The sequence below is a fragment of the Acidobacteriota bacterium genome, assembly GCA_003696075.1.
Lineage (GTDB): Bacteria > Acidobacteriota > Polarisedimenticolia > J045 > J045 > J045.
In genome coordinates this window covers 1-42,881 of the sequence record RFHH01000141.1, presented here as the reverse complement: position 1 = coordinate 42,881, position 42,881 = coordinate 1, and the positions used below count along the sequence as shown (strand labels likewise).

General features: G+C 71.3%; 39 protein-coding genes. 27 read left to right on the top strand and 12 right to left on the bottom strand.

The genetic code is table 11. From position 1 onward, the window contains the following. Positions 1-8: 8 nt before the first annotated feature. From D6718_09835 to D6718_09820, 4 genes are read right to left on the bottom strand one after another with little or no spacing between them, the layout of a single operon-like run. A complete protein-coding gene (locus D6718_09835) occupies positions 9-1,217 on the bottom strand; it encodes an ABC transporter permease (protein RMG44616.1) in 1,209 nt (402 codons plus the stop codon). Further along, entirely contained in the window at positions 1,214-2,419 is a 1,206-nt protein-coding gene (locus D6718_09830; protein ID RMG44615.1) for an ABC transporter permease, read from the bottom strand. The genes D6718_09835 and D6718_09830 overlap by 4 nt, the downstream gene beginning before the upstream one ends. Continuing rightward, a complete protein-coding gene (locus D6718_09825) occupies positions 2,416-3,102 on the bottom strand; it encodes an ABC transporter ATP-binding protein (GenBank protein ID RMG44614.1) in 687 nt (228 codons plus the stop codon). The genes D6718_09830 and D6718_09825 overlap by 4 nt, the downstream gene beginning before the upstream one ends. Further along, positions 3,099-4,259 (bottom strand): efflux RND transporter periplasmic adaptor subunit, encoded by a 1,161-nt coding sequence (locus tag D6718_09820; GenBank protein ID RMG44613.1) that lies wholly within the window; start codon positions 4,257-4,259, stop codon positions 3,099-3,101. The genes D6718_09825 and D6718_09820 overlap by 4 nt, the downstream gene beginning before the upstream one ends. Before the next feature lie 205 nt (positions 4,260-4,464). Between D6718_09820 and D6718_09815 the strand changes: the two genes are divergently transcribed. The 9 genes from D6718_09815 (at position 4,465) to D6718_09775 (ending at position 11,577) form a co-directional block, all read left to right on the top strand. Then, a complete protein-coding gene (locus D6718_09815; GenBank protein ID RMG44612.1) occupies positions 4,465-4,911 on the top strand; it encodes a 50S ribosomal protein L13 in 447 nt (148 codons plus the stop codon). Positions 4,912-4,925: 14 nt separating this feature from the next. After that, positions 4,926-5,315 (top strand): 30S ribosomal protein S9, encoded by a 390-nt coding sequence (locus tag D6718_09810; protein RMG44617.1) that lies wholly within the window; start codon positions 4,926-4,928, stop codon positions 5,313-5,315. Between the two features lie 69 nt (positions 5,316-5,384). Further along, positions 5,385-6,293: a 30S ribosomal protein S2 gene (rpsB, locus tag D6718_09805; GenBank protein ID RMG44611.1), complete on the top strand. Its 909-nt coding sequence runs from the start codon at positions 5,385-5,387 to the stop codon at positions 6,291-6,293. Positions 6,294-6,337: 44 nt separating this feature from the next. Next, the gene (tsf, locus tag D6718_09800; GenBank protein ID RMG44610.1) at positions 6,338-6,934 is read left to right on the top strand and encodes a translation elongation factor Ts; all 597 of its coding nucleotides are present in this window, start codon (positions 6,338-6,340) and stop codon (positions 6,932-6,934) included. A 24-nt stretch (positions 6,935-6,958) separates the two neighbouring features. Next, a complete protein-coding gene (locus D6718_09795) occupies positions 6,959-7,720 on the top strand; it encodes a UMP kinase (protein ID RMG44609.1) in 762 nt (253 codons plus the stop codon). A 4-nt stretch (positions 7,721-7,724) separates the two neighbouring features. Beyond that, on the top strand, positions 7,725-8,282 hold the full coding sequence (locus tag D6718_09790) for a ribosome recycling factor (protein ID RMG44608.1): 558 nt from the start codon (positions 7,725-7,727) through the stop codon (positions 8,280-8,282). Further along, positions 8,282-9,517, top strand: coding sequence for a 2-C-methyl-D-erythritol 4-phosphate cytidylyltransferase (ispD, locus tag D6718_09785; GenBank protein ID RMG44607.1), 1,236 nt, complete (start codon positions 8,282-8,284; stop codon positions 9,515-9,517). The genes D6718_09790 and ispD overlap by 1 nt, the downstream gene beginning before the upstream one ends. Positions 9,518-9,539: 22 nt before the next feature. Continuing rightward, a complete protein-coding gene (gene gap, locus D6718_09780) occupies positions 9,540-10,553 on the top strand; it encodes a type I glyceraldehyde-3-phosphate dehydrogenase (GenBank protein ID RMG44606.1) in 1,014 nt (337 codons plus the stop codon). A 136-nt stretch (positions 10,554-10,689) separates the two neighbouring features. Further along, positions 10,690-11,577 carry a cation transporter gene (locus tag D6718_09775; protein RMG44605.1) on the top strand — a complete coding sequence of 296 codons (888 nt, stop codon included), beginning with the start codon at positions 10,690-10,692 and terminating at the stop codon, positions 11,575-11,577. A gap of 19 nt (positions 11,578-11,596) precedes the next feature. Here D6718_09775 and D6718_09770 read toward each other — a convergent pair whose 3' ends face one another. Further along, on the bottom strand, positions 11,597-12,115 hold the full coding sequence (locus tag D6718_09770) for an XRE family transcriptional regulator (protein RMG44604.1): 519 nt from the start codon (positions 12,113-12,115) through the stop codon (positions 11,597-11,599). A 240-nt stretch (positions 12,116-12,355) separates the two neighbouring features. On the opposite strand from D6718_09770, the gene D6718_09765 reads away from it, so the two are divergent. The 6 genes from D6718_09765 (at position 12,356) to D6718_09740 (ending at position 17,480) form a co-directional block, all read left to right on the top strand. Next, complete coding sequence (locus D6718_09765; GenBank protein ID RMG44603.1) at positions 12,356-13,294, top strand: radical SAM protein; 939 nt, start codon at positions 12,356-12,358, stop codon at positions 13,292-13,294. A 9-nt stretch (positions 13,295-13,303) separates the two neighbouring features. Beyond that, positions 13,304-14,011 (top strand): hypothetical protein, encoded by a 708-nt coding sequence (locus tag D6718_09760; GenBank protein ID RMG44602.1) that lies wholly within the window; start codon positions 13,304-13,306, stop codon positions 14,009-14,011. A gap of 15 nt (positions 14,012-14,026) precedes the next feature. Then, the gene (locus D6718_09755) at positions 14,027-14,326 is read left to right on the top strand and encodes a hypothetical protein (GenBank protein ID RMG44601.1); all 300 of its coding nucleotides are present in this window, start codon (positions 14,027-14,029) and stop codon (positions 14,324-14,326) included. Positions 14,327-14,330: 4 nt separating this feature from the next. Beyond that, positions 14,331-14,780: a hypothetical protein gene (locus tag D6718_09750; protein RMG44600.1), complete on the top strand. Its 450-nt coding sequence runs from the start codon at positions 14,331-14,333 to the stop codon at positions 14,778-14,780. Between the two features lie 4 nt (positions 14,781-14,784). After that, positions 14,785-15,702: an SDR family oxidoreductase gene (locus tag D6718_09745; GenBank protein ID RMG44599.1), complete on the top strand. Its 918-nt coding sequence runs from the start codon at positions 14,785-14,787 to the stop codon at positions 15,700-15,702. Between the two features lie 707 nt (positions 15,703-16,409). Next, on the top strand, positions 16,410-17,480 hold the full coding sequence (locus D6718_09740; GenBank protein ID RMG44598.1) for a hypothetical protein: 1,071 nt from the start codon (positions 16,410-16,412) through the stop codon (positions 17,478-17,480). Positions 17,481-17,567: 87 nt separating this feature from the next. Here D6718_09740 and D6718_09735 read toward each other — a convergent pair whose 3' ends face one another. Together D6718_09735 and D6718_09730 are read right to left on the bottom strand one after the other, a co-directional pair. Further along, complete coding sequence (locus D6718_09735) at positions 17,568-19,406, bottom strand: hypothetical protein (GenBank protein ID RMG44597.1); 1,839 nt, start codon at positions 19,404-19,406, stop codon at positions 17,568-17,570. A 16-nt stretch (positions 19,407-19,422) separates the two neighbouring features. Continuing rightward, on the bottom strand, positions 19,423-21,783 hold the full coding sequence (locus tag D6718_09730) for a hypothetical protein (protein RMG44596.1): 2,361 nt from the start codon (positions 21,781-21,783) through the stop codon (positions 19,423-19,425). A gap of 327 nt (positions 21,784-22,110) precedes the next feature. Here D6718_09730 and D6718_09725 point away from each other — a divergent pair, with 327 nt between their 5' ends. From D6718_09725 to D6718_09670, 12 genes are all read left to right on the top strand, one after another. Further along, positions 22,111-22,803 (top strand): cytochrome C, encoded by a 693-nt coding sequence (locus D6718_09725; GenBank protein ID RMG44595.1) that lies wholly within the window; start codon positions 22,111-22,113, stop codon positions 22,801-22,803. Between the two features lie 9 nt (positions 22,804-22,812). After that, positions 22,813-23,979 carry a hypothetical protein gene (locus D6718_09720; GenBank protein RMG44594.1) on the top strand — a complete coding sequence of 389 codons (1,167 nt, stop codon included), beginning with the start codon at positions 22,813-22,815 and terminating at the stop codon, positions 23,977-23,979. After that, positions 23,976-24,635: a hypothetical protein gene (locus D6718_09715; GenBank protein ID RMG44593.1), complete on the top strand. Its 660-nt coding sequence runs from the start codon at positions 23,976-23,978 to the stop codon at positions 24,633-24,635. The genes D6718_09720 and D6718_09715 overlap by 4 nt, the downstream gene beginning before the upstream one ends. Next, a complete protein-coding gene (locus tag D6718_09710; GenBank protein ID RMG44592.1) occupies positions 24,632-26,581 on the top strand; it encodes a hypothetical protein in 1,950 nt (649 codons plus the stop codon). The genes D6718_09715 and D6718_09710 overlap by 4 nt, the downstream gene beginning before the upstream one ends. After that, complete coding sequence (locus D6718_09705; GenBank protein RMG44591.1) at positions 26,578-27,534, top strand: hypothetical protein; 957 nt, start codon at positions 26,578-26,580, stop codon at positions 27,532-27,534. Before D6718_09710 ends, D6718_09705 begins: the two co-directional genes overlap by 4 nt. Then, positions 27,531-29,213 carry a hypothetical protein gene (locus D6718_09700; protein RMG44590.1) on the top strand — a complete coding sequence of 561 codons (1,683 nt, stop codon included), beginning with the start codon at positions 27,531-27,533 and terminating at the stop codon, positions 29,211-29,213. Before D6718_09705 ends, D6718_09700 begins: the two co-directional genes overlap by 4 nt. Continuing rightward, the gene (locus D6718_09695) at positions 29,194-30,096 is read left to right on the top strand and encodes a hypothetical protein (GenBank protein RMG44589.1); all 903 of its coding nucleotides are present in this window, start codon (positions 29,194-29,196) and stop codon (positions 30,094-30,096) included. The genes D6718_09700 and D6718_09695 overlap by 20 nt, the downstream gene beginning before the upstream one ends. Before the next feature lie 139 nt (positions 30,097-30,235). Then, positions 30,236-30,811, top strand: a complete 576-nt coding sequence (locus D6718_09690) for a cytochrome C554 (protein ID RMG44588.1) — start codon at positions 30,236-30,238, stop codon at positions 30,809-30,811. 96 nt (positions 30,812-30,907) lie between these two features. Next, positions 30,908-31,555, top strand: coding sequence for a hypothetical protein (locus D6718_09685; protein ID RMG44587.1), 648 nt, complete (start codon positions 30,908-30,910; stop codon positions 31,553-31,555). A 601-nt stretch (positions 31,556-32,156) separates the two neighbouring features. After that, entirely contained in the window at positions 32,157-32,621 is a 465-nt protein-coding gene (locus D6718_09680; protein ID RMG44586.1) for a plastoquinol--plastocyanin reductase, read from the top strand. A 4-nt stretch (positions 32,622-32,625) separates the two neighbouring features. Then, positions 32,626-33,792, top strand: a complete 1,167-nt coding sequence (locus D6718_09675) for a cytochrome bc complex cytochrome b subunit (GenBank protein ID RMG44585.1) — start codon at positions 32,626-32,628, stop codon at positions 33,790-33,792. Positions 33,793-33,818: 26 nt separating this feature from the next. Next, a complete protein-coding gene (locus tag D6718_09670; protein RMG44584.1) occupies positions 33,819-35,540 on the top strand; it encodes a hypothetical protein in 1,722 nt (573 codons plus the stop codon). Between the two features lie 1,069 nt (positions 35,541-36,609). Here D6718_09670 and D6718_09665 read toward each other — a convergent pair. Genes D6718_09665 through D6718_09645 form a run of 5 tightly spaced genes read right to left on the bottom strand, consistent with a single transcriptional unit; the run spans position 36,610 to position 42,686 of the window. Next, a complete protein-coding gene (locus tag D6718_09665; protein RMG44583.1) occupies positions 36,610-37,800 on the bottom strand; it encodes a hypothetical protein in 1,191 nt (396 codons plus the stop codon). Beyond that, positions 37,797-39,149: a polysulfide reductase gene (locus D6718_09660; GenBank protein ID RMG44582.1), complete on the bottom strand. Its 1,353-nt coding sequence runs from the start codon at positions 39,147-39,149 to the stop codon at positions 37,797-37,799. Before D6718_09660 ends, D6718_09665 begins: the two co-directional genes overlap by 4 nt. 1 nt (position 39,150) lies before the next feature. After that, on the bottom strand, positions 39,151-39,819 hold the full coding sequence (locus tag D6718_09655; GenBank protein ID RMG44581.1) for a 4Fe-4S dicluster domain-containing protein: 669 nt from the start codon (positions 39,817-39,819) through the stop codon (positions 39,151-39,153). A 28-nt stretch (positions 39,820-39,847) separates the two neighbouring features. Then, complete coding sequence (locus tag D6718_09650; GenBank protein ID RMG44580.1) at positions 39,848-42,160, bottom strand: hypothetical protein; 2,313 nt, start codon at positions 42,158-42,160, stop codon at positions 39,848-39,850. Between the two features lie 13 nt (positions 42,161-42,173). Further along, complete coding sequence (locus D6718_09645) at positions 42,174-42,686, bottom strand: hypothetical protein (protein RMG44579.1); 513 nt, start codon at positions 42,684-42,686, stop codon at positions 42,174-42,176. Positions 42,687-42,881: the final 195 nt, after the last annotated feature.

Below are 42,881 nucleotides of genomic sequence, written 5' to 3'. Positions count from 1 at the left end.
CGGCGCGGTCACGGCTCGCGCAGGGCGAGAATCGGATCGAGCCGGGCGGCGCGCCGGGCGGGGAGGATTCCGGCGGCGAGGCCGATCGCGACGGCGATCGCCTCGGCCAGCACGGCGAAGCTCCAGCGCGTGTGCACCGGCAGGCCGGGAAGCGCGAGCGCCAGCAGGCGTCCACCCCCGGCGCCGAGGACGAGTCCGGCGGCGCCTCCGATCGCGGCGAGGAGGATCGCCTCGCCGAGGAAGAGCCTGAGCACGTCGCCCCGCTCGGCCCCGAGCGCGCGCAGCAGGCCGATCTCGGGGGTCCGCTCGCCGACGGCGATCGTCATGATCGTCAGGATGCCGATGCCGCCCACGAGGAGGGAAATTCCGCCGAGAGCCCCGACGGCGAACTTCAGGACGTCGAGGATCGATCCGAGGACCTCCAGCATCTGCGTCTGGGTGGTGATCGTGAAGTCCTCCCTCCCGTGGCGGGCGACGAGCGTTCTCCGCAGGGAGGCGACGACCTCGTCCTCGGGGGCGCCGGGCCTGTAGAGCACGTCGATCTCCATCAACCCCTCGCGGTCGAACATCTCCAGGGCGCGGGCCGCGGGGATGTAGACGGCGTCGTCGAGGTCGAACCCGAGCACCTGGCCCTTCGATTCCATCACCCCGGCGACGCGGTAGCGTTCCCCCCCGATGCGGATGCGTCGTCCCAGCGGGTTCGCCGCCCCGAACAGCTCGTCGCGGACCTTCGCCCCCAGCACGGCGAGCGCCCGCGGGGCGCTGGGGTCGTCCTCCGGCAGAAAGCGCCCGGCGGCGACGCGGAAGCGGTAGACCGAGGGCATCTCCGGGCCCACGCCGAGCACCATCGTGCGCCGCGTGCGCCCGTTCCCCTCGACCGCCGCGTTGCCCTGCACCACCGGAACGACCCCGTCGACGTACGGAAGGCGCCGCAGCGCCAGGGCGTCGTCGAGGCTCAGCGGGCGCACAGTCCCGATCAGCGCCCCCGACACGCCGAAGGTCGTCGTCTTGCCCGGGTTGACCGCGATGAGCGTCGTGCCGAACTGGGTGAACTCGCTGAGCACGTAGCGCTGCACGCCCTCCCCGATCGACGTGAGCAGGACCACCGCGGCGACGCCGACCGCGATGCCGAGGGCGGTGAGGCCGGAGCGCAGCCGGTGGGCGCGCACCGCGCCGAGGGCCAAGGCGGCGAGATCGACGGTGCGGGGACCGTTCATCGCCGGCCCAGCGCCGCGACGGGATCGAGCGCCGCCGCCCGGCGCGCCGGCGCGACCCCGAACAGAAGGCCCGCCGCCAAGGCGATCCCGGCCGCCGCGGCGGGCGCCCAGACGGGAGGGACCGTGTCGAGGATCGGATAGAGGCGGTGCACGAGCGCTGCACCGGCGTAGCCCAGCGCGGTGCCCGCGGCGGCGCCGAGAAGCGACAGGGCCGCGGCCTCGGCGAGGAACAGCCGCAGGATCTGGCCCGGCGGGGAGCCGAGCGCCTTGAGCAGGCCGACTTCCTCGGTCCGCTGGGTGACGGAGACGAGCATGACGTTCATCACCAGCACGCCGGCGACGGCCAGGCTGACGGCGGCGATGCCGGCCACCGCGAGCGTCATCGTCCGCAGGATCCGGTCGAACGTCGCCAGCACCGCGTCCTGGGTGATCACCGTCACGTCGTCCTCGCCGTCGTGCCGCTCCCGGATGATCTCGACCACCGCCCGGCGGGCCGCCGGGATCGCGTCGCGCCCGCGCGCCTCGACGAGGATGCGGAACAGGGACGAGGTGTCGAACAGCGACAGCGCCGAAGCGACCGGGATGACCACCATCTCGTCGAGGTCGAGGCCCAGGGCGCGGCCGGAGGAGGCGAGCACGCCGATCACGCGGTAGCGCCGGTCGCCGATCCTGATCCATCGCCCGAGGGGGTTTTCTCCCCGAAAGAGTTCGCGCCGCACCGTCCCGCCGATCACCGCGACCGCGGACGGGCGGTGGGGGTCGCGCGGCGGCAGGAACCGTCCCGAGGCCATCCTCAGCCTCCGGATCGGCGCGAAGTCCGCCGTCGATCCGATGATCGTCACCTCCCGCTCGTAGGGGCCGTGGGACACCGGCGCCGCGCCGACGGCGATCGGCGCGACGCGCCGGACGGCCCGCGAGCGCAGCAGGGCGAGCGCGTCGTCGATCGTCAGGTCGCGCGGCACCTCCCCGAGGATCGGCGGCGGGCCGCCGGTCGTCTCCGAACGCCCCGGCAGGACGATCAGCAGGTGCGTGCCCAGCGCGGCGAACTGCCCGGTGACGTAGCGCCGCGCCGCCTCCCCCAGGCCGGTGAGGACCACCACCGAGGCCACGCCGATCGCCATCGCGAGCAGGGTGAGGCCGGACCGGAGGCGCGCCCCCCCGAGGCTGCCGAGCGTGAACCGCGCCAGGTCCGCCGCCGTCACTCGGCCGTCTCCCTCGGCCGGTCCTCGACGATCCGGCCGTCCATCAGGCGGATGCAGCGGCGGGCACGCCCGCCGATCTCCGGGTCGTGGGTCACCACCACCAGCGTGATGCCGCGCGCGTTGAGCTCCTCGAGCAACTCGAGCACCTCGAATCCGGAGGCGCGGTCGAGGTTGCCCGTGGGCTCGTCGGCGAGGAGCAGCTCCGGTTCCATCACGGTGGCGCGCGCGATGGCCACCCGCTGCCGCTGCCCCCCGGAGAGCTGATCGGGGCGGTGGTTCGCGCGGTCGGCGAGTCCGAACGCCTCGATCGCCCGCTCCACGCGCCGCCTCCGCTCGGCGGCCGGGACACCGGCCAGAAGCAGCGGCAGCTCGACGTTCTGGGCCGCCGTCATCCGCGGGACGAGGTGGAAGAACTGGAACACGAACCCCACCCGCTCCCGCCGCACCCGCGCCTGCTCGGCTTCGCCCAGACTGCCCACGTCGCGGCCGCCCAGCCGGTACCGGCCCGAAGTGGGGCGGTCGAGCAGGCCGAGGATGTGCAGGAGAGTCGACTTGCCGGAGCCGGACGGCCCCATCACCGACACGTACTCGCCGGAGGCGATCGTCAGGTCGACCTCCTTGAGGGCGTCGACGAACTGGTCGCCGACGCGGAAGCGCCGGCCGACACCGGTGAGCTCGATCACGGCTCCGGCCCGACGATCCGCTCCACCGCCACGCGCGCTCCCGCCGCCACACCCTCGCGATCGAGCGAGACGACGACCAGCTCTCCCTCGCGCAGCCCGTCGCGGATCTCCGTCCACCGCCAGTTCGCGATACCGGTCCGCACCTCGCGCGCGGCGAGCCGGCCACCCTCGACGACGAGGACGCGCCGGCCGTCGACGAGGGCGTCGGTGGGCACGCGCAGGACGTCCTCGCGGGAGTCGAGGAGGATCTCGACGTCGGCGCTGTAGCCGGGCATCAGGCCGGGGGCGGCCTGCGGGTCGTCGAGTTCGACCTCGACCTCGACGGTGCGGGCCTGCTTTTCCACGTCCAGCACGTACGGTGCGACCCGCCGCACGTGCCCGGGGAAGCTCCGGCCGGGGTAGGCGTCGAGGGTGACCTCCGCCCGCTGCCCGGCGGCCACGCGCGGGGCGTCCACCTCGTCCAGCGGCGCGGCGACGTACAGGCAGTTCTCCTCGATCAGATCGACCGCCGGTGGGGTCGGGATGCCGGGCGGGGAGGGGGTGACGAACTCGCCCAGCTCCCCGTTCACCTCGGCCACCACGCCGTCGAACGGGGCGCGCAGGATCGTGCGCGCCACGGCGGCGCGCGCGGCGGCGATCCGGGCCCGGGCCGACTCCGCCTGCGCCCGGGCGGCGGCGCACGCCGCGCGGGCGGTGTCGCGTTCGGTCAGCGCGCGGTCGAGCCGGCCCTCGCCGGCCACGTCGTCGCGCGCGAGCCTTTCGGTCCGGGCCGCCTCGCGCTCGGCGAACGCCGCGCGCGCGCAGAGCCGCTCGGCGTTCGCGGCGGCGGCGCGCGCCTCGGCTTCGGCGATCGCCGCCTCCGCCTCGACATCGTCGTTCCACAGCTCGAGCAGCAGGTCGCCCTTCTCGACACGGTCGCCCCGGTGCACCGGCAAGCGCGCGATGCGGCCCCCGATCTGGGGGGCCAGGCGCGCCCGCCGGCACGCCTTCACCGTCCCGGCGCGGGTGTTGGCCACCGAGGCGACGACCGTGCCGCGGTCGACGCGGGCGGCGACGACGGGAACCGGACGCGGGCGGGCGGCCCAGCGGAGGGCGGCGGCTCCCGCGGCGAGGAGGCCGGCGGCGACGGCGAGGCGGAGGAGGGTACGGCGCGACACGGCGCGTCTCCGGAGGACGGGCGGCCTATGGTAGCCCCGCGAAGCCCGGGCGGGGCGAGCCGTTCGGGCGGCCGCCGGCTTGACACCCGGGGGGCCCGGCGGTAGTCTCTCCCGGCCTCGCGCACGACGGGTGTCGTGCGCCCGCGTCGTCTACGCGCCGAGGCCCCTTGTCCCTGGCCGGCGTCCAGGGTGAAGCGAAGGCGAGATGAAGACCTACGTGCCGTCTCCCGGAGAGATTCCGCGCCGCTGGTGGCTGGTGGACGCCGACGGCGTCCCGCTCGGCCGCCTCGCCAGCATCGTCGCCCACCGGCTTCGCGGCAAGCACAAGCCGCAGTACACGCCGTACCTCGACTGCGGCGACCACGTGGTGGTCGTCAACGCGGCGAAGGTCCGGCTCACCGGGCGGAAGCTGGACCAGAAGGTCTACCGCCGGCACAGCGGCCACCCGGGCGGCCTGAAGGAGATCGTCGCCCGGCGGCTGCTCGCCACGCGGCCCGAGCGTGCGATCGAACTGGCCGTGAAGCGGATGCTGCCGAAGACGCGGCTGGGCCGGAAGATGTTCACCAAGCTGAAGGTGTACGCCGGGCCGGAGCACCGGCATCAGGCGCAGAAGCCGGAACCGCTGCCGATCGACGGCCGCGGCCGGGTCTGAGGAGCGCGATGGGCGTGGCGGAGCAGTACTACGGCACGGGGCGACGCAAGACCGCGGTGGCGCGGGTCTACCTGCGCCCGGGAACGGGCCAGATCCGGGTCAACAAGCGCGGCTTCGAGGAGTACTTTCCGCAGCCGACCCTGCGGCTGATGATCGAGCAGCCGCTGGCGGTGACGGAGACGAAAGGCAAGTTCGACATCATCGCCAACATCACCGGCGGCGGCCTGTCAGGCCAAGCCGGCGCCTTGCGCCTCGGCATCGCCCGGGCGCTCGTCGCCAGCGATCCGGAACTCCGTCCCAAGCTGAAGGCGGAGGGACTGCTGACGCGGGACGCGCGCGAGGTCGAGCGCAAGAAATACGGCCAGAGGGGAGCCAGGGCCCGCTTCCAGTTCTCGAAGCGGTAAACGCTCCGCTGGCGTCAACCCAAGGCGGCGCGGCGCCGCCCTCGCCGGCCGCCTGACCCGGAGGGTTTCGTGGAAACCTCTTTCGACGTGTCGTTGCGCGACCTCCTCGAGGCCGGCGCCCACTTCGGTCACCAGAAGTCCCGTTGGAATCCCCGCATGAGGCCCTACGTGTTCGGCCTCCGTGGCGGCGTGTACATCATCGACCTGCAGAAGACGGTCGTGATGCTGAAGGAGGCGCTGACCTTCCTCAACGAGCTGGCCGCGCAGGGCAAGCTGATCCTCTTCGTCGGCACGAAGCGGCAGGCGCAGGAGATCGTCGAGCGCGAGGCGAAGCGCTGCGAGATGTTCTACATCACCAAGCGGTGGCTCGGCGGCCTGCTGACGAACTGGCAGACGGTGAAGAAGTCGATCGACCGGCTTCGCGAGCTGGACAACGTGGAGTCGGACGAGCGGTTCGCGCACCTGACGAAGAAGGAACGGCTGCGGCTGACCAAGCAGCGCGCGCGCCTGTCGGCGGTCCTCGGGGGCATCAAGGAGATCGGGCGGCGGCCCGACGCGCTGTTCGTGGTGGACGCGCGGCGCGAGGCGATCGCGGTGGCCGAGGCGAACAAGCTCGGCATCCCCGTCGTCGCGATCGTGGACACCGACTCCGATCCGACCGTGATCGACTACCCGATTCCGGCCAACGACGACGCGATGCGGTCGATCGACCTCCTCGTCACCCGCGTGGCCGACGCCATCCTCGACGGTCGCGCGCGGTGGCGGGCGGCCCGCCCGGAGCGGGCGGCTCGCACGGGGCGGCGCCGCGCCCCGGCCAGGCGGGAGCCGCCCCGCGAGATCGAGGTGCCGGCCGGCGCGGAGCCGGGCAAGGCCGCCGGCGCCCGCGAGGCGGCCGCGGGCGGTGAGGGAGCCGCCCCCGCGCCGTCGGAGACGCCTCCGGAGACCGCGCCGGCTGCCCCGCCGGCCAACGACGCCTGAGCGGCCGGGCCGGATCGAGAACGAACGCCGGGAGGGACGAGACGATGGCGGTGACGGCGCAGGACGTGGCGAAGCTCCGCGCGATGACCGGCGCGGGCATGATGGATTGCAAGCAGGCGCTCACGGCGGCCGGTGGCGACTTCGACAAGGCGGTCGAGGAGCTGCGGAAGCGGGGCCTGTCGAAGGCGGCCAAGAAGGCGGGCCGCGAGACGAAGGAAGGGATCGTCTCCGCCTACATCCACCCCGGCGGGCGCGTCGGCGTCCTGCTCGAGGTCAACTGCGAGACCGACTTCGTCGCGCGCACCGATGACTTCAAGTCCCTCGTGCACGACCTCGCCATGCAGATCGCGGCGGCGGCGCCTCAGTTCGTCTCGCGCGAGCAGGTGACGCCGGAGGTCCTCGACAAGGAACGGGAGATCTACCGCGAGCAGCTCAAGGACCAGGGCAAGCCCGAGCACATCGTCGAGAAGATCATCGAGGGGAAGCTCGGCAAGTTCTACGAAGAGGTCTGCCTGCTCGAGCAGCCGTTCATCAAGGATCCCGACAAGAAGGTCAGCCAGGTGATTCAGGAGGCGATCGCGAAGCTCGGCGAGAACATCCAGGTCGCCCGCTTCGCCCGCTTCGAGCTGGGACGGGGATGATCTCCGCCCGGGGGCGGTGCTGACATGGCTGACGAGGAGCCGAAATACCGGCGCATCCTGCTCAAGCTGAGCGGCGAGGCGCTGCTGGGCGACAAGCCGTTCGGCATCGACCCCGGGACCGTCCAGCGGATCGCGCGGGAGATCGCCGACGTCCACGCGCTCGGGGTCCAGATCGGCGTCGTCGTCGGCGGCGGGAACATCTTCCGCGGCGTCTCGGAGGCCGCGCGCGGCGGTGTCGACCGGGTGACCGGCGACCAGATGGGCATGCTCGCCACCGTCATCAACGCCTTGGCGTTCCAGGACGCGCTCGAGGCGGCGGGGCTCGACACCCGCGTGCTCTGCGCGGTGGAGATGCAGAAGGTCGCCGAGCCGTTCATCCGGCGGCGGGCGATCCGCCACCTGGAGAAGGGCCGGGTCGTCATCCTCGCCGCCGGCACCGGCAACCCCTACTTCACCACCGACACCGCCGCCGCCCTCCGCGCCATGGAGCTGCGGGCCGAGGTGCTGCTGAAGGCGACCAAGGTGGACGGCGTGTACGACAAGGATCCCGAGCGACACCGGGACGCGAAGATGATCCCGGAGCTGACCTACCAGCAGGTGCTCACGGAGCGTCTCGGCGTCATGGACGCCACCGCGGTGACGCTGTGCCGCGACAACCGCATGCCGATCGTCGTCTTCAGTCTGAGGCGACCGGGCAACATCCGGGCGATCGTCCTCGGGCGGCGCATCGGCTCCATCGTCCGCGAGGGCGCGCCCGGCACGGTTGCCCGGCCGGCGGAGGAGTGAGGAGATGCTCGAGGAGCTGTTCGCGTCGACCGGCAAACGCATGGACCAGACCATCGAGGCGATCCGGCGCGACCTGGCCCAGCTTCGCACCGGCCGGGCGAGCACCGCGATCCTCGAGGGGGTCAGCGTCGACTACTACGGGCAGAAGACCCCGCTCCACCAGGTCTGCAAGCTCTCCGTTCCCGATCCGAGCCTCATCGTCGCCCAGCCGTTCGACCCGTCGCTGATCGGCGAAATCGAGAAGGCCATCCTGGCGGCCGATCTCGGGCTGAACCCGTCGAACGACGGGAAGGTCGTCCGGATCCCGATCCCGCCGCTCACCGAGGAACGGCGCAAGCAGCTCGCCAAGCGCGTCGGGCAGATCGCGGAGGAGGGGCGCAACGCCATCCGCCACATCCGGCGCGACGCCAACGAGCGCATCAAGAAGGCGGAGAAGGACGGCGAGCTGTCGCAGGACGACGCCCGCCGCGGGCTCGAGAAGATCCAGAAGCTGACCGACGAGCACATCAAGGCCATCGACGACCTCGCCAAGGCGAAGGAGAAGGAGCTCCTGGAGTTCTGATGGCGTCACCCCTGGCGGCGATCCTGCTCGCCGGCGGCGCGGGGCGCCGGCTGGGAGCCGGGTGCCCCAAGGCGCTGGTGCCGCTGGCGGGGCGGCCGCTGGTGCGTTGGTCGGCGGAGGCGCTCGCCGGCACGCCCGGCCTCTCGCGCCTGATCGTCGTCTACCCGGCCGGCTCGCCGGAGCGCGTCTGGCGCGACGCCCTGGCGGGCCTTGCCGTTCCGTGCGAGTGGGCGGAGGGCGGACCCCGGCGACGCGACTCGGTGGCCGCCGGTCTGCGGCTCGCCGGCGACGGGACCGTGCTCGTCCACGACGCGGCCCGGCCCCTCGTGACCGTCCCGCTCGTCGAGCGGGTCGCCCGCGCCGCGGAGCGCGCCGGGGCCGCGGTGCCCGCCGTCCCGGTGCCGGACGCCCTCGTGCGCGAGCGGGACGGCCGCGTGGAGGCGGAGATCGAGCGCGGCCGACTGCGCGCCGTCCAGACGCCGCAGGGGTTCGACGCGCCGCTCCTCCGGCGCTGCCACGACGCCGCGCCCGGCGATTGGGACGCCCCCGACGACGGCGCCGTCGTGCGCCGCTGCGGCCACGAGGTGGCCCTGGTGCCTGGCGATCCGGAGAACCTGAAGATCACCTGGCCCGCGGATCTCGCCCGCGCCGAGGCGATCCTGGCGGCGCGGGGGGGAGGGCCGGGCTCCGAGCGGGCCGGCATCGGCTGGGACGTGCATCCGATCGCGGAGGGGCGTCCTTTCCGCCTCGCCGGCGTCACCGTCGATCCCTCCAGGGGCCCCGCCGGCCACAGCGACGGCGACCCGCTCGCGCACGCGGTCGCCGACGCGCTGCTCGGAGCCGCGGCCCTGGGCGACGTCGGCGAGCTGTTTCCCGACGACGATCCGGCGTGCGCAGGGATGGCGGGCGACGAACTCCTCCGGCGGACGGTTCGCCACCTCGCCGGCGCGGGCTGGCGGCCGGTCCAGGTCGACGCCGTCCTCGTGCTCGACCGGCCGAAACGGGCGCCGGCGAGAGACCGGATCCGGCAGGCCCTGGCGGCCGCGCTCGGCCTGGCCCCGGAGGCGGTCTCGGTCAAGGCGAAACGCACCGAGGGACTGGGAGCGCTGGCCGGCGGGGCCGGGGTCGCCTGCCACGCGCTGGCGCGGATCGCCCCGGCGCGCCCCGCCCCTCCGGCGGCGGACGCGGCCGGCGGGGAGGAGGGCCGCGCGCCGCGGGCCGGCGATCCGGCATAGCCGCCGCCGGCGAGGAGGTTTCATGGCGAAGGTTCGCGTGGGAATCAACGGGTTCGGCAGGATCGGGCGGTGCACCTTCAAGCAGCTGGCGGCCCGCGGCGACGTCGAGATCGCCGGCGTGAACGACCTCGCCGACCCGGACGATCTGGCCTACCTGCTCAAGTACGACTCGGTCCACGGCTGGTACAAGAGCAAGGTCTGGCACGACAACGGCGTCCTCCACGTCGACGAGCGTTCCGTGCCGATCCTCGCCCACCGCGACCCCCGATCGATCCCGTGGGGCGATCTCGGCGCCCAGGTGGTCATCGAGGCGACCGGGGTGTTCCGCCGGAGGGCGGCGGCGGCGGGTCATCTCGAGGCCGGCGCGCGGTACGTCGTCATCTCCGCCCCCTCCGACGACGCCGACGGCACTTTCGTCCTGGGTGTGAACGACGACCGCCTCGATCCCGCCCGGCACCGCGTCCTGTCGATGGCCTCCTGCACGACGAACTGTGTCGCCCCGCCGCTGGCCGTCCTGGACGAGGCCTTCGGAGTGGAGGAGGCGATGTTCACCACGGTGCACGCCTACACGGCGAGCCAGTCGCTGATGGATCGTCCGATCCGGAAGCGGCGCCGCGGCCGGGCGGCGGCCCTGTCGATCGTTCCCACCACGACCGGCGCGGCGCGCGCGGTGGAGCGCGTCCTCCCGCAGCTCGAGGGGAAGATCGACGGGATGGCGATGCGGGTGCCGGTCCCCGACGGTTCGGTGACCGATCTCGTCGTCCGCCTGCGCTCGCCGGCCACCGTCGAGGCGGTGCACGACCACCTCGAGGAGGCGGCCCGCGGGCCGCGCCTCGAGGGCATCCTCCGGGTCACGCGGGAGGAGCTGGTCTCCCGCGACATCGTCGGCGATCCGCACTCCTCGATCGTCGACGCGACCAGCACGCGCCTTTTGAACGGCCGCCTGCTCAAGCTGGTCGTCTGGTACGACAACGAGTGGGGCTACTCGGCCAGGCTGGTCGACCTCGCGGTGCGGCTGGGGGCCTTCGCGGCCTGAGCCCGACGGGACGGTCCCCGGCGGGACCGCCCGGCAGGCGCCTCCGGCCGCCGCCGCGCGTCCCCGTTCGGCGGACGCGCCGAAAGGGCGCGATTCACGCCGGGAGGGCTGGTACGATCCGCGGGGATCGAGAGCGATGAGACCCTCCCCGGCGACCCGGACGCTCTATCGCGCGGCGGAGCGCGCGGCCCTGCTCGGTCTCGGCGTGAACTTCCTCCTGGGAGTCCTCAAGCTCGGGGCCGGGCTGACGCTGTCCTCCTACGCGCTCCTCGCCGACGCGGTGAACTCCCTCGGGGACACCGTCACCTCCGCGGCGGTGCTCGCTGCCCTCCGCGTGGCGCAGCGGCCGGGCGATGCGGAGCACCCGTACGGCCACACGCGCGCCGAAGCGGTCGCGGGCGCGAACGTCGCGCTGCTGGTGATCCTCTCGGCGGCGGCCCTCGGCTGGAACGCGCTGCGGCGCATCGGCCAAGAGCCGCCGGAGGTCCCGGCGTGGGCGCTGCTCCTGGCGGGCGCGAACGTCGTGGTGAAAGAGGCGCTCTACCGCTACAAGTCGGCGCTCGGACGGCGCGCCGGATCGATGGCCCTTCTGGCCAACGCCTGGGACCACCGGGCCGACGCCTTCAGCGCCTTGGCCGTTTTGGTCGGGCTGGCGGCCGTCCGCTGGCTGGGGGTTCCCTGGGCCGACGAGCTGGCGGCGCTGGTGGTCGTGGCGGCCGTCGTCTGGTCGGCGGGAGAGCTTCTGTGGCGGGCCGCCAGCGAGCTCCTCGACCGCCAGGCCGACCCGGAGCTGGTGCGGCAGGTCGAGCGGGTCGCGCTCGAGGATCCGGGGGTCCGCGGCGTCGAGACGCTGTGGCTCCGCAAGTCCGGCCTGGAGTACTTCGCCGACATCCACGTCGAGGTCGACCCGGGGCTGACCGTCGCCCAGGGCCATGCCATCGCGCACCGGGTGCGCGACCGCATCCACGAGCGCCATCCGCGGGTCCGCTACGTCATGGTCCACGTCGAGCCGCACGAGCCGTGACGGGACCGGGCGGCCCCCGTCAACGCCCGCCCGCCGATTCCGGTGCCTGCTCGGTCGAGGCGAGCCGGAGCAGCGAGCGGAGGAGCACCTTGAGGGCCGAGACGACCTGGTGGTCGTCGCTGTGGAGCAGGAAGTTCGTCGCGCGCAGGAGTTCCAGCTGCTCGGTCGAGTAGTGCTCGTCGTTCCCCTCCGGCCGCCGGCCGCGTCCCGCCACGAGCTGCTCGAGGATGCAGCGCCCGCTCAGGCTCACCGGGCAGCGCTCGGGGCGGTCCTCTCCGGGACCGGCTTCGAAGAGATGGGCGACGTCCAGCCCGAGCGCCGAGGAGAGGCGCGCCAGGGTCCTGAGGGACGGGGCGGCGCGGTCGTTCTCCAGCCGCGACAGGTAGGAAACGGAGATCCCGGCCGCCGACGCGACCTCCTGCTGCGTGAGGCCCGCCTCCAGCCGGAGGCGGAGGAGCTTCTTGCCGAGGCTCACGTGGCACCCCCCCTGCGGGCGCCCGGCCGCGTTCCCCGCAGGCCCGGCACCCCGCCGCAATATACGACGGCCCGCCGGCGAGGGGGCCGAGCGCTGGCCGGAAGGCCCCGCCGGGACGGTCTCGGCGTGAAAAACCGCGGAGATTTATGGATTATTTAGCAAGGCGCGAGGAAACGAGGGTTTGATTCGGGGACGGTCTCGCCGTACTTAGTGAGCCACGAGGTCCTGGGCGGACGGGGGCCGCCGGGAAGGGGAGTGCGCCTCAGCCGACCCCCTCGCCGCGGTCCATCGGAGGACGCCGACGTGATCGATCCCGAACTGTCGAAGATCGAAAGGACGCTGCGCGAGATCCCGTTCCCCACGCGCTTCGCCGTCGAGATTTGCGCCGAGTGCAACCTCGCGTGCTCGATGTGCCATCACCCGTTCATGCGGCGGCCCAAGGGGAACATGCCCTTCGAGCTGTGGAAGCGCTGCGCGGACCAGATCGCGGCCATCGCACCCAAGACCGCCTGTTGGTTCTCGTTTTGCGGCGAGCCGCTGCTCGAGCCGGAGCGGCTGATGCGCATGCTCCGGTACGGCAAGGAGGTCGGCCTCCAGTCGCTCAACGTCAACACCAACGGGATGCTCCTCACGCCGGACGTCGCCGGTCCGCTCCTCGACACGGGCGTCGATCTGATCGTCATCGGCATCGACGGCTTCTCGGCCGAGGTCTACTCGAAGCTGCGCTGCGGGGGAGACCGCGACGTCGTCTACGCCAACACCGAGGCGCTGCTGAAGATCCGCGACGCCAAGAACGCTCCCACCGAGATCCAGGTGCAGTTCATCGAGATGGACGAGAACGAGCACGAGCTGGAGCAGTTCAGCCGCTACTGGCTCGAGCGCGGCGCGACGCTCAAGGTGAGGAACAAGCTGAGCTGGGGCGGGAAGTTCGAAACGCCGGTCTGCGTGCCGTTCGAGGAGCGCATTCCGTGCCCGTGGGCGATGACGATGATGCACGTCTTCTGGGACGGCCGCGTTCCCCGCTGCCCCGGCGACACCGAGGGGGAGGAGGGCGTCGGCAACGCCTGGGACGAGCCGCTGGCCACGCTCTGGGCGCGGCTGGGCAAGTACCGCCGGCTCCATCTCGAGCACCGCTTCTCCGAGCTGCCGGAGCGCTGTCAGAGCTGCAAGGACTGGATGACGGGCGCCGCCAAGCGGATCCGGCCCGAGGCCGCCGCGGACGGCCGCCGGGCCCAGGCCTGAGGCGGTGCCATGAGGACGCTGTACCTGTGCGGGGGCGGCAACCCTGAAGGTGTCCGCCTCGCGCTGCGCGTGAACGAGGTCGAGAAGCGCTGGGACCGGATCGTGCTGCTCGACGACGATCCCGCCAAGCACGGGCGCGAGTTCATGGGGGTTCCGTGCATCGGCGGGTTCGGCGTTCTCGCGGAGGCCGATCCGAAGCGCTCGTGGGTGGCCAATCTCGTGGCGCGGACGACCGTCCGGCGCTGGCGGGCGAGAAACAAGATCGCCTCCTACGGCCTGCCGTTCGCCCGCCTCGTCGACCCGGAGGTGGACACGAGCGGCGCGGAGCTGGCGACCGACGTGATCGTCTACCGCTATGCGACCATCGGCCCCGAGGCGCGCATCGCCGACGGATGCTGCGTGTTCATGGGGGCGGTGGTCGGACACGAGGCGATCCTCGAGCGCGGCTGCGTGGTGGCCCCGAACGCCGCCATCAACGCCCGCGTGCACCTGGGGGAGGGGGTCTACGTCGGCTCTTGCGCCGCCATCCTGCCGGAGGTGGAGATCGGCGCTTGGGCTACCGTCGGCGCCTGCTCGATGGTGGTCCAGCGGATCGAGGCCGGGGAGACGGTGATGGGCGTCCCCGGCCGCGCGCTCAAGCTGCGGGCCAAGGTGCCGCCCGATCTCGGCACGCCGCAGCCGGAGCCGGCGGGGCGCGGTGAGTCCCAGGAGCGGTGACCAGGAGCGACCTCGATGGAAACGACGCAGACGAGCGAGATCGAGCGGGCCATCTACGCAGCGATCGACGAAGCGACGCGGGAGCCGGTCGAGCCGGGCGGGCCCGGCCGGACACCCGATACGGTCCTGGTGGGCGACGATCCGCTGCTCGACTCGATGACGTTCGTGATGTTCGCCCTCAACCTGGAGAAGGAACTCGATCGCCGCTACGGCGAGACGATCAGCGTGATGGATCTGATCGCCGCCGGCGAGCAACTGACGGTCGAGGCCCTCGCGCGCCGCATCGCCCGCCGCCTGGGCCCGCGCGGGGAGTGACCGGGTGGTGCGCGACGGCGCGGGAGCGGCGGGGCACTCGCCGGACCTTCCCGTCCCCGGCCCCGTCGACCGCGCGTTCTTCGGACCGGATGCCCGCTTCCACCACGTCGGCCTCGCCGTGGAGCGCCTGCCGGATCTCGTGCCGGAGGAGGCGATCACGCCCAACCGCACCGAGGGGGTGCGGATGGCGTTCGTCCGCGTCGGCGGGGCACTGCTGGAGCTCCTCGAGCCGCTGGGCGAGCGCTCCCCGATCGCCCGTTCGCTGGCGGAAGGGAGGAAGCTGCTCCACGTCTGCTTCGAGGTCGGCGACCTGGAGAGCGCGCTGGAGACCTGCCGGCCGGAGGGATTCCACCGGATCTCGCCGGTGCGGGCCGTGCCGGAGTTCGGAGGGCGGCGTATCGTCTGGGTGCTGAGCCGGGAGTACGGGCTCGTCGAGCTGATCGAGCGGGGCTGAAGGCATGGGACCGATCCTGATCACCGGGTCCGAGGGGCTGGTCGGTCGAGGGCTGCGGCGGGTCCTGGAGGCGCAAGGCGTTCCGGTGAGGCGGTACGACCTGCGCGGTCCGGAACGGTGCGACGTGCTCGACCGCGACCGGCTCCTCCGGGCGGCCGAAGGCTGTGCTGGGATCGTGCACCTCGCCGGTGTCAGCCGCGTCGTGTGGGGCCAGCGCGCTCCCCGGAACTGCCTGCGGCAGAACGTCCTCGGGACGCGCCGCGTCCTCGACGCGGCGCTGCGGTCCCCCTCGCGGCCCTTCGTCCTGTTCGCCAGCAGCCGGGAGGTCTACGGCCGATCCCGCCACCTTCCGGCCACCGAAGACGCGCCGCTCGCACCGGTCAACGTCTACGGCCGGTCGAAGCTGATCGCCGAGCGAGACGTCCTGGCCGCCTGCCGCCTCGGCCTCCGGACGGCGGTCGTCCGACTGTCCAACGTCTACGGCGACGTGGACGATCATCCGGACCGGGTCGTCCCGGCCTTCGCCCGCACCGCGGCGGAGGGAGGGACGATCCGGATCTGCGGCCGGTCGAATTGCTTCGACTTCACGCACGTGGAGGACGCCGCGCGCGGCGTCGTCGCCCTCGTCCACCTGCTTCTGGACGGCGAGCGAGGCCTTCCGCACGTCCACCTGCTCACCGGACGGCCGACCACGCTCGGTCGCCTGGCTGCGCTCGCCGCCGCGAACGCGGCCCCGGGGCTGACGGTGGTCGACGCACCTCCGCGGCGGTTCGACGTCGAGCGGTTCTTCGGCGACCCGCGGCGCGCCGAGCGGATCCTCGGGTGGCGCGCGCGGATCACGGTGGAGGAGGGGATGGTCCGGCTCGTGCGAGAGTTCGCCGAGAGGGCGGCCGGCGCCGGCCGGACGGCGCGTGCCGTCTGAGGCGATACGCTCCTGGGCCGGATCGCCCGGAAACACCGTAGCGAAACGCCGCATCAGACCGCTCGATGGCCCGCACGAAACCCGAGCGGTCCGCGGCAAGGCTTCGGAGGTGCACCCTCAATGGTGCGAAACGCTCCGCAACTCAACGGCAGGTAGAGACTCCGGGACGATCTCGCGGCCACGCGGCCGCCCGAGGTCATAACCTCCGAGTGCTCAATGGTTTCGGTGCGAGAACGCACCATCGGGGAAGCACCCCTCCAAGGCTTTCGAAACAGGGCCGGCCACGCCGCACCGAGCGCGGCCCAACCGATCGCCGGGCAGTTCGGGGAAACGATCCACTCGCGGGAGGGCCGGTGACGAGCGGGAGGAAGCCGGCCGCCGCACCGCCGATCGCGCCGCCCCGAGTCCCGTCGCGGCATTCGTCGCCCCCGCTGCGCGCAAGGCCCTCGCCGCGTCGGCCGCTTTCGCGTGCGTGATCCGCCCGGATCAGATCCTTGACCGCCATCACGGACGGCCGTGATCGAACGCACCGGCGCGCGGGCAGGCGTGCTCCGAGCTGACTAGACTCGTTTCCTCTGCGGTGGGAGACGACGCGAGTCGACGCGCGTCGGGCCCGCACGTGGCGCGCCGGCCCGCACCGCAGATCCACGTTCCCCTGCCCTCTGCAAGGCCCGCGGCACGCCGGCAGCGGCGTGCGCGGAGGGCACGTGCGTGCGAGGGCGGTGCGGTCGCGCGGCGCCGAAGGAGGCGGCATGCGACGCATCGAGGGGAAGCGGGAGCGTCCGGCGCGGAGCGCCGGCGACCGTTGGTTCGTGTTCTGGGCCGCGCTTCTGGTCGCCGCGGGCGCGACCGGAGCGGCTCTGGCGTATCAGACCTATTCGGAGAACCGTGACGCGACGAACTGCCGCGCCTGTCACGGAGATTTCCGCAGCAACCACTACATCTCGAACACCGACGGCCAGGACTGGGGCAATCTCCACAACATCCACCGCTACGACATGCTGGACGGCGAGTGCGACGCCTGCCACAAGGGGGGCAAGTTCCCCGTCCGGATCGGCGAGTCGAGCGGGGTGGCGAACCTCCCGCCCTACGGATGCTCGGGATGCCACGGCCGCGCCGAGGACGGGTCCGGAACGGGCACCCAGGGGTTCGGCGCCGGGCTGCGCCAGCATCACTGGCGCGCAGGGGTGACCGAGTGCGGCCTGTGCCATCCGGACGCCGATCCCGCCTCGTACACGCCCGTCGGTGAAACGGTCCTGCCGCCGTACTACGGAAAGCCGGGATGGCCGAGGATCCCGAAGGACCCGTGCAACCCGCCGCCCGACTACACCGAGAACAAGGCGGGAGCGCTCGAGGGACTCGACAACGACGGCGACCTGTCCTACGACACCGCCGATCCGGACTGCGGGCCCTCGGCGACACCGGGAGAGGTGTCGGGAGGCTCGCTGGCGCAGATGACGGCGGAACGGCTCGCCTCCGGCGCGATCCACATCACCTACGCGCCCGCCTGCGCCGCCACCGACAACGTGATCGAGTACGGACCGCTCGATCAGGTGGCCAGCTACGCCTACAGCGGGCAGGAGTGCGCGATCGGCAACTCCGGGAGCTACGACTGGATGCCGCCGTCCTCGCCGGCGTCGCTCTTCTTCGTGGTGGTCGCCAACGACGGCTCGGTCGAGGGCTCCTACGGGGTGGACAGCGGCGGCGCCGAACGCCCGGAAGACACCTCCAGCACGCTCTGCCCGTTCCCGCAGGACCTGGCCAACCGCTGCGATTGACGATTCGCCGGGCCGCCCCCGGGCACGGGGCCGGGGGCGGCGCCGCCGGCGGGGGCCCGAGGACGGGGCCCCCGCCGCGGCCGCTCCTCAGGCGTAGCTGTGGAGCCCGACGATCACGAAGTTCACCGCGATCCAGTTGAACAGCATCACGGCGCATCCGACGATCGCGAGGATCGCCGTCCAGAACGCCTTGTCCTTCACCTTCAGCCGCACGTGCAGGAGGATGAGGAAGACGATCCAGGTGTTGAGGGCGAAGACCTCCTTGGGGTCCCAGCCCCAGGGACGCCCCCAGGACACGTCGGCCCACACCGCCCCGAGGATCGTCCCCACCCACAGGGCGAGGAACGCCACCTCGAGGAAGATCATCGTCGCGCCGTCGAGGCTCTTCGCCAGGCCCACGTTCAGCGCCTCGCCGGGCCGGATGCGGCGGCCGAGGATGAGGGAGGCCGCTCCCCCCTCGACGGCCACGGTGGCGCTGCCCCCGCTGCCGGCCCACACCTCCCGCAGGCGGGAGGAAGTGCTGAACGTCATCGCGAACCGCAGCCCGAGGTAGAGGAGCGCGGTCACCGCCGCGAAGAAGATCAGGGCGTAGGAGGCGATGACGATGTTCGTGTGGATGTAGAGCCAGATCGTCCGGTCGAGCACCGGCATCAGCACGCCGATGTCGGAGTCGAGAGCGACCGGCATGAAGTTGGCGACCATCATCGCCGTCATCGCGTAGGCCGACGCTCCGAGGGCGGGGAGGTTCTTCACCGGCCAGCGCCGCAGGACCAGCTCCATCACCAGGGCCGCCGCGCCGCCGAACCAGGCGGAAGCGGTGATCGCCTCGAACATGTTCGCGTTGGGGATCCGTCCGGCGAGGTACCAGCGCAGGCCGATGGAGAGCGTGTGCAGCAGGAACGCGGCCACGAACAGCAGGAGCCCCACCGCCCTCGCCCAGCGGAACCCGTAAGCGGTGGCCATCAGCAGGAAGGGGAGGGCGAGGAAGTAGAGGATCCACGTCTGCGTCAGCTTGTTGTTGCGGTAGTACCAGTGCTCCCACGCCCGGCGCCGCTCCGACGGGTAAAGCGACGGTTCCACGGAGGCGAGCGTTTCGGCGAGCGTTCGGATCGACTCGTTCGCCTTGGCGGCGTCCTGGAAGCGCCACGCCTCGGCCAGCCCTGTCCAGGCCTCGCGCAGCTTCGCGGCCACCTCCTCCGGCAACCCGGGGACCCCGCCGCCGGAGCGCATCCCGGCGTGGGCGGGGATGTCGGGCATTTGCGGGCGCTCGATCGCGTCGATCGAGTACCACGGATCCAGCGGCGTGCCGCCCGGGGGCGGAATCACGCGGAAGATCGAGCGCAGGACGCGGGCGTCCGCCAGGGCGCGGGCATCTTCGAGCTTCTGGACCTCCTTGTTCGCGCGCATGAGGTCCCGCTGCAGCTCGGAGAGGACGTCACGCACGACGGGGTGGTCGAGGAACATCAGCGACACGAACCCCGTCTCCTCGATGCGGTCCAGCTCCGGATCGGAGATCGGCCCCGTCCGCTCGTCGCGGGAGGTGACGCTGCGGATCTTCTGCACGAGCTGCTGCCGGAACGGCTTCTTTCGGATGTAGACGATGTTCGTGCCGGCGTAGTGCTCCGGGACCAGCATCAGGTCGAGGAACACCAGCACCGGATCGAGCTTCCTCATCGCCCGGGAGCTGTTGACGTACTTCAGCTTCTCGCGGGCGAGGGAGTCGACCGTCTTCAGCCGGCCGCCGTCCTGGACGGCCGCCAGCCGGATCGGATCGAGGTCGAGCGCGGCGGCGAACGACTTGCTCACGGAGAGCTCGATCGCCGGCTCGCCGGCGGCGAGGAGCGGCGAGATCCCGGCCGCGGCGAGGCTCGCCGCGAGCAGGAGGGCGCCGCCGGTGCGGGGGAATCTACGCTTCTGGTTGCTCATGGCGCGTCTCCTCGGGTCACGCGTCCGACCGGCTCGTCGAGCCGCCGACGGCCACCGGTTCGAGCTCCGGTTCGGGGGCCGGCGCCGCGGGCGCCGCGACGGCTTCGGCCGCGCGCCTCCGGCGGAGCAGGATCGGCTTGATGTAGAAGGCCCAGAAGGTGCCGAAAACGGTGAGCAGGCTCCCCCAGAGCATGATCGCGACGCCGTGCCGATTGCCGACACCGAGCCCCGTGTAGTTCATGCCGGCGTAGTTGGCCTGGGGAACGGGCGGATCCCAGGTGCTCTGGAAGAACCACCAGCCGCGGTAGGCGGTCGGCTGGTTGCTGCGGATCTCCTTGATGTCGGACCAGCCGCCGTCCTCGCGGAAGCGGACCAGGCTGATGTAGTCCCGCTCCCGCGTTCCGCCGGTGTACGTTTCGAGCTGGAACGCCTCCAGCGCCACCGGCGCGGGGAGGGGCAGCGTGCGGCGGGAGAAGAGCAGCTCGATGGCCCGGCCGTCGGGGAGCGTCACCCGCTGCGGGAAGAACCCGGCCCGGCTGGGATGCGCGTAGTGGCTGTAGCGCACCCAATAGCGCTCGGCGCCCTGCGGGCCCGCGATCTCGACCTGCACCGCGGCGTACGCCATGCCGGCCTTCCGGTCGCGCTCGCGCCACGGAATCACCACCGGCCGCAGCACCTTCCTCGCCTTCTCGCTGACCGCCGCGATCGTCACCTGGAGATCGTCGAAGGGGAACACCACCGGCACGCCCAGCTTCGCCGGCCTGTGAGTCACCTGGCCGGCGCCGTCGACGACGATCGCGTGCAGCCCGACGGGCCCGGCGACCAGCGTGAGGCCGGGCAAGGAGAGGTTCTCCACCTCGATGCGGATCGAATCGTCGAGGATTCGGCCCGCCTGGTGTCCGCTCTCGTCGATGTCCTGCGAGAGTTCGACCTGGGGCGTCACGACCGCCCGGAGGAAGCTGCGGTCGCCCTTCGTCACGCGGACGAGCACCATCGACGCCACGCCGCCCTCCTCGCCGGCCAGCGTCCAGTGCGGCTGCACCTCCAGGACCTGGAGCTTGTACCCGGTTCCCGGAACCGCCACCGCCCGTTCCTGGGCATCGGCGAGGCGAATCCGCCGCGTCACGTGCCGCTCGGGGACCGAGACGACGAGCGTCGACGGGCCGGGAGCGATCAATCGGTCGAGCTCCTCCTGCGACTCGATCCACTTGAAGGAGACGTCGAGCAGTTGGCGCCCCACCTGGACGTGATGCGGATGCGGCGCGTCGGCGTGGAGCGTTCCGCTCGCATTGGTGTTGCCGATGTGGAGCGCGAAGCGCATGAGAGGGTGGAACTCGTCGCCGCCCGGCTCCCACCGCTCCTCGAGATGCGCGAACGGCAGGAACCCGGTCACGCGGACCCGCGTGCCCTCACCGAGCAGTCGTGCCGCCGGAGAGGCGTCCACCGGGATTTCCAGGCGGCGCAGCGGGTGCTCCTCGCCGGGCGGGACGACCACGTCCGCCGCGGCGAGCGCGTATTCGTTGTAGTGCGGCAGGCCGGGAACCGGAAGTTCGATCCACGCATCGTCCCCGGCGCCCGCCGGCCGCACGTGGATCGCAGCGGTGTCCCGCAGGTAGATCCGGTCGGCGGGGGCGTACCTCAGCTCGACCTCGACGTCCTTGTCGACGAGCTTCTCGCCGGTCACCTTGACCGCCCGCCCGCGGCCCGGGAGGACATCCTCCGTGTATTGCGGGTAGCCCACCAGGAGCTGCCGGATGAAGGGATGGGCATCCCCCTCCAGCGGCTGGAAGAAGAGCTGCGCCGCGTAGGTCTCCTTGCCGGCGTCGTCGCCGGAGCGGAGCCGGTAGTGCGGATTGAGGTCGGCCACCTGCACGCGGTAGGCCTTGCCCTCGCCGCGGACGGTCACCGCTTCCCCGGGGCGCAACGTCATCGCCGCGGGAGAACCGCCGGGGAGGGTGATGACGGCCTGGCGCCGGTACACGAGGACGTCGCCCTCGCGCTTCATGCCGAAGTAATAGACGGTGCCGAGCACCACCACGAGGATCCCGCCGTGGGTGAGCCACAGGCCCAGGTGCGGCAGATCGAGGCGGACCTTCCTCACGGTGGCCACCACGAGCGAAAGGCACATCAGGGCCAGCAGCACGTGGAACGGCCACCAGTTGAACCACTCCATCTCCGTCTTTTCGAACGATTGCCGGACGAACCAGTCGGAGAAGGGGGCGAAGCCCGCGGATCCGATCCAGCAGTAGATCAGGATCGCGGTCATGATGACGATGCCGAACGTGAGGCTGCCGACCGCGTCGAGGATGCGATCGAGCGCGCCCCGCGGGGCCGCGGCGGCCGCGCCGCCGGGTCGATTCGGATTCCTGATGGACATGAGGAAACCTCTCTTCGAGGTGTGTCGTATGGGGGGTGCCTCAAACCGGGCTGGAAGGGTTGGTTTTACCTTCCGCTCCCGGCTGGGGCAAACGGCCCCGGACCCCTGGGCCGGGGGGCCCTCGCCGCCGTCCCGGCCGGTCGAAAAAAGTGTATAACTAATTAGGATTATGTGACCATTTAGTAGTATAATTCCCGGCGCAGAGGAACGGGGAAAGGAACGCCCGCGGGCCAGCCGGAAACGGTTTGGCGTTCCTTTCCCAACTCAAGGTCCAACTCGTAATCCGTGCTCGGCCCCGGGGCCGGGCACCGGGAGGGCGAAACCACCATGAGAACCCCCAAGCTGCTGTACGCCGCTTGTGCCCTTGCGTTGCTCGTCGCGCCGGCGGCGCTCGCCAACGGGTCCGGCAACGGCATCGTCGGCAGCCCGCACGACTTCTCGGCGGAGTCGTGGAACTTCCGCCAGGAGATCTGCCGGGTCTGCCACGTGCCGCACGACCACGGCCGGGACATCGGCCTCGTCGGCCTGCTGTGGAACCACGCGCTGCCGAACCATGCCTACACCATGTACTCGTCGGACACGCTCGACGGCGCGATCGATGCCGAGCCGACCGGCATCAGCAAGATGTGCCTCGGCTGCCACGACGGCACGGTCGCCATCGACGAGTTCGACAAGAACATCGGAAGCGGCGGCACGCTCTACATCCAGGACGAGGATCCGGATGCCCGGATCCCGAACGTCCCGGGCGGTGAGGGCACCGACCTGCGGGCCACGCACCCGCTGTCGATCGTCTACGACGAGAACGCGGATCCCGGCCTGCACCCGAAGACCGATCCGATGGGGACCTCCGGGACGATCGCCGACGTCCTCCAGAACGGCAAGGTCCAGTGCAGCTCGTGCCACGACGTGCACGACAGCCCGGGCGAGGCGGTGCCGAACACGCACCTCCTTCGCGTCGCGCAGACCACCAATCAGGGCGGGAGCCCGTCCGGTCTGTGCCTGACCTGCCACGCGAAGTAGCCTTGCGCCATGAGGGGAGAGGGGCCGGAGCCCGCGCGGCCCCTTCCCCGGCGCGTTAGGGCGAATCCCATGAAGAAGACGACGAAGCGGGCCCGTCCGCGGGGACGGACGGCGGCGCTCGTGTTGCTGGCGGCCGGCATCGCCGGCTGCGCGAGTGTCGAGACGAAGAAACCCGGCCCCCAGGAGGGTTTCTTCCCGCCCCCGCCCGACGAGCCCCGGCTGCAGTTCCTGATGGCCGTGACGTCCGACAAGGACGTCCCGGGCCTGCGCAAGGGTCTCACCGCCGCCCTTCTCGGAGACGCGCCCACGCGGCAGCTCGTGCGGCCGCGCGGGGTGGGTGTCCATGACGGCGTGATCTATGTCGCGGACGGCCGCCTCGGAGCGATCGTCCGCATCGACCTGCCCGGCAAGCGGTTCGACCTTTTCGCCGAGGGCCTCGGCAACCCCCTCGGCCTCGACATCGACGACGAAGGCCGCCTCTTCGTCGCCGACGCCGGCCGGAGCCAGGTCGTCGCCTACGACACGGAGACGGGAGCGGTCCTCAAGGGATACGGAAACCCCGACGAGCTCCGTCCGACCGACGTCGCCGTCCTCGGCGACAGGCTGTACGTCACCGACGCCAAGGACCACGAGATCGAGGTCTTCGACAAGGAGACCGGCCGAAAGGTCGGCACCCTCGGCGGCGAGGGGGCGGAGCCGGGCAAGTTCAAGTACCCGGTGGCCATCTATGCCGCCCCCGACGGGAACCTCTACGTCACCGATTCGATGAACTTCCGCGTCCAGAAGTTGACCCCCGAGGGGGAGCCGCTCGCCTCCTTCGGCAAGCTCGGCGACTGGACCGGGAGCTTCACGCGCCCCAAGGGGGTGGCGGTGGACGAGGAGGGCCTGGTCCACGTCCTGGACGCCGGCTTCGAGAACGCGCAGATCTTCCTGCCGGACGGCCAGCCGGCGACTTTCTACGGCGGCTACGGGAACTTCGCCGGCCACATGTACCTGCCGTTCGAGATCACGATCGACCGCTCGCTGCTCGGCTACTTCAAGCACCGCATTTCACCGAAGCTGAAGCCGAAGTACCTCGTTCTCGTCACCAACCAGAGCGGCCCGCACAAACTGAACATCTACGTCTTCGGCGATCCGGCCGGAGAGGGGGCGGGACGCGAGGGGAAGGGATCGTGAGCCGGCCGCGGCGTGGGGCCGCCGTTCCGCGGGGGCGGACCGGTCGCCGCGCCGCGGTGCGGTTGCTGTCGTGCCTTCTGCTCGTCCCGCTGGTGGCGGGCGCTGCCGGGTGCAGCGCGGCTTCCCGCCAGAAGGTGCTCGAAGCGCTGTTCGACGACCCGCCGAGCAAGCGACGGGCCCGCGAGGAGGAGAGGGCCCGGGCCAATCCGGCCCCACCCCAGACCGCCCGGAAAGCGCGGCGGGTGCCGCGGCCGGTCTGGCGGGGCTCCCAGCACGGTCCCGTGGCCGCCCGGCTGTGCCAGGCGTGCCACGTGGCCGCGACCGGAGCGAACCCGGCCCAGGGCGCCGAAGCGGCGCGCCTGCGGCGCCCGGTCGAGAAGCTGTGCGTGTCGTGCCACGAGCGGCGCACCCTGCGCGCCGGCCTCACCTGGGGAGACGACGTCCGCTGGCACGGTCCGGTAGCGGCCGGGCTGTGCACGGCCTGCCACCTTCCCCACCGGAGCCGCGAGGTCAAGCTGCTGCGAGCGGCTCCGGAGACGATCTGCCTCGGGTGTCACGGCGAAAGCCACCTCACCGGCCCGCCCGTGCCGGAGGGGGCCGGCTGTCTCGACTGTCACGACCCGCACGCGCCTCTGATGGGGGGGAGGGGGCCGTGAGGCGGCCGGGTGCGGTGCTGGCGGCGCTCGTCCTGGCCGCACTGGCCGGGAGCGACGCGTACGGGCAGGCGGTCCGCCTGGTCCGTCCCGTGCGGTTCCGGGACGCCACCGGCTTCCTCGAGCTGGGCTACGACTTCGAGCGGCAGGAGAGGGAGCCTCCGGTCGACGGGCAGCTGTTCCGGCAGGAGGAGGGGGCGCTGCTGTACGGGATCGGCGGAGACATCACCGGGTCGTTCCTGCACCCGTCCCTGCTGCCGTTCTCGGTGGGTGGCACGCTGCGGCTGCGGCGGAGCGAGATCGACGCCAACACCGGCGTGTTCCAGGGCTCGAGGAACGCCGATGCCAGCCAGTACCGGGTGCGCCTCGGGATCGCGCCGGCCTTCCGCTGGAACGGGGAGATCACCGGCCACCAGTCCATCCAGGACATCGACAGCACGTTTGCCCCGACGAGGCGCGTCCTGCGCCGCGAGCTCCGGGCCACTCTCCGCCGCCGCTCGCGCGTCTGGCCCCTCACTTTCTACGCCGACCGCGCGCGGACCGAAGGGATCGAGGGGGACCCGCGGGACGAGCGGCGCACGAGCTGGGGATTCCAGCTCGACCAGCGGGGGCGGTTCTCCACCATGCGGCTGGAGAGCGAGCTCCAGGACTATGTCGAGCGCTCCACGCGCCAGGACTACCGGCAGGTCCGCGTTTCGCTCTCCCACCGTTACCGCGCCCTCGCCTCCCGCACGCTGACGTTCAACACGACCCTCTTCGGTTACGACCGGGCGGGAACCGCCGATTTCCGCTACGCGATCGGCGCGGAGTCGGTCGAGTGGCGCCCGAACGACGATTTCCAGCTCGGGGGCCGGCTCGAGCGCCTGGAGCAGGAGGACCTCCTGGGGCGCCTCGTGACGCGGCGCGGTTCGATCGGGCTCGAGCACCGGCTGTGGGGCTCGCTGGTCACCACGGCGGCGGCCGACCTGCAGGACACCGATCTTCCGGAGGCCGGGACCGAAACCCTCCGCGAGTACCGCGCGGGGCTCGACTACACGCGCCACCTCACCGCCGGCACCCTCCACCTGGCCGTGGGCCGCCGGCTGCGCCGGGACGACCAGGATCTCCCCGCGCGCCGCAGGATCGTCTCCGAAGAGCACCTGGTGGAGGACGGGCTGCCGATCCTCCTCGACACGCCGGGGATCGAGCCCGACACGATCGAGGTCACCGACGTCACCGGAACGGTCGTCTACACGGAGGGGATCGATTACGAGGTTCTCGCGGCGGGCGGCGTGGTCGAGCTGCGGATCCTCCCGGGCAGCGCGATCCAGGCCGGCGACACGATCCTCGTCCGTTTCGCGGTCACCACCAGCCCGGCGCTCGACGTGAGGACCCGGTCGAACCGGTACCTGCTGGGGTGGCGGGACCGGAGCGGGGTCTGGTTCCGGCTCAGCCGGACCAAGCAGGCGCAGGACCTCATCGCCGGAACGCCGGACGGCCGGATCGACCAGACTCTGGAGAAGATCTATTCCGGCGGCGTGAGCCGGCGGAGGTGGCAGATCGAGGGCACGCGGCACACCAAGAAGAGCTTCATCCTGCCGTTCGCCCGCTGGAACGCGTCGCTGAGGTGGGGGATCGTGGAGACGCGATTCCTCCAGTTCGACTTCGACGCGATGAAGCAGAGGACGACGTTCCCCGACCGCCCCGGCGAGCGGATCGACCTCGAACGGGCTGGCGTCGACCTGAGGCTGCGGTTGCGCCGGACGCGGCTGACGGCGGGGCTGGACCGGTGGGACGAATTCGTGCTCGACCGGGAGGGACGTTACTTCGAAGCCCACCTGCAGCTCGACTGGCGGTTCCGGGCCTTCGAACTGGTCGCCCGGGCGCGCCGGCGCCTGCAGGACATCGAGCTTTCGGGGCGAGACGACCGCGACGAGGTCGTCCTGCTCTTGAGGAGGTACTTCCGGTGAGGCTGGCCGCCGTCACGGCGATCGCCGCGGCCGTCGTGGCCGCGTCGCTGGGATGCGGAAGCGTCCGTGCCCCCGCCTACCGGGCGGCGGAGGGGCCGGGCCCGGTCTGGCCCTCTCCTCCGGCCCGCCCGCGCGTGGCGTGGTCCGGCGAGTACGCCGCCCGGGGCCGGGGTTACGTGCGTCCCCACGGGGTCGGCGTCGGGCCGGAGGGCCGTGTCTGCGTGGCCGATCCCGGGGCGCGGGTCGTGTGGCTGCACGACCCGGGCCGGCCCGGCCGGGCGGTGGGGCGGCGGCACCTCGTCAGCCCGATCGACTGCGTCCTGCTCGGCGACCGGCTCTTCGTCGCCGACTCCGCGGCGGGAAGCGTGGTCGCTTTCGACGCGCGGGGCGAGGAGCTGTGGCGGACGGCTGCCGACGCAATCGAGCGCCCGACGGGGATGGCGCTGGACCGGAACCGCGACCGGCTGTGGGTGGCCGACGCTCTCGGCCACCGCATCGTCGCCCTCGATCTCGAGGGCCGCCGGGTGGCGGCCATCGGCGGCCGGGGATCCGGTCCCGGGCAGTTCAACTACCCGATCGACGTCGCCGTCGGTCCCCGCGGCCGCCTGTTCGTTCTCGACGCCATGAACTTCCGCGTCCAGATTCTGGATGCGGCGGGAACGCCGGTCTCGTCGTTCGGATTCGCCGGTGACGGTCCGGGGACCTTCTCGAGGCCCCGGGGACTCGGCGTGGACGGCGAGGGGAGGATCTTCGTGGCCGACGCCCTGTTCGACAACGTGCAGATCTTCGACCCGGAGGGGCGCCTCCTGCTCGCCGTGGGCCGGCGCGGTCGCGGCCCGGGCCAGTTCTGGATGCCGGCCGGCGTCGCGATCGGTCCGGAGGGCCGCCTCTTCGTGGCCGACGCCTACAACCACCGCGTGCAGGTCTTCCGGATGCTGGGAGAAGGAGCATGAGGATCCGCTGGGGTGCAGCGCTGCTGGCGGCCGGTTGCGCCACGGCGCTGGCCGGCATCGACCAGACGAAGCACAACCTGGGCACCACGGGACCGGGCGAGGTCAAGGCGCTGACCGAGGAGCGCATCTGCATCTTCTGCCACGCCCCGCACCGGGCCCGCACGCAGGCGCCGCTGTGGAACCGCGAGGACAGCACCGCGACCTATCTCCTCTACGACTCGACCACTCTCGACGCGCTGCCGGACCAGCCCACCGGCGCGAGCCGGATGTGCCTGTCCTGCCACGACGGGACGGTGGCGCTGGGGGATCTGCACTCCGAGCCGTCGGAGATCGAGTTCCCGGCGGGCCACCGCTACCTGGACGAGACGACGGGGAGCCTCGGGACGGACCTGGGTGACGACCACCCGATCTCCTTCGTGTACGACTCGGGTTTGGTCTCGCAGGACCCGGAGCTGCGCGACCCTCAGGCGATCCCGCCGCCCGTCCATCTGGACAGCAGCTCGCAGCTCCAGTGCACCTCGTGCCACGACCCGCACGACGACACCTACGGCAAGTTCCTCCTCACGTCGGACACCGGCGGCCAGCTGTGCACCTCCTGCCACGACAAGACCAACTGGGACACGTCGGTCCATGCGACCTCGACGGCCCAATGGGACGGCACCCCGCCGGATCCCTGGCCGGGGTCGTCGGACCGCACCGTCGCCGACAACGCCTGCCGGTCGTGCCACACGCCGCACACGGCGGCGCAGCCGGAGCGGCTGGTCAAGCGCGCGCCGGAGGAGGAGGCCTGCTACGCCTGCCACAACGGTCACGTGGCGACGCTCGACATCCAAGCCGAGTTCCAGAAGAGCTACACGCATCCCATCGACGTGACGCAGGGCGTGCACGAGCCGGACGAGGATCCGTTCCTGATGGCGCGGCACGTCGAGTGTGCCGACTGCCACGAGCCGCACCAGGCGTGGCACGCGCCGGCCTCGCCACCGGCGGCCTCGGGGGCGCTGCGCGGAACCAGCGGAATCGACATCGACGGACAGCCGGTGAAGCCGGTGCAGTTCATGTACGAGGTCTGCTTCAAGTGCCACGCCGACACGACCAACGCCACTCAGGCGATACCGAGGACGGCGGGGGAGATCAACACGCGCCTCGAGTTCGCGCCGGACGCCATCTCGTTCCACCCGGTCGCCCAACCGGGCAAGAACCCGGACGTTCCGTCGCTGATCCCGCCGCTGACCGAGTCGAGCCAGATCTACTGCACCGACTGTCACGCCTCGGACCAGGCGGACAGCGGCGGCTCGCAGGGCCCGCACGGCAGCGTCAACCCGTTCATCCTGCGGCTCAACTACGACACCGACGACTACACGCCGGAGAGCAGCCAGGCCTACGCGCTGTGCTACCGCTGCCACAGCCGCAGTGTCCTGCTGAGCAAGAACCAGAGCGGCTTCAAGCTCCACAAGAAGCACGTCGTCGGCGAGGACGCCCCTTGCTCGGCCTGCCACGACCCGCACGGGGTTTCGTCGGTCGCCGGAGATCCGACCGGCAACACGCATCTGATCAGCTTCGACACGCGCATCGTCTCGCCCAACAGGAAGGGGATCCTCCGGTTCGAGGACCTCGGCACGCACCGGGGATCCTGCTCGCTGAAATGCCACGGGGAGGACCATGACCGGAAGAGCTACTAGGCGCTGCGTCGCCGCGTTCCTGCTGGCCGCCGCCTGGCCGGCCGCCGCCCAGCAGGCGGCCCCGCCCCCGGACGCCGGGGAGGGCAACTGCCTGACCTCCGGCTGCCATGCGAACCTGGCGGAAGGGGCGGTCGTGCACATGCCGGTCGAGGACGAGGCGTGCGACCTGTGCCACACGCCGCGGGCGACCGGGCACGCCTTCGACACGCCCGACCCGATCGGCGAGACCTGCCTCGGCTGTCACGACGATCCGGCGGGGGGGATGACGGGACACGTGCACGGCCCGGTGGCGGCGGGCCGCTGCACCGGGTGCCACGATCCGCACCGGTCGGACCGCGGGAAGCTGTTGCGGGCCGATTCGCCGGAGTTGTGCTGGCGGTGCCACGGGCGCGTGCAGACGTGGGAGGGGCGCCGCCCGGTGAGGAACGTGAAGGAGGAGATCGAAACGGCGGAGCTGCCGCACGGCGCCGTCGATGCGGGGTGCGACACCTGCCATCCGCCGCACGCCTCGGACTACGGCCGGCTCGTGACGGACGCGTTTCCGGACGGCCCCTACGCCCGCGGGGCGGAGGGAAGCTACGCGCTCTGCTTCGCCTGCCACGACGAGACGATGCTGGAAGAGGGTGCGGACACCGGATTCCGGAACGAGCAGAAGAACCTTCACCGCGTGCACGTGGCGCGCGAGAAGAGCCGCTCGTGCGCTCTGTGCCACTCGCCGCACGGTGGGGCAGCCCACCTGATCCGCAGCCGCGCCCCGTTCGGCCAATGGGATCTTCCGATCGACTACGAGCCGCTTGCCGACGGCGGCCGCTGCGCGGTCGCTTGCCACGAGCAGCGCGAGTACCACCGCGGAGGCGCGGAAACGGCCGCGGGCGGCTCGTGACCGCCGCAGCGGCTTACAGGCATGACGTTCCATGTTCCATTGCGCGGATCCGCCTGGTCTAGGACAATCAGGTGGGCCACACAGGCTTCACCCCGCCCGATCGCCTTCGCGCGGATCGGCGGGGGACAGGAGGCACGCAATGACCGGAATTCGCAAGGGTTTCGCGGCGGTCGCGGCACTCGCGTTCCTCGCGGGCGGTATGGCGCTCGCCGCGGAGCACGAGTTCGTCGGGACCAAGACGTGCAAGAAGTGCCACATCAAGCAGTGGAAGAGCTGGTCCCAGACGCGCATGGCCAAGGCGTTCGACATCCTCAAGCCCGGCGAGCGGGCGGAGGCGAAGAAGGCGGCGGGGCTCGATCCTCAGAAGGACTACACGACCGATCCGAACTGCCTGAAGTGCCACACGACGGGATACGGAAAGCCCGGCGGCTTCAAGGACATCGCCTCCACGCCCGACCGTGCCGGCGTCGGCTGTGAAATGTGTCACGGCGCGGGCAAGGACTACACGAAGCCCGACGTGATGAGCCTCAAGAACAAGAACTTCAAGCACGCCGACGCGGTGGCCGCCGGTATGGTGGACAAGGTGTCGGAGAAGCAGTGCCTCGCCTGTCACAACGAAGAGAGCCCCTTCCACGGCGGCAAGTACGCGTTCAATTTCGAGGAGCGGAAGGACAAGGGCACCCACGAACACTATCCGCTCAAGTACCAGCACTGACCGGCCGGAGCCGGCGATTCCGGGCGGCGGCGCGGGACAGCGCCGCCGCCGCCATATTGGGCCGCGAGCGGCCTGAAATGGGGACGGACGATGACGATGAGGACGAAGATCGGCCTCGCCGGGGCGCTGGCGGCCTTGCTGCTCGCCGGCGGCCTCGAGGCCGCGGCGCTCGCGGGCGACAAGCCGCTTCCCCCCGGCCATCCGCCGGTGGGCGGCGCCCGGCCGTTTGCCATCGAGCCTCCGCCGCCGGGAGCGGGACAGGGGGACAAGGCGCTGACCTGGGACGTTCCGGCCGGGTGGGTCGCGGAGAAGCCGGCCAACCCGATGCGCCGGGCGCAGTACCGGATCCCGGGCCCGGGAGGCGAGGCCCAGTGCGTCGTCTTCTACTTCGGTCCGGGTCTGGGCGGCGAGCCCCGCGCGAACGCGCTGCGGTGGGCCGGCCAATTCCGTCCGGCGGGAGGGAAGACGCCGGAAGAGGCGCTCAAGACCGAAACCCGCCGCGTCGGCGGCGTCGAGGTCCTCGTGGTGGAGATCGAGGGGACCTACGTCGGCATGATGGGCGGCGGCCCGCCGAAGCCCGGGTACATGCTCCTCGGCGCCATCGCCAAGGGCCCCGACGCGAACTGGTTCTTCAAGCTCACCGGCCCGGCGGAGACGGTGAAAGCGCAGCGGAAGGCGTTCGACGCCCTGATCGCTTCCCTGCGGCCCGGCCGGAGCGGAGCTCGGGGGCGGCATCCCGCCTGACCGCGGAAGCGCCGCGACATCCGTCCGGCCGGTGGCGCCGGAGCGCCCCGCGGCGAAGCTTCCGGTGTGCCCGGACCCCCGCGCCGCGCGCCGGTGCGCGCGGATCTTCAAAGGGCAGGGCCCCGAAGGCCTTTTCCCGGGTGCCCCGCGCGCCCGCCGGGCGGGTCGTCCCGCGGGGCCAAAAGACGCGCCCGGACGCTCGTCCCGGTGCCGGCAGGCATTCCCAACGGCTCGTGCGGCAGCGAGCGGTTCGACGGGAACGAGGGGGACGGCGTCCTGACGGCGGGGCTGGTGGCGCGCCGCGGCCGCGGCCGTTCCGGAGCGCGATCCGCCGAGCACCGCTCCGGGCCGGCGTCGAGGGCGCTGCGCTCGCCGCTGAGCGGGCGCAGGCGCAAGCTTGACTCATATCAAACCAAGCTGACGCCACAGGCTTTACACTCCGCCGCCGGCTGAGTCGGGCCCGGCCCCAGCGGACGCTTGACAGGCAAGCGTTTCCTTCGGTAGCGTCCGCCCGCCCGCGATGGCCGGGATGTTCGTGCGGCGCCCGGATGGGCGCCGGAATCCTCGAAGACGTGGTGAGCGACGAAGGGAGGCCCGCGGAATGAGCGCATCCTTGTCCACCACGCGCCGGCGCTTCGTCAACTGGTTTCTCGGCACGTCGGTCGGCGCACTGGTTCTGTCGATCCTGTATCCCGTCTTGAGGTTCATCAGTCCGCCGAAGATGCCGGAGGCGACCACCAACGAGGTCGACGCCGGACCGGTCACCGATCCGGAACTGGCGGAGAAGGGGTTCAAGATCGTACGGTTCGGCGCCGAGCCGGTGATCCTGATCAAGGCGGGCGAGAACGATTTCCGGGCCTTCACCGCGACCTGCACCCATCTCGAGTGCATCGTCGAGTACCGGAAGGACAAGCGCCTGATCTGGTGCAACTGCCACGACGGGCAGTACGACCTCAGCGGGCGCAACATTGCGGGACCTCCCCCGAAGCCGCTGACACCGCTGAAGGTCAACCTCGTGCGCCGGGGGGCGGGCCAGCCCCCGAGCATCGTCATCTCGAGGAGCTGACACGATGAGCGTTGCGGCGAAGGTCCAGGCTTGGCTCGACGAGCGCGTGCCGCTGTCCGCGGTGCGGGAGCTGATGGCGAAGAAGACGGTCCCCGTGCACAAGTACACCGTCTTCTACTACCTCGGCGGGATGACGCTGTTCTTCTTCATCTGCCAGGTGATGACCGGCATCCTGCTGATGCTCTACTACCGGCCCTCCGCGGACGAGGCCTTCGAGTCGGTCGAGTTCATCATGACCACGGTCCCCTTCGGCTGGCTGATCCGGTCGATCCACTCGTGGTCCGCGAACTTGATGATCTACTTCGCGATGCTCCACCTGGTGAGCGTCTTCTTCCTGAAGGCCTACCGCAAGCCGCGGGAGCTGACGTGGGTGACCGGCTGCCTCGCGCTCTTCCTCGCCATGGGGTTCGGGTTTTCCGGATACCTCCTGCCGTGGAACAAGCTCGCCTTCTTCGCCACCAAGGTCGGCACGGACATCGCCGGATCGGTGCCGATCGTCGGTGAGTTCATGCTGCGCTTCCTCCGAGGCGGCGACCGGGTGACGGGAGGCACTCTCTCCCGTTTCTACGGCTGGCACGTGGCCATCCTGCCCGCCCTGATGTTCGCGGTCCTGGGGCTGCATCTCCTTCTCGTACAGCTCCAGGGAATGAGCATTCCGCCCAAGATCGAGCGAGAGGGGAAGCTGCGGCGTCCGATGCGGTTCTTCCCCGGATTCCTCCTCCGCGACCTCTTCGGGTGGACGATGGCGCTCGGCGTCCTGGCCGCTCTCGCGGCCCTCTTCCCCTGGGAGCTGGGCGAGAAGGCGGACCCGTTCGCGCCGGCGTATCAGAACATCCGCCCGGAGTGGTACTTCATGTTCATGTTCCAGACCCTGAAACTGGTTCCGGGCGGGGAGATCTTCGGCATCGAGTACGAGGCGATCCCGATCATGGGCTTCGGTCTGGTGGGGCTCCTCCTGCTGCTCGTGCCGTTTCTCGACAGGGGAATCGTCACGCGGGGAAAGAGCCCCGGGTTCACTGCTGTCGGGGTCATCGGAGTCGTCTATGTCGTGGTGATGACGGCGTGGGGTTACCACTCCCTCGCGCCCATCTGGGTCGTGCTGGCGACCGCGGCCCTGATCGCGGCGCTGGGCGTGGGCACCTACCGCCCGTCGATGAGGGGACGAAAGTGAACAGGCGAGCGATTGCGGCCGCTGCAGTGGCGCTGGTGGCCACCGCCTGGGCGGGAGCCCAGGAGCAGAGCTCCTGTCTGACCTGCCACCAGGACAAAGAGCTCTTCGACGAGGAGATGCTGCAGTTCGTCCGGAAGGAGGCGCAGAGCGTCCACGCCGCGGCGGGCCTGTCCTGCCACGATTGCCACGGGGGCAACCCCGACCCGGCGGTCGCGGACGATCCGGGCGCGGCGATGGACGAGGGGTTCGACGGGAATCCCTACCGCGGGCGGCCGGCGCGGCGCGACATTCCCCGCTTCTGCGGCCGGTGCCACTCGGATCCCGACTACATGCGCCGCTTTCGCCCCGACGCCCGCGTGGACCAGGAGCGCGAGTACTGGACGAGCCACCACGGGAAGCTCCTGGCGAAGGGTGACGAGCGGGTGGCGACCTGCATCGACTGCCACGGGGCCCACGGGATCCGCGGCAAGGACGACGCGGAGTCCAGCGTCTACCCGACGCGGGTGGCGGAGACGTGCCGGAGCTGCCATGCGGATCCGGAACACATGAGAGGGTACAAGACCGCCGACGGGCGGCCTCTGCCGACGGACCAGTACGCACGCTGGCGCCAGAGCGTGCACGCGAAGGCTCTGCTGGAGAAGGGGGACCTCTTCGCCCCGACCTGCAACGACTGCCACGGCAACCATGGAGCGAACCCGCCGGGCATCGCCTCGGTCGCCTTCGTGTGCGGGCAGTGTCACGGCCGGGAGGCGCGGCTGTTCCGGGCGAGCGGAAAACACGACGGTTTCCAGCGGCACAACGAGTTTCTCGCCGAAGCGGGCGGGGAGGGGTGCGCCTCCTGCCACGAGCCGGGCAGCCCGCAGGCGCAGCGCACCGACGTGCGCGAGTTCAGCGAGTGCGTCGTTTGCCACAGCAACCACGCCGTCCTCCGCCCGAGCGTGGCGATGCTCGCGCCGCTTCCCGAGACGCCGTGCGTCTTCTGCCACGAGGGAATCAATGCCGCCGCGAGTTCGTCCTTCGACCGGCCGGGAGCGAAGGAGCGCTACGAGAAGGTCCGCGATGGCCTGCTCGCCCAGGCGGCCTCGAAGAACCTCACCGGTGAAGCCCGCTTCGACTGGTTGGTCGATCGCTCTCAGGAGCTGGAATTCCACACCTTCGAGGGCGAGAAGGGACAGCCGCGCCGCCTCCGGCCGGAGTTCGCGAACCTGCTGACGAAGTTCCGCATCGGCAAGACGAAGCACGTGTTCGAAGATCCCGACACCGGGGCGGTGATCGAGGAGCGGGTGCGCCGCTGCTCGGACTGCCACCCCGACACTCCCGACGGTGTCGGCATGAGCACGGCCCGGAAGTTCGTCGAGGGCATGTCCCAGCTCACCGTCGTGAGCGCCCGGGCGGAGCGGGCCCTGCTGGCGGCCCGCCGGGGCGGCGTGGAGATCGGACGGGGACAGAGCGAACTGGAGCAGGCCGTGGACGCCCAGATCGGCCTGGAAGTGATGGTCCACACCTTCGACGTCTCCGAGGGAAGCGAGTTCGCCAAGGGGCTCGAGGAGGGCCAGGCGCACGCCGCGGCGGCACTGGACTACGGCAAGAAGGCGCTCGAGGAGCTCCAGCTGCGCCGCCGGTGGCTGGCGGTCTCGCTGGTGGTCATCGTGCTGGTGCTGATCGGGCTCGCGCTGAAGGTCCGCCAGCTCTCGCTCGAGCGGATCGAGCAGGAGCGCGCCGCGATGCGCTCGGCCCCCGGCCCCTGAGCGACGGCGCGCTCTCACGGGGCGCCTGGCGGCTGCCACGCGGGCCGCGGTCGCGCCGCCGGAAGGGGGCGTAAGGTCGCGCCGGCCCGGCCGTTGGCACCCGCCCGGGAGGGAAGGGGCCGGGCGCGGGCGTGTTCCGGGCGGCCAGCGGTGGGCGTTCCCGCACGGGCGCGCGTGGCGGACGGCCCCGAGTCTGCGAACGGCGAGGCCAGTCGCGAAGCGCCTCTCCCCGGGGCGCTGCGGCCCGGCGGTGCCGGTCCCGCCAGCGGCGTTCGCGCCGGGGAGCGCCGCGGGGAGCGCTCTCGGTGTCGAGCGGGGAAGACCCGATCGCCGTCCCGCGAAAGGCGACACACGCTGGCCATTTTTCACCGCAGAAACGTCGAGCGGGGAAGACCCGATCGCCGTCCCGCGACAGGGTGATCCCGGAGCGGCGACCGCCTCCGGGAGGAGTGGCCCCCGTTCCCCCCGACTTCCCGGCGTCCGCCTGCGCGCCGGTGCCACCCGCGGGAGCGAGCGGGCGTCCGCGGCGCGCGGTTCCGCCGGCCCGCCGCTGTCTTCTGCAGGTGCTTCCTCGATGGCGCGAAGCGCCACGCAACTCGACGCACGACCTACACTTTGGCCCGATCCCCGGTCATCGATCCATTCGAGATCGAATCCTCCGATCTTCCAACGAGTTCGGCGGGCCGACGCACCATTGCGGATGCACCCCGCTCTTTTCGGTTCGGGGCGGCGCCGCCGCGGGCACGGGGCCCCGGGGCTGCATCCGCCGCGTCGGGCGGAACCGGAGGCGCGCGGGGTCAGCGCCCCGCGGAGACGCGCCGCCCGCGCTGGAGGGCCGTGGAGGTCGCCGACGAGTGCGACTCGTCCTCGTCGCCCCGGGGAGGCGCACTGCCGGCGGTGGTGGGCTGGAGGTCGCTGACGAGTGCGGCTCGCCCTCGGCACCCCGCGGAGGCGCGCCGTCCGCGCTGGAGGAGGACCGGCGCTGACGAGTGAGTCTCTCCTTCAGCGCCCCGCGGAGACGCTCCGCCGGCGCTGGAGGGGGACTGGAGCTGACGAGTGCGTCTCTCCTTCAGCGCCCCACGGAGGCGCGCCGCCGGCGCTGGAGGGCCTGGAGGTAGCTGACGAGATCCTCCATCTCCCCCTCTTCGAACTTGGGCCACGGAACGCCCTGCTGCCCCATCAGCTCGTGCATCTCCGGGGCGTGGTTCCACATGGCGGAGGCGAGTGCCACCGGATCGTCGACCGGTGCGCGGCCGAGATCCGGTCCGATGGCGTCCTCGCCGGTATGGCAACCCGCGCACCCGCGGTCCCGGAACACCCGGCCCCCTCGCTTCGGATCGCCGTGCTGGCCGAGGAACCCCTTGAAATAGACGTAGCTGATGACGTCCGCCATCTCGTTTCCGGAGAAGCGCGGGAAGGGAATCCCGCTCTCGCGCATGCGGTCGCGCATGGCATAGCTGTGGTTCCACAGCACGCCGGCGATCTCGGAGACGGAGCGATGCAGGGCGGCGTCGGCGAGGTCGATCACCGCTCCGGCACCTTCGTGACACTTCGCGCACCCCTTCGAGCGGAACAGCTTCTGGCCCCGATGCGGGTCGGGCAACGGAAGGAGAACGGTCCGCTCGCCGCCCCGCGAACCTTCCTCGCGGAGGTAGGCCTGGATGTCGGCCACCTCCGTCCCCGTGAAGGTCGGGATCGGCCGCCCTCTTCCCAACTGCGTGGCCTGCATCCGCGGTGCGGCGTTCCACATCGCCTGGGCGAGCGGCACCGAGGAGGCGTAGCGGGAGAAGCGATCGAGGCTGCCTCCGATCGCCCCCTGGTCGCCACCGACGTCATGACACGCGCTGCAACCCAGACGCCCGAACGAGATCGCCCCCTGCACCGCGTCCCCGGGGGCGTCGAAAAGCCGCAGATAGTACAGGTAGCTGAGGAGGTCTCCCATCTCGTCGCGCTCGAGCGAGGGCCACGGGTGTCCCTGGGTCTGCATCTCGCTGATCATGCGCGGCGTGTGGTTCCAGAAGGCGCCCGCGAGTTCCGGCACCGACTTCCCGGCCACCGCCCGCACGATGTCCGGGCCGACCTTTCCGCCGTGACCCCAGACCGCATGACAGCGCACGCACTGCTTCGTCTCGAAGAGCGCCCGCCCCCTGGCGGGGTCGCCGAAGACCGTCGTGTCCGTCGCAGCGGCCGCGGGGAGGGACAGGGCAGCGGCGAGCGCCGCCCCGCGCGCGATCCAGCGTGTCCGATTCGGTCGTGTCATGCCGTCGCCTCCTCGATGGCGTCGGGCAGGTAACTCGCCACGCGCTCGGAGACCTCCTTGACCGACAGCTCCCGCCCCTCCTCGATCTCCCAGATCGAGATGATGGGGAAGAACTTGGTAGCGAGCATGTAGACCAGGATGAACCCGGCGAAGGTGCCCGCCATGATCGACAGCTCGACCCAGGAAGGCACGTAGTGCACCACCTCGCGCGGAAGCCGGGGGTTCTGGGACGTCGGCACGACGATGTTGAACCTCTCGAGCCACATGCCGAGGACCACGAAGAACGATGCGATCGACGTGCCCCAGACCCCGCGGGTCGCCTGGCGGCACATCAGCACGAACGGGATGAAGAAGCAGGACGCGACCATGAGCCAGAAGGGAAAGGCGTATTCCCCGGTCAGCTTCGACCACAGGGTCGCCATCTCCGCCTCTTCTCCGCCGTACCATGCCGTCAGGTGCTCGGCGAAGGTGAAGTAGAACCACAGACAGGACATCAGCAGCAGCATCAGGCCCATGTTGTTGAAATGGATGTCCTTGAAGTAGTTCCCGAGCCCGTACACGCGCCGCAGCACGGCCATCGCCAGGATCAGCGCCGCGATTCCGGAGTAGATCGCGCCGACGACGAAGTAGGGCCCGAAGATGGTGCTGTGCCACATCGGACGCAGCGTGAGGGCGAAAATCCAGCCGATGATGGTGTGGACCGAGACCGCGATCGGGATCACCGCAACCGCGAGCACCGAGATGATCTTCTCCAGGACTTCCTTCTGGTGCGGTTTTCCCTCGTACCCGAGGGCGAGGAACCAGTACAGCCATCGCGGCCGGATTCCGAGGTCCCGGATGAGCGCCAGGTCGGGGATCATGGGGATGTACAGGTAGATGCTGCTCGCCGTCAGGTACAGGCAGATGCTGCAGACGTCCCACAGCAGGGGGGAGGTGACCGACCCGTAGAGGATCACGTTCAGCACCCGGTCGGGGCGCCCGAGGTCGATGATCGGCTGGATGGCACCGAATCCGATCACGAGCACCGTGATGAACTCGGCCGAACGGGTGATCGACCGCCGCCACTCCGCCTTGCTGATGCGGAGGATGGCGGAGATCAGCGTGCCGGCGTGGGAGATACCGATGAAGAAGACGAAACAGATGATGTAGATCCCCCAGTACTCCGGCACGTTGAGCCCGGTCATGCCCAGTCCCCACCGAAGCTGGAGGGAGTAGGCGAAAAGACCCCACAGAGCGATGGCCGCCATCAGCCCGGCCCAGAACCAGAACACGCGCGTGGTCCTGACCAGCGGGCGGAGAAGGATGCGCTGATCGGCCGGCAGTCCCTCGATCTTCTCCAGGTCGGACATCTCACTTCTCCTCCGCCAGGTAGAACACCTTCGGCTCGGTGCTGAGCCCCTCCAGGAGGCGGAACGCCTTCGGATCCCGCGCGAGGTGATGGACGCGGTGCTGAGGATCGTCGAGGTCGCCGAAGACCATCGCCTCGGTCGGGCAGCTCTCGACACAGGCCGGCACGTAGTCGCCTTCCCGGAGCGGCCGGCCCTCGGCGCGGGCCTGGTCCTTGGCCTTCTGGAGCCGGTGATAGCAGAACGTGCACTTCTCGATCACGCCCGCCGGCCGGATCGACACGTCGGGGTTCAGGCCGTCGAGCGTTTCGGGTGGATACTCGGGGGCGAACCAGTTGAACGACTTGATCGTGTACGGGCAGGCGTTGGCGCAATAGCGGCAGCCGATGCAGCGCGGGTAGATCTGCCCGATCAGGCCGTCGGCGCTCTTTTGCGTGGCGTGAGTGGGGCACACCGTCACACAGGGCGGGCGATCGCAGTGCATGCAGAGGACCGGGATGAAACGAGAGCGCACATCCGGCCACTCCCCTTCGACCTCCGAGCGAACCTGGATCCAGGAGATCGTCCGATCCTCGCGCGCGCGCTCCGGACCGCCGACGGCGATGTTGTTTTCCGTCCGGCAGGCCACCTCGCACGCCTGGCAGCCGTTGCACCGGTCGAGATCGATGACCATTCCCCAGCGAGGCACACCAACCTCCTCTTCAGGCGCGCTCGAGGCGCACGCGCGCCGAGAACCAGTCCGGAAGGCCGCTCGCCTCGTCGCGGGCGGAGCCCGCCGCGACGAGCGGATTGACCGGATCGAGTCGACCCCAGCCGTCGACGCCCATGTGCAGGCCGTACGGGACGTTCACCACCCCCGGCTGGGCGCCGTCGAAGACGTGCACGCGCGCCCGGAAGCTGCCGCGCGGCGAGACGACCTTCACCTCCTCGCGGTCACGCACCCGGAACTCCCGGGCCGTTTCCGGGTTGATCTCGATCCACACCTCCCACGCCGCGCCGACGAGGGGCTCCTGCCGCTCGAGCAGCCACGGCGTGAGCGTCGTCGTTCCTGAGGAGAGGGTGAGCAGCCGGTACGGCATCAACCGGAGCGGATATTCGGTGCTCTCCTTGGCCGGCTGCGCGGGCCGCTTGCCGGGGAGGGCGAGCCATTCGGGGGCGCCGGCCGTGCCGGAGAGGCGGCGCCGCGCCTCGGGGGAGAGGATCGCCAGCTTCCCGTCCGGCAGCTCCGACATCTCGCGCGGCGACGCCTCCTCCACGAACGGGTCGAACCAGCCTCCGGAGCTGAGGACCGCCTCCCAGAACCGGTCGGGATCCAACCCGTGGGGGATCCACCACCCACGCGCTTCCAGTTCCGCCAGCTCGGCCTGACGGAAAGCGGGGACGAAGGGACTTCCCCGCTGGACGCTGGCGAGCGCCTTCCCGCGGGTGCGCACGAGCGCTTCCATCGGCCCTTTCGGTAGGGCGCGGGAAACATCCTCTCCGGCGCGCGCCGCGAGGTCGAGCAGCACGTCGCCGGTCGCCCGCGTGTCGTGCCGGGGTTCGACCAGCGGCTGGACCACGCCCCAGGCGGTGTACGGCACCGTGGCCGGCGCCGGCGCGTCCTGCCACCGCTCGAGGTAGATGTGGTCGGGCAGGACGACGTGCGCAAGCCGCGCGGTCTCGTCGAGGAACGGGGAGAAGGAGACGACCAGCGGGACGCGGGCCAGGAGCTTGGCCACACGCTCCGGCTCCGGGTGCGAAGCCGCCGGATTGGCGTAGTAGAAGAAGATCGCCTCGGGGGGTTCCTTCGCGCTCTCCAGCTCGGCGACCCAGTCCTGCGGCGGGGGGGCGACCTCCGGATTCGACGGGCCGCCGTCGATCGCCGGCGCCGGGAGCGGTGGGCGCACGATGACGCCCCCGCGGCGGCCGACGCTGCCCCGGATCACGTTGAGGGCGTGGATCGCGAGCGCCTGTGCCAGGCCGCCCGCCTGCCAGGTGACATTGTGGTCCCACACGGCGACAGCCCGCTCGGCGGAGCCGAACTGCTTGGCCACGGCGATGATCCGCTCGGCGGGCAGCCCCGTCTTCTCGGCGACGCGCTCGGTGCGCCCGTGTTCGAGCACGATCGACCGGAAGCCCGGATAGCGGCGCCCGCGCTCGTCCGTCCAGCTCTCGAATCCCGACACGGCGCGGTGGACCGCCGATTCGTCATAGAGGCCTTCCTTCAGCAGCACGTAGGCGATTCCCAGCGCCAGATCGCCGTAGGTGCCGGGGCGAATCGGAAGCCACTCGTCGGAGGCGACGGCCGTCCGCGAAAGTCGCGTGTCCACCTGGATCCACCTCGGCCGCTTCCGGTCGTGGGCCCGTGCGCGGGCCGCCTGGGGCGGGCACCACCAGCTCTCCCCGAGCGCGGCGCCGAACGAGAGGACGACGTCGGCGCGCTCGAGATCGAACGCCGGCAGAACCGCCGTCCCCTGCGTGAGCTCCAGCACCTGCTCCGATCCGTCGCCGTAGTCCTCGAGGAACAGCCGTGCCCCGTAGGCGGCGGCGAACTTCTCGAGGAGCTCCCGCATGATCCCGGTGACGTGCCCCGCGACGATCGCGACGCGGCCCGCGCCACCCTTTTCGCGGATCCGGCGGAGTTCGCCTCCGACACGCTCCAGCGCCGCTTCCCAGGCCACGGGCTCGAACCCGCCGCCCTCGCCCCCGGAGCGCTGCTGCGGGCCGCGCAGCCGCCGGGGGTGGTACAGGAGCTGGATTCCGGCCCGTCCCTTCGGGCAAAGCCCGCCCCGGCTCACCGGATGGAGCGGGTTGCCGTCGATGCGGACGAGCTTTCCGTCGACGACACGCCCCAGAATCCCGCAGCGGGCGGGGCAGAGCAGGCAGGTCGAAGGGCGATACGACTCGTCCCCCGGGCTCCAATCCGGCCCCACGTGCGGCGAAGCCAGCGGGAACACGTGCGAGACGGCGCCGATGCCCATCCCGACGCCGAACGCGCCCAGCCCGGTCAGGAACTCTCTGCGGCCGATGCTCATCGCGCTCCTCCGCTCACCGGTGGCAGGCGACGCAGTCGGTCGTCACGCCGCGCTCCTCGTGGCACTCGAGGCAGAAGTTCATCGTGATCCGCACCAGCGGGACCTCCGGGGGGGCCTCGCTCTCGGCGATGGCTCCGTGGCAGGTCGAGCACTCGAGCCCTGCGACGGTGACGTGGCGGCGGTGCGTGTAGAACACGCTGTCGGGCAGGCGGAACGTCTTCTTGAACACCTGCTCCTTGCCCTCCGCCGCGAGGTCGCGCACCTTCTGCTCTTCGGGACTCTCAGTGACCGGCTCCTCGTGGCAGTCCATGCAGGTCGACAGCCCCGGGAGCCCCGAGTGAGCCCGCTCCTGGTAGTACTTGTGGCAATCGGAGCACTCGAGCAGTTCGGTGTGGATCTTGTGGTTGAAGGCGATCGGCTGCGTCACCGGATGGCGCGGCCGGAACGCGATGCGTCCTGCCGCGATGCCGAACACCAGACAGACGGCGGCGAGCAGCCCGATGAACAGTCGTTGCGCCGGCCCCACGGGCCCCTCCTCCCTCGGTCCTCCGACATCGCCGAGGGCGGGGCTACGAGCAAACGCGAGGCCACCCGGACCGCGTCGGGCGGTCGGGCTGCAACCTCAGCCGAGCCAGCAACTTGGCTCTCCGCTTTCCGCCGGGCCGGGGGAGGGCGGCTGACAGGCTGGCAGGCGCGCCTGACGGACTGTCAGGCGGGGGGG

What these genes read in the sequence shown, in the direction of transcription:
- D6718_09835 (RMG44616.1), bottom strand. Translation starts at nt 1,217, where the DNA reads ATGAACGGTCCCCGCACCGTCGATCTCGCCGCCTTGGCCCTCGGCGCG.
- D6718_09815 (RMG44612.1), top strand. Translation starts at nt 4,465, where the DNA reads ATGAAGACCTACGTGCCGTCTCCCGGAGAGATTCCGCGCCGCTGGTGG.
- tsf (RMG44610.1), top strand. Translation starts at nt 6,338, where the DNA reads ATGGCGGTGACGGCGCAGGACGTGGCGAAGCTCCGCGCGATGACCGGC.
- D6718_09795 (RMG44609.1), top strand. Translation starts at nt 6,959, where the DNA reads ATGGCTGACGAGGAGCCGAAATACCGGCGCATCCTGCTCAAGCTGAGC.
- D6718_09790 (RMG44608.1), top strand. Translation starts at nt 7,725, where the DNA reads ATGCTCGAGGAGCTGTTCGCGTCGACCGGCAAACGCATGGACCAGACC.
- ispD (RMG44607.1), top strand. Translation starts at nt 8,282, where the DNA reads ATGGCGTCACCCCTGGCGGCGATCCTGCTCGCCGGCGGCGCGGGGCGC.
- gap (RMG44606.1), top strand. Translation starts at nt 9,540, where the DNA reads ATGGCGAAGGTTCGCGTGGGAATCAACGGGTTCGGCAGGATCGGGCGG.
- D6718_09775 (RMG44605.1), top strand. Translation starts at nt 10,690, where the DNA reads ATGAGACCCTCCCCGGCGACCCGGACGCTCTATCGCGCGGCGGAGCGC.
- D6718_09760 (RMG44602.1), top strand. Translation starts at nt 13,304, where the DNA reads ATGAGGACGCTGTACCTGTGCGGGGGCGGCAACCCTGAAGGTGTCCGC.
- D6718_09755 (RMG44601.1), top strand. Translation starts at nt 14,027, where the DNA reads ATGGAAACGACGCAGACGAGCGAGATCGAGCGGGCCATCTACGCAGCG.
- D6718_09745 (RMG44599.1), top strand. Translation starts at nt 14,785, where the DNA reads ATGGGACCGATCCTGATCACCGGGTCCGAGGGGCTGGTCGGTCGAGGG.
- D6718_09735 (RMG44597.1), bottom strand. Translation starts at nt 19,406, where the DNA reads ATGAGCAACCAGAAGCGTAGATTCCCCCGCACCGGCGGCGCCCTCCTG.
- D6718_09730 (RMG44596.1), bottom strand. Translation starts at nt 21,783, where the DNA reads ATGTCCATCAGGAATCCGAATCGACCCGGCGGCGCGGCCGCCGCGGCC.
- D6718_09725 (RMG44595.1), top strand. Translation starts at nt 22,111, where the DNA reads ATGAGAACCCCCAAGCTGCTGTACGCCGCTTGTGCCCTTGCGTTGCTC.
- D6718_09720 (RMG44594.1), top strand. Translation starts at nt 22,813, where the DNA reads ATGAGGGGAGAGGGGCCGGAGCCCGCGCGGCCCCTTCCCCGGCGCGTT.
- D6718_09700 (RMG44590.1), top strand. Translation starts at nt 27,531, where the DNA reads ATGAGGATCCGCTGGGGTGCAGCGCTGCTGGCGGCCGGTTGCGCCACG.
- D6718_09695 (RMG44589.1), top strand. Translation starts at nt 29,194, where the DNA reads ATGACCGGAAGAGCTACTAGGCGCTGCGTCGCCGCGTTCCTGCTGGCC.
- D6718_09690 (RMG44588.1), top strand. Translation starts at nt 30,236, where the DNA reads ATGACCGGAATTCGCAAGGGTTTCGCGGCGGTCGCGGCACTCGCGTTC.
- D6718_09685 (RMG44587.1), top strand. Translation starts at nt 30,908, where the DNA reads ATGAGGACGAAGATCGGCCTCGCCGGGGCGCTGGCGGCCTTGCTGCTC.
- D6718_09680 (RMG44586.1), top strand. Translation starts at nt 32,157, where the DNA reads ATGAGCGCATCCTTGTCCACCACGCGCCGGCGCTTCGTCAACTGGTTT.
- D6718_09675 (RMG44585.1), top strand. Translation starts at nt 32,626, where the DNA reads ATGAGCGTTGCGGCGAAGGTCCAGGCTTGGCTCGACGAGCGCGTGCCG.
- D6718_09665 (RMG44583.1), bottom strand. Translation starts at nt 37,800, where the DNA reads ATGACACGACCGAATCGGACACGCTGGATCGCGCGCGGGGCGGCGCTC.
- D6718_09660 (RMG44582.1), bottom strand. Translation starts at nt 39,149, where the DNA reads ATGTCCGACCTGGAGAAGATCGAGGGACTGCCGGCCGATCAGCGCATC.
- D6718_09655 (RMG44581.1), bottom strand. Translation starts at nt 39,819, where the DNA reads ATGGTCATCGATCTCGACCGGTGCAACGGCTGCCAGGCGTGCGAGGTG.
- D6718_09650 (RMG44580.1), bottom strand. Translation starts at nt 42,160, where the DNA reads ATGAGCATCGGCCGCAGAGAGTTCCTGACCGGGCTGGGCGCGTTCGGC.